The sequence below is a fragment of the Pedobacter sp. B4-66 genome (assembly GCF_018492665.1).
Taxonomy (GTDB): Bacteria; Bacteroidota; Bacteroidia; order Sphingobacteriales; family Sphingobacteriaceae; genus Pedobacter.
Window position 1 is genome coordinate 865,074 of the sequence record NZ_JAFVME010000001.1, and the last position, 57,671, is coordinate 922,744.

Consider the following 57,671-nt stretch of genomic DNA (forward strand, 5'->3'; position numbering starts at 1 on the left):
TCAGACTTATTTACCACAGGATTAAGTCCAAAAACAAACCACCTATTGTTATATTGTTTCAAATGATATGGATGAAATGTAAAAACATACGGGCTATTGCTTTTAAAATCATTATAGGTTACAGCTAATACATGTTTATCTACAATGCTTTGGTAAAGCTCCTCCATTTTTTCCCTACCTACTAGATACGGATTATCATCAAAGCTTATCAGGTTGCCTTGTGTTAATATTTGATTAAATTTTGAATCGATATGTGGAGATATACTTTGTAATCTCTCAACCAAGGAGATGCCATTGATTGATGATAAGATTTCTACAGCTTTTTGAAGTTCTAGTATGTTCAAATTTCCAAAAGGAAAATTGTTTATAGAGTATGAAACATCATTATAACGATAATAAACCCTTTTTCCAGTACGATAGCGAGCCAAATTAATATTCCACCCTTCACTGCTCTCCATGAAATTTATATCGTCGAGAATTTGCCTCCTGCTAATACCTTTTGTCAAAGGATTAATCTCCTGTAGTACTTTACGACATTCCTCAATCAAATCTTCAATATAATACTTTTTCCCTGAATTGCTAAAACATCTATCCAGTATTCGATACCTTATCAAGGGGTTTTTAGTTACTGCCATAAAATTTTGATATAAATTCAAAAATAAGAATTTCTATGCAGCTCCACTGCACAGAAAGGTAATATGTTTGTGAAGTTCTTTGAAGGCCTGCTGAAATGTATTGAATTTGCCAGTTGGAGGTTTGTAACCTCAGATCAACTGGTAGCTGGTAACTTAAGAAGTTATGCAGCTGAAGGTTTGTATCGGTCATTACTTGACACGTTTTTACCTGATATTATGAAATCCTTATGATCTCTTTATACTTGCATATACAAAGAATAATTCACGCAGGCCTTCTTAGTTTTTTTATACATGAAAATAGAAAAAGATCAAAAAGATTATGTTGTAAAAGCTTTTCATAGTATGAGAGATCGAGATGATTTCGTCAAACTACTCAACTATGCAAAAAAAATTATTTACGGCGAGAAAACAGTTTTTTTTGATTTAAGGCAATTGACGTACTATTCCAACCCCAATGTAAACTTCAAAAGATATAAAAGTTTCGAGATCGCGAAAAAAAATGGAAAGTCACGAAAAATACATGCTCCCGTAAAAGGGCTTCTAGTAATTCAAAAATGCTTGAATTTAATACTCAACTGCATTTTTCAACCAACAGTTTTTGCAACGGGATTTGTAATGGGCAAGTCAATTGTCGACAATGCAGCATTCCATGCTGGCAATTATTATGTTTACAACATTGATCTTAAGGATTTTTTTCATAGCGTAGATCAAGCAAGGGTATGGAAATGTCTACAACTAAAACCAATAAACCTATCTCTATTCCAAAATCCAGAAGATAACAAATATAATTCTTCATTAGAAATTGTAAACATAATAAGTGCACTTACATGTACTGAATTATTAGTCACAAGAACTGATAGAAACGGAAAAGAAATAGAAGTCAATAAAAATGTACTTCCACAGGGAGCACCTACATCACCTCTAATTACCAATCTAGTTTGCCAAAAACTGGATTACCTCCTTTCTGCAACGGCTAAAAGATTTGGATTAAAGTATTCAAGATATGCAGACGATATTACATTTTCTTCGCTGCATAACGTCTATCAACAAAACAGCGACTTTTTGATAGAACTTAATAGAATAATAAAAGATCAGGGCTTTGTTATTAATGAAGAAAAGGTCAGATTACAAAAGGATGGCTTTAAACAAATGGTCACTGGCCTTGTTGTTAACAAACACCCTAATGTCTCTAAAAGCTTTATAAATAATATAAAAATTGATCTTTACTATTGGGAACATTATGGCTATGTTAAAGCAACCAAGTTTTTTTTAAGACGCTATAAGCATACAAAGGAATCTACAAAGAAAGTAAATGTAGATATGTCTAATGTTATTTGTGGCCGTCTTCAATACTTAAAAATGATTAAAGGGGCGAACAATAAAACATATACCTCATTAGCTCTTAAATATCAAAAGTTGTTGGCAAAAAAACAAAAATCAGAACTAAATCCTGAAGATGTTCATTTTAAATCAGTAGAGTCTTCAGGATATGATTTAACCGAAAATGGTCTTATAAATCCAGATCTGAAGACTTTCATGGTATCAATTTTAAACAGTGATCAAATAGCTCTAGCTGAAAAACAGGAAATCTTTGCTAATGTAAATTTGGAGCTTTCAAGGTTAGTTAATAATGATAACACTGGCAAAAACAGTTTGGGTTCGTCTTCTTCTATAAATTCATCATCTGTGACGACTGATGGCTGGAAAAGTGAACACTCTCCTAAAGATGTAGCTAGATTTATGTCTCTTTTCAATAAAAGAGATGGTCTAAAATATTTAACCCATGACTTTGATGAAGAGGGTAAATTTGAAATATCATTTTTTCTCGAAAAGTGGAGAAGCATATTTGAACAATCATTGAGAGGTAAAAATGGCTTTGAAATTCCATCAAGCTTATATAGGATCGTTAATGAATTCGCTTTTTCGGGCAAACCAAATTGGACTTCGGTTAATGACCGTCTAGTTAATGAAGGATGGTCAACTGATAAATGGATAAAGTGGTCATCTAAGAATATGTTACACCCTTTTCGAAATACAGGCCTCAAGGTTATTATTGAAGATTTTAGAAGGTTAATCCGTGTAGAATCTCCGAATTTAGAATTTTTAGTAAACGAAGCATTTTCTGATGCATTGATTGATGAAAACAATAAATATTCTTTGAAACTTGACCAAGTATCAAAAGCAGATTTTTACACTCATATCCCTTCGTTGAAAAGAGCTTTATTCGCTATTTTTTCAGCAATGGGCAAATACGGAGGAGATCGAGATATCTCAGTTTCTTATCAAAGATCAACAGAGGACGATTTTTTTGTAAGAAAATTGATTATCAGTCAAACTAATTCATACCCAACAAAAGAACTCGAACAAATCCTAATAGAATGGAATACAGACAAGGGTGCTATGGGGGGAATCAAACACAATCTATACGGATATTGCGATTGGTCCATAGAAACAAAAATCGACAATACTCCATATAGAATCAATATATTGAAAGACAAAAAAACACCTAAATTTGATGTAATTGGGATGGAAGAAATAATTGGATTTAAACACATTTTAAAATTTTACTACATATAATAATGATTTATCTTATAGATGACAATCAAGCCGATCAGCGTAAAGCAAATTACAGTATCAGCTTCGTTGATGATGGAACTTTTTCTGATATCCTTATTACTATAGATAAAATACCTAGCGATGGTGATAAGAGTCAATTAGATCATCTGCTTTTTTTAAATGAAGCTAAATGTATTCTAATGCATTCGACAACAGAGGGTGTAGATGAAAATAACGAATTTATTAAAGGTGATAATTCAAATGTAATTAAAATTAAAGAATCTATTTCAGTGTTTGGAGAGCAGATACCACTGGTGTTGTTTAGTAATGGAATGGGAAACGTGGTTTTCGATTATAAGAAATCTCCCTATTTCCTACAAGAGATAAAGAAAAATGACTTCTATGTTCGTTTATATGATTTTTTAGAACATTTTAATAGTACAGGAGCAGTAGAGTTACGTATCCTCGCATACGGGAAGAACTTTATCCAATACGAACTGGAGAAGATGAGCGAGAATATATTGATTGGTATTGCTGGAAAAGGTGAGGATGATATTCTAAAAATTACCGATATTGCACCCCTAAGCGATTTTAGAGATTTTATATCAACTGCTAACTTAGACGTTACCACAGATCAGATTATTGAACGTATTGAAGATAATCCAATTACAGTAGGCAAGTTCCGCTACAATATAAATTCAATTAATGAGAGCTACACAAAACATGGAAAAAATTTACACAATTGGATTTGATAAAAGTTTAGCAGAGGTATTTGGTACAAAATTCACATTAGTTCCCGAACTTTTAGAAGCAGAATTAAATGATTGGACAATAGCGCTCTTTAAAGAAGATATCTCAGCGCTAATTATTACTTTACCTTCCAATAGTGAACAAATTGTGCAATTGATAAAAATTGCCCTTCATATTAGACTCTCATTAGATGACTTGAAAGAAAAATCGCTAATTCCAATAGTTTTCACATCAACACAAACCCTATATCAAATTCTTATAAAATCTAAGATTTATGGGCATATTTTCTCAACAGTGGGAAGTTACTTCATTAATCCAGATAAAGTTAAAACTGAAATAAGCGAAGTGAAGCCCATTTTGGTACACGAATATAAAACAGGATTTCTAGATGTTGTCACTATAAGACCAGATGAAACTCTTGGGAAACATTCCTTAGCAAACATATGGGGGGCTTATACTTTGGATAAAGTAGCAAAAACAAGAGTATTTGAAAATAATGATACTTTAAAAAAGCAGCGAGCACAATTATATCTGAAATTTGTCTCTGCTTTTAATTTTGATTTCTCCACTTTAAATCCAGGGGGAATCAAAATAATTGGAAATATAGTACTCGGCGATCCAATTAAAATTGCATCAAAAGACATGAAAATTCTTTTGATTGATGATGAAGCTGATAAAGGCTGGGAGCCTGTATTAAGAAAAATATTCAAGACTAGCCAAGCAGAAGATTTTAAAGTTATAAATCAAAAAGTTAAAGATTATGATGCTTTTAGTCAGGACAACAAAGATCTTATAGAAGGTGGTAACTTTGACCTCTTTTTAATTGACCTTAGATTGAATGGGCTTGATGAAGAGGACGAAGCTAATACCAGAAATTTTTCCGGCATAAAGGTTTTTAAAAAAATAAAAGAATTAAACAATGGCAATCAAGCTATTATTTTTACAGCTTCTAATAAAACTTGGAATCTTAAATACCTTCTGGATGAAGGTGCAAATGGCTATTACCTAAAAGAAGGTCCTGAATTTAATTTTACAAATGCATTTTCGGAGAAAAATTACGAGAACTTCAGAGACGAAGTGACTGAGTGTTTTTATTACAAATTTCTCAAAGATATTCACTTAATACAAAACAAATGTATTGAAGTTATTAATTCTGATACGACCAATAGAAGCCACTCATATCAAGCTTTTTATGACAGAGCGAAATCGGGACTTGAAACAGGTTTTACCTTGCTTGAAAAATCTTATAAAAAAGAAAAATATCTGAGTTTCGCTTTTCTAACGTTTTTCCAAATTTTAGAAGATTATAGCAATCAAAAAGAGAACTATTGCAAGGATGATCAAACTGGTAGTTGGTTTGTTGATTCGGATAAACTTGCAATAGATTCAACTGATAATGAATGGTGTTTAAAATTTATCACAGGTTCAGGATTGAATAATTTCGGTTATTTTGAGATTGAAAAAAACATAGATGCTAGCAGCGCAACGACACTAGCAAAAATATCATTTATTCTTTATTTAAAATTTTCAAAAAACAACTCATACTTGTTAAATTGGGGCAAACTAAATCACCTTAGAAATACAAAAGCAGGACACGGCACAAATAAAGGTGATATACAAATATCTGAAGTTTTCGAAATTTTAGAATTAGTGCAGTTATTTTTGACTTCTAAATAGAAATGAAAAGTCCGCTTGGAGATTCTGTGACATTTTTGGGGATTATTCCATATGAGGCCACCTCTTTCGCGGAACGTGGCCTCATATTACGGCAAAAAATGATCAGTCGATTTCTCTGAAAAATGACCATCCGGCTAATTTTAAGAGGTTTTTAACTTCAAGAGAATCGCTGTGGACTGATATTCATTTTGATCATCAAAAATTAAATAGCGCCCCCCTAATTGCGTTTTAGAGCAAAATTCTGAAGCAATCAATAAAAACTTCTTCAGATCAACAGATTTATCAATTGGTATCACAATCCCTCTCAGAACACAAAAACAGCCTTAGGAGCTATCCTTTGTCAATCAAAATGCTAAAAACAAAAAAGCGTATCTAAAAATGGGTAAGGTCGAATTCTCTGGATTTGAATATATTCGGCCTAAAGACTAAGATCCCTCCCGAGATGAAGGCCAGAAGTTCGGGTAAACAATTTGGCCCGAAATAACGTGTCTACTATCTGAAAATATACACCTTAGCTTCCAAATGATCAAATAGTTGATTCAAAGCAAACTCGACTTCGCCTTCTATTGACTTAAAATCTGCGAGATTTATCATGATTTGTTAATTAAGATCCTTAGACGAATGTAAATATCCTGCATAAAACTAAAAAGCCCTTTACTGTTATTTGCTTTCTTCGTTTTTCAACTCCAAAACCTTTTTTTGACAACTGCCAGGTTTTTAACTTCCAGATAAGCCTGCCTTACACAGGCTATAACAAAATTGTCATCTTACTTCTATATATGGACATGATTTTAAACCAAAGATGCAATCATTCATCTAATCTCCATCATGCAAACTGCAACACTATATATTCGTGTAAGCACTGATGAGCAGGCACAAAAAGGATACTCACAGCAAAGTCAAAGAGAACGTTTAGAAAAGTTCTGTTTCGCTAATAAAATTCAAATCTTACAGGTCGTATATGAAGATCATTCAGCAAAAACCTTCAATAGGCCCGAGTGGTCAAAATTATTCTTAAGCTTAAACTGTAATAGGGCAAACAGACCCAACTTTATTTTATTCTCAAGATGGGATAGATTCAGTAGAAACGCTGCTGATGCATATTTCATGATTGAGAGGCTTAAAAAGATGAACATTGAAACCAAGGCCATTGATCAACCTCTTAACCTAGCTATTCCAGAAAATAAAATAATGCTCGCTATTTACCTTGCAACATCCGAAGTAGAAAATGACAGGCGAAGTTTGAATGTCAGACAAGGTATGCGTAAAGCAAAACAAGAGGGACGATATATGTGTCATGCACCGATAGGATATATGAATATCACCTTAATCGATGGCAAAAAATGCATAATACCCAAAGAGCCAGAGGCGACCTTTATCAAGAACATTTTTATCGAATTGGCGAAAGGATATCATTCCACACGTTTTATTTATAACGAAGCAATAGAGAACGGATTTAAATGTAGCTCAAATAATTTCTGGCTGATGATCCGAAATCCTATTTATTGTGGTAAGATCATAATTCCGGCGTACGAACAAGAAAATCGGTATTTAGTAAATGGCCTGCATGAAAAATTAATATCTGAAGATGTCTTTAAACAAGTTCAACAGGTACTAAATAACAATGCAAAACCACAACGTAGAACCAAAACTAATAATCAACTACCATTAAGAGGTTTATTAACATGCCCACTATGCTTTAAGATCCTAACAGGTAGTGCCTCGAAGGGTAGAAATACGTATTACCATTACTACCACTGTATGAATGGTTGTAAATTCCGAATTAGAGCCGATTCTATGGATGAACTGGTACTAAAAGAGTTAATACAGTTAATTCCCAGGAAATTCTATTTATCTCTTTTTCATGTGGTCTTACAACGTGTTTATAACAAACATTTCGGCGAAGCTTCAAATACACAATCTCAAATCTTTAAAAGTATAGAAAGAACATTTGAAAGGCTAAACAAGGCCAAGGAACTTTTATTATCAGGTGAAATAGACAATGATGACTATTTGGCAATAAAAACCGATTGTGAATACAAAATCAACTGCATAGGAACTAGTTTGAACAACGCAGCGTTTATGATTTCAAAAGCTGAAAAAATAATAGCTGAAGCTATGCACAAATTCTCAACTATCTCTTTAACCTACCAACAATTTGAAACTACATACAAAAGAAAAATAATCGACCTCTTAACCGACAAACGGATACTTTGCGATGATAAGAACTTTCATATCCTTTTCACAGATGCAGTCAAATTCATTTACAATTTAGAGCATGAAAATTCGGATACTATTACTGAAATCCAAGCAATTTCCGATTCAAATTCAGTAGAAGAATTTGTTTACTCGAAAGAATCTGAGGAAATAATAAAGTTTGAAAACAACAATAACCGAAGTATTGAGTCTAGAAATGCACAAAATATTATATTTTTCCTAGAGAGCTTTGCAGAACTGGTCATTCATAGTTAAAAAATGAATTACTTTACTGGGGATAAAAATTTCTAAAATCAATGTCTAATCACCCGCTATTAACTGTTTTTTATTAAACCGACAATTTTACTCTACTAGGGATATATTGCTTTGGTTCGACTCTCTTTAACTCACCCTTCCGGATATCGAACCCTTTTTTAGAATTTTGATTAAAAAAAACAAAGCAAACATCTATATATCAGCATATTAAATAAAATAATACTTAAAAATTTCTAAAAACACTAAGATTTTAAATGTCAAAAATCAGCCAATCCCAAAAAATTGTAATAATCTGAATACCAGATATATGAATAAAAAAAAGAGGGAATTTCATTGCTGAAATCCCCTCTTTCCGTGGTGCACTTGTAGGGATTCGAACCCCAAACCTTCTCATCCGTAGTGAGATGCTCTATCCAATTGAGCTACAAATGCGTTTTTTTTATTAATTCCGTTTCGTTAACGGACTGCAAAAGTAATGCTTGAAATTCAAAATAACAACATTTTTTATAAAATTATTCCAAACATTACCCTTACAGAACTGTATTATGCTTCTACTGCTTTCTTAATTGCATCAAAATCAGGCATATTACCTGCATCTTCTAAAACTTCAGAATGGATAATTTTTCCTTCTTCATCCACAACAAAAGCCGCTCTTTTAGAAACTCCCTTTAAATTAAAGACGAAATCTTCGTAAAATGCACCATAAGATTGTGATATTTCTTTGTTAAAATCCGAAAGTAAAGGAAACTGGTAAGCCTGATCCTCTTTAAATTTAGCCAAAGTAAAAGGAGAATCTACGGAAATACCTACAACTGCAGCATTCATTCCTTCATAATAACCAAAACTATCTCTCATAGTACATAGCTGAGCAGTACAAACACCTGTAAATGCCATCGGAAAAAAGTGTACTACAACTTTTTTACCTTGATAATCCGAAAGAGACACCTCTTTCAACTCTGAACTGAATAATTTAAAATCCGGGGCTTTATCGCCAACTTGTAATGCCATATTGTAATTAAGTTTATTTTTCAAATATAAATTTGTGTACGATTTGTTTCAAATCAAAAACCAAAAAATGACCGCTTGGTAACTACTTCTTTAATTGATCATCCAAAATTGCCAGTCCTTCCTCAAAACTGTGAGGATTATATCCCAGGTCATGGATAGACTTATCTAATACAAATCCTGTTCTTACCGGTCGTTTTGCAGTTTGATTAAGCGTTGCTGCACTGACCTCATGAATTAAGCTTTTATCAAGTTTCCAATAATCTGCTACTTTTTCGACCAATTCACAAACACTCATCATGTCTTTTCCAGAAGCATTATATATCCCCTGCGCATCTTTCTCAACCGCTAGCAGACAACAATCAGCTAAATCCTCAGCAAGCGTAGGCATTCTCCACTGATCGTTAACCACATTTATTGGAGCGCCTTTTTCTAAAGCACCCTTAGCCCATAAAACTATATTACTCCGACTCATATCACTCACTATACCATATACTAATATAGTACGCAATATTGCCCATTTGCATTTCGAAGCTTTAACAGCTTCCTCCGCTTCCACTTTTGTTTCCCCATAATAACTTAAAGGACTAACAGCAGCCTCTTCTGTATAAGGCCCATTAGCACCATCAAAAATAAAGTCGGTTGATAAATGCACCAGTTGGATATCATATTCTTCGCAAATGGAGATCAGGGTTTTTACTGATTCTACATTTAACTGATAGGCGAGTTCTTTTTGATCCTCACAAGTATCCACATTGGTTAAAGCTGCGGTATGAATAATCGCATCAGGTTTATAACGTTCTATAACTTCCCTAACATTCTGAGGATCCAGAATATTCATTTCAGCATAAATATACCCATCCTTAACAGGAAAACGATCCCCTCCTTTTGATGTTGCAATTAGCTTAAATTGCTTCGTAGTAAATAACCGCTCCGTTATTTTTTGACCTAAAAGGCCGTTACTTCCTGTTACAAGTATGGTTTTCATTTATGTTTCTTTACAATTTTCAACAACCAATAATACAGCAAAAATCACTATTTAATGCGTTAAAAGGCATAATTCGAGCCTCAATAATACTCGCTAAAATATTGATTAAAAAACTGTGGAAAAACTTTTTATTTATATATGTATTTCTTGTATAAAAATTTTAACTTTGCAAACCGAATTGTAGGCCCATAAAACAGCCTTTAACAAATTGATATTTATAATTTTACCCAAAACAATATATGCCTAACATTGGAAAAATAGCGCAGATTATAGGACCGGTAGTTGACGTGAGTTTTGCTGACGATGCTCATTTACCTCAAATTTTCTCTGCATTAGAGATTGAAAAAGAAAACGGACAGAAAGTCGTTTTAGAAGTTCAACAACATCTTGGTGAAGACCGCGTACGTGCAATCGCAATGGACTCGACCGATGGTTTGGTTCGTGGAATGAAAGCATTAGACACTGGTGCTCCTATTCAAATGCCAGTTGGCGATCAAATTAAAGGTCGCTTATTCAATGTTGTTGGTGAAGCTATTGATGGTATTAATACTGTTAGCAAAGCTGGTGGTAGACCAATCCACAATGCCCCTCCAAGATTTGATGAGTTATCAACTGAAACTGAAGTACTTTTCACAGGTATTAAAGTAATCGACTTACTAGAGCCTTATGCTAAAGGTGGTAAAATCGGTTTATTTGGTGGTGCTGGGGTAGGTAAAACAGTATTGATCATGGAGTTGGTAAACAACATCGCAAAAGCTTACGCTGGTCTATCTGTATTTGCCGGTGTTGGTGAGCGTACTCGTGAAGGTAATGACCTTTTACGTGAGTTTATCGAATCTGGTGTAATCAACTACGGCGAAGATTTCCTTCATTCAATGGAAAAAGGTGGATGGGACTTGAGTAAAGTTGATACTGAAAAATTAAAAGAATCTAAAGCAACATTGGTTTTCGGTCAAATGAACGAGCCTCCTGGTGCACGTGCTCGTGTAGCATTATCAGGATTAACAGTTGCTGAATATTTCCGTGATGGTGATGGCGAAGGCGCTGGAAAAGATATCCTTTTCTTCGTTGATAACATCTTCCGTTTCACTCAGGCTGGTTCTGAGGTATCTGCACTATTAGGTCGTATGCCTTCTGCTGTAGGTTACCAACCAACCCTAGCTACTGAGATGGGTTTAATGCAAGAGCGTATTACTTCAACTAAACGTGGTTCAATTACTTCTGTACAGGCTGTTTATGTTCCTGCGGATGATTTAACTGACCCGGCTCCGGCTACAACTTTCGCCCACTTAGATGCTACAACTGTATTGTCTCGTAAAATTGCTGAGTTAGGTATCTATCCTGCTGTGGATCCATTGGATTCTACATCACGTATCTTGTCTCCAGCTGTTTTAGGTGATGAGCACTACAACACAGCTCAACGTGTTAAAGAAACATTACAACGCTATAAAGAATTACAAGATATTATTGCAATTCTTGGTATGGACGAGTTATCTGAAGAAGATAAATTAGTTGTATCACGTGCACGTCGTGTTCAGCGTTTCTTGTCTCAGCCTTTCCACGTTGCTGAGCAATTTACAGGCTTAAAAGGAGTTCTTGTTGACATTAAAGATACCATCAAAGGATTTAACATGATCATGGATGGTGAAGTTGATGAGTATCCAGAAGCTGCATTTAACTTAGTTGGAAGCATTGAAGAAGCTATTGAAAAAGGTAAAAAACTATTAGCTGAAGCAAACGCTTAATTTTTAAAGCGTACATAATATATATATGACACTAGAAATATTAACCCCAGATAAGAAAGTTTTTGAAGGTGACGTAACAGCAGTTACTGTTCCGGGTACAATGGGTTCTTTCCAGATACTACATGACCACGCACCTATCATCTCTACTTTAGAAGATGGACCTGTAATTATTAAATGTAAAGCTGGCGATCAAACCTTTAACATTAAAGGTGGCGTAGTTGAAGTTTTAAAAAACAAAATTATTGTGTTAGCCGAAGGGGTTGCCTAATATTTAATCATACAATATTTAAAATAGCCTGTATCATAAATTGATACAGGCTATTTTTTTATACCCAATCGTCATCTCGATGCTAGGAGAGATGACGGAAAAAACACCTTCCAAAAAAACAACATTCCAATCAACTTTTTCAAGGTTTTCCACATTTTAGGAAGAAAACTCACTAATTTATAATGCTAGCATAACACCTATACCGAATACCGATTTCATATTTGGTATAGCAGCCACCACGTTAAGATATGAAAATGACATTAAATTAAGAACATTATTTTAAATAAATCAAAAATAACAGAATTATATTTTTTTTCATTTATTTTCATTAACCTATTGATAGTTTAACCGCCAAGAGGTAAATTGGATTCTATAAAACAACAAGAAATTAAACAACGATATGAACCTTTCAATCAACGTCTTATTTACTGTAATTGTCAATGTAATTCTCCTACTGATTATTCAGAAGGAAAAGGCGCTATAAAGGAATTTTAATACTTAAAATATACTAGAGCGCCACCACAAGTGGCGCTTTTTTAATGAAACATCTAAAATACAAAAAACATACCTAACAAAAAATGCAATATTTCAACTCAAATACCATTCTTTACCTAAATGGGCGGTTCGAAAAAGCAGCCGATGCAAATGCCGATTTGTATGGTCAGTCGTTACACTACGGCTATGCAGTTTTTGAAGGGATAAGAGCCTACGGCACTCACAACGGCACCCGTATTTTTAAAGCAAGAGAACATTTCGAAAGATTAAAACGTTCTGCAGAATTAGTACATATTCCATTTACATGGGACATCAACAAATTAATAAAGCAGACTTACCGATTATTAGAAATCAACAACTTAAAGGATGCTTATATCCGTCCTTTAATATACTGTCCACCAGCCATGTCATTAGTTGCAGCAAAAGAAGCTTCGATCATGATTTGTGTATGGGATTGGGACGCTTACCTTGGACATAAATTGCTTAAAGTTTCAATCTCAAGCTATGAGCGTCCAAACCCTAAGTCCACTCCTATTGAAGCTAAGGTTAGCGGTAACTATGTTAACTCTATACTAGCTACTACAGAAGCCAAGAGCAAAGGATTTGATGAAGCTTTATTACTTGATATGTATGGTAATATTGCCGAAGCTCCGGGCGCTAACATCTTTATCGAAAAAAATGGCAAATTGTATACCCCTCCTCTAGGAAACATTTTGCCAGGAATAACCCGCGCTACGGTAATAGAGCTATGCCATATTTTAGATATAGAAATTGTTGAAAAACATTTAACTGTAAAAGATCTGAAACATGCAGATAGTGCATTTTTCTGTGGTACTGCTACAGAAATTGCAGGAATAGCATCTGTCGACGAATATATATTCCCATTAAAATGGACAGAGAGTGTTGGCGCAACAATACAACGTACCTATAGATCATTGGTATTAGAAAAACAGAATTACGAAGTAATCATATAACTATTATAATAAGTAAATAACAAAAAAGACCTAACCACATAATATGTCACAAACACCAGAAATCAATCGCTACAGTAAAACTTTTACACAAGACCCAACACAACCGGCTGCACAAGCAATGTTGTACGGAATTGGTTTAACTAAAGCAGATATGGATAAAGCTCAGGTTGGTATTGCCAGCATGGGATATGATGGAAACACCTGCAACATGCATTTAAATGATTTAGCCAAAATTGTTAAAGATGGTGTATGGAAAAATGACATGGTCGGTTTAACATTCAGCACTATTGGTGTTAGTGATGGGATGTCAAACGGAACTGAAGGAATGCGTTATTCTTTAGTATCAAGAGATGTTATTGCAGATTCAATTGAAACCATTTGTGGTGGACAATACTACGATGGATTAATCACTATACCTGGTTGCGATAAAAACATGCCAGGCTCTATCATGGCAATGGGTCGTTTAAATCGCCCATCTATCATGGTTTACGGTGGAAGTATCCACTCTGGAAACTACCAGGGAAAAGCGTTAAACATTGTTTCAGCTTTTGAAGCACTGGGACAAAAATTAGCTGGTAACTTAGCAGAAGAAGATTTCCAGGGTGTAATCAAAAATGCTTGCCCTGGTGCTGGTGCATGCGGTGGTATGTATACAGCTAACACTATGGCTTCTGCTATCGAGGCTTTGGGTATGAGTTTGCCTTATAGCTCTTCTTACCCTGCATTAAGCGAAGAAAAAAGAAATGAATGTTTAGAAGCTGGTAAAGCCATCAGAGTTTTATTGGAAAGAAACATCCTTCCTTCAGATATCATGACTGATAAAGCATTTCACAATGCTATCGTAACTGTAATGGTTTTAGGTGGTTCTACAAATGCAGTGTTGCACTTAATTGCAATGGCTAAATCTGTAGGCTTAAACTTACAACTTAGCGATTTCCAAAAAATCAGCGACAGCACTCCTGTACTTGGCGATTTAAAACCAAGTGGAACTTACCTGATGGAAGATTTACATGAAATTGGTGGTGTACCTGCTGTTTTAAAATATCTGATAAAAGTTGGCTTAGTTCATGGTGATTGTATCACTGTTACAGGTAAAACCTTAGCAGAGAACGTTGCTGATGCTGTAGATCTTGACTTTGATAAACAAAAAATCATATTCCCTATAACTGACCCTATTAAAGAAACCGGACACTTACAAATGCTTTATGGTAACCTTGCAACTAAAGGTTCTGTGGCTAAAATCAGTGGTAAAGAAGGAGAGAAATTTACCGGCCCAGCCCGTGTATTTGACGGAGAGAAATCCCTGATGGCTGGAATCCAGAGTGGACGCCTGAAAAGTGGAGATGTGGTCGTGATCAGACAGGTTGGTCCTAAAGGTGCCCCTGGTATGCCTGAGATGCTGAAACCTACTTCATTGATTATTGGTGCAGGCTTAGGTAAAACTGTTGCTTTAATTACAGATGGTCGTTTCTCTGGTGGTACTCACGGTTTCGTGGTAGGTCACATCACTCCTGAAGCATGGGATGGCGGAAACATTGCGCTAGTTCATGATGATGACATCATTACTATTGATGCAGTAAACAACTCAATAGATGTCCATTTAACTGAAGAGCAATTGGCAACCCGTCGTGCGGTTTGGACACAGTTACCACCGCCCGTCACCAAAGGAGTACTCTATAAATACCTTAAACAAGTAAGCAATGCAAGCGAAGGCTGTGTTACAGATGCTTACACTGACTAATTAATTAGAAACCCCTATACCTAAATATACAACAATGGATACAGCACACGAGGAAGCAACAACCTTAACAGAACCTAAAAAAACAACTACTGTTTCAGGCTCTGTAGCTTTATTGGAAGGTTTAATAGCCGAAGGTACCGATACTATTTTTGGTTACCCGGGCGGAGCCATCATGCCTATTTATGATGCGCTATACGATTACAAAGAAAAACTACAACATATTTTAGTACGCCATGAGCAAGGCGGCACACATGCCGGCCAAGGTTATGCACGTACTTCAGGTAAAGTCGGCGTTGTTTTTGCAACCAGCGGTCCTGGCGCAACCAATCTGGTAACAGGTTTGGCTGATGCTCAGATAGACAGCACCCCTATGGTTTGCATCACAGGTCAGGTTTTTGCGCACCTTTTAGGTACTGATGCGTTTCAGGAAACTGATGTAATTAACATCACTACTCCAGTAACAAAATGGAACTATCAGGTAACTGATGCCAATGAAATCCCTAGTGTACTTGCAAAAGCTTTTTACATTGCACGTAGCGGTAGACCAGGTCCTGTTTTAATTGACATCACCAAAAATGCGCAGTTACAAATGTTCGAATATGAAGGATACACTCCTTGCGAACATATCCGTAGCTACCGCCCAAAACCTTTAATCAGAAAAGAATATATTGAGCAGGCAGCAGCGTTAATTAACAGCGCAAAAAAACCTTTCATCTTATTCGGACAAGGTGTATTATTAGGTAATGCAGAGCAAGAGTTTAAAGCTTTTGTAGAGAAAACAGGTATTCCTGCGGCATGGACAATATTAGGTGCAGGTGCTATCCCTACAGATCACCCATTAAACGTTGGTATGCTTGGTATGCATGGTAACTATGGCCCTAACGTACAAACCAACTCTTGCGATGTTTTAATTGCAATAGGAATGCGTTTTGATGACCGTGTTACCGGCCGCTTAGATAAATATGCAAAACAGGCTAAAGTTATCCATTTGGATATCGACCCTGCCGAAATTGATAAAAACGTAAAAGCAGACGTTCCGGTTTGGGGCGATTGTAAAGAAACGTTACCGTTATTAACTGCACTAGCTGAGCAGAAAGAACACACTGAATGGGTAGAAGAATTCAGAGCCTATGATAAAACTGAGCAAGAAACTGTCATACAAAAAGAACTAAACCCTGAAACTGGTGAACTTACCATGGGCGAGGTTATCAATAAATTAAATGAGTTAACCAAAGGTGACGCTGTTATTGTTACCGATGTTGGTCAACATCAAATGATTGCTTGTCGTTATGCTAAGTTTAACAAAACCAGAAGTAACATCACTAGCGGTGGCTTAGGTACTATGGGCTTTGGCTTACCAGCTGCAATTGGGGCTAAGTTTGGTGCTCCGGATCGTACAGTAGTTGCCATTATTGGTGATGGAGGTTTCCAAATGACTTGTCAGGAATTAGGAACCATTATGCAAAGTGGCATCGATGTTAAAATCATGATTTTGAACAACAGATTCTTAGGAATGGTTCGTCAGTGGCAGCAATTGTTCCACGAAAAACGTTACTCTTTTGTTGACATAACCAGTCCTGATTTTGTAAAACTTGCTGATTCATATTACATCGCAGGTAAAAAAGTTTCAGAGCGTGAAGACCTTGGTGCAGCAATAGACGAAATGTTGAACCACAAAGGTTCTTACCTTTTAGAGGTAATGGTTGCCAAAGAACACAACGTGTTCCCAATGGTTCCACAAGGAAGTAGTGTAAGCGAAATCAGACTTAAATAATTAAAGATCATGAGCAATTCCAACGACATAGAAATAACCGGAAAACAGGAATTTACGATTACTGCATATACCGAAAATAGAATCGGCATACTTAACCGTATAGCCATCATCTTCTCAAGAAGAAAAATTAACATTGAAAGCTTAAACACCTCTCCTTCAGAAATTGAACACATTCACCGTTTCAATATTCTGATTCATGAAACTGAAGAGGTTGTTCGCAAGCTTGCCCGTCAGATAGAGAAACAAGTTGAGGTATTGAAAGTATATTACAATACCAACGAGGATATCATCTGGCAAGAACTGGCATTATATAAAGTGCCTACTGATACCATCGCAGAGAAAGTATCAGTAGAGCGTTTACTTCGCGAAAATGGCGCAAGAGCAGTAGTGATCCGTAAAGATTATACTGTTTTTGAAACTACCGGACACAGAGAAGAAACCGATAAACTAATAGAGGTTTTACAGCCTTACGGTTTAATTGAGTTTGTTAGAAGTGCAAGAGTAGCGATCATTAAAGATAGCGATGGCTTTAACCGCAAACTTAGAGAGTTTGAGCGTAGAGAACCGGGAGAGGATGTGATTGAAAATGAATTCCTTGATAAAGAGAAAAACGTATTTAGCATGTAATTCGCTAAAAGCGAATCAACATTATAGAACTATAAGATGGAGAATTACCTTTTTGCAACGATAAGACAAACAAGAAAAAACTTTATTGAGTTGATCGAAACATCAACAATTGAAGAATTAAATGAGGTACCTGCAGGTTTTAACAACAATATGATCTGGAATTTCGGACATATAATAGTAAGTCAGCAATTGCTTTGCTATAAGCTGGCCGGGCTTACCCCTACTATCGACCCTCAGTATATCTTGTCTTACCAAAAAGGAACAAAACCAGAAAAGTTCATTGAAGCTGAAGAAATAAATGATTTAAAAAAACTGATGCTCAGTACTATTGATGACCTGGCTAAGGATTTACGCAATAATGTTTTCGTAACTTACCATGCATTTACTACCAGTTATGGCGTAGAATTAAACAGTACAATTGAAGCAATTCAGTTTTTCCCGATACATGATGCCTTTCATTTTGGCTGTGCATCATCAATTAAAAAAGCAATAAATAATAAGTAAATAAGAACCTTAAAAACAAAACCAATAAAACGATGTCAAATTATTTTAACACATTACCTCTTAGAGAAAAATTAAACCAATTAGGTGTTTGCGATTTCATGGACAGTTCAGAATTTCTTGATGGCGTAAATGCACTAAAAGGAAAAAAACTGGTAATTGTAGGTTGTGGTGCACAAGGCCTTAACCAAGGTTTAAATTTAAGAGATAGTGGTTTAAATGTTGCCTATACTTTAAGAAAAGAAGCTATCGAAGGCAAAAGAGATTCATGGAAAAATGCTACAGAAAACAACTTTACTGTTGGCACTTACGAAGAATTAATTCCTACAGCTGATGTAGTTATCAACCTTACTCCTGATAAACAACATACTGCCGTTGTAAACGCAGTTATGCCGTTAATGAAACAAGGTGCTACTTTATTGTACTCACACGGTTTCAACATTGTGGAAGAAGGAATGCAGATCCGTAAAGACATTACGGTTATCATGGTAGCTCCAAAATGCCCTGGAAGTGAAGTAAGAGCAGAATATGTAAGAGGTTTTGGTGTACCTACCCTAATCGCTGTACACCCTGAGAATGATCCTGAAGGAAAAGGTTTAGCGCAAGCTAAAGCTTACTGTGTTGGAACCGGTGGCCACAGAGCTGGTGTTTTAAAATCATCTTTTGTTGCTGAAGTAAAATCAGATTTAATGGGTGAGCAAACTATCCTTTGTGGTTTGTTACAAACTGGTTCAATCCTTTCATTTGATAAAATGGTTGAAAAAGGAATCGATGCTGGTTACGCTTCTAAACTTGTTCAATACGGTGTTGAAGTAATTACTGAAGCATTAAAGCATGGTGGTGTATCTGGTATGATGGACAGATTAAGCAATGTAGCTAAAGTTAAAGCTTTTGAAATCTCAGAAGAATTAAAAGACATTATGCGTCCTTTATTCCAAAAACATCAGGATGACATCATGAGCGGTGAATTTAGTCGCACAATGATGGAAGACTGGGCTGCTGGTGATAAAAACCTATTAGCATGGCGTGCAGCTACTGGCGAAACTGCTTTTGAAAAAACTCCTGCCGGTGATGTTAAAATTGGTGAGCAAGAATATTTTGATAACTATACTTTAATGGTTGCTTTTGTTAGAGCAGGTGTTGAGTTGGCTTTCGAAACTATGGTACAAGCTGGTATTAAACCAGAATCTGCTTACTACGAGTCATTACACGAAACTCCACTTATTGCAAATACAATTGCACGTAAAAAGTTGTTCGAAATGAACCGCGTTATTTCTGATACTGCTGAATACGGTTGTTACTTATTTGATTACGCTTGTAAACCATTATTAGCAGATTTCATGACTAAAGTAGATACTGACTTAGTTGGTAAAAACTTTAACGAAGGTAAAGATGGTTCAGTTGATAACAGAACACTAATTGCTATCAATGAAGTTCTTCGTTCTCATGAAGTAGAAGTAGTTGGCGCTAGATTAAGAAAAGCGATGACTGCAATGAAATCGATCAAAACAGCATAACAATAAAGTAAAGCAGCTGTATCTGATACAGCTGCTTACAAAAACAATATAATGTCAAAACCCGTCGTCCATATCACCAACCTAAATTTAAAGTACCGGAACAAACCTGTGTTGCAGGATTTGAACTGGACTATAAATGCTAATGAAAATTGGTTGGTATGCGGAACAAGCGGAAGTGGCAAAACCTCATTAGCAAAAGCTATTGCTAGAATAGGCCATAGTTACAGCAATATTGAAACTAGTTTTAATGCTCAAAGCAGCTTACCTGCATTAGCCTACTACGTGGCTAATTGGTTTCAATTTAAAGACTTAGAAGGTCAGTCTAATTTCTACTATCAACAGCGTTACAATAAGCAGTCTACAGAAACTACAGCCACAGTAAAGGCTGAATTGGAAAGTTTCGGCAAAAAACATGCACTTCAATTTAATGAAGTAGACAGAGTTTTAGCCGCATTAGGTTTTTCTGAATTGAAAAACTCAACACTTATCCAGTTATCCAGCGGAGAACATAAGAAATTACAATTGGTTAAGGCCTTATGGTTAAAGCCGCAATTGTTAATCCTAGATCTTCCGTATAACGGGTTGGATGTACTTTCACGTAAAAACTTAAACCTTTTACTTGAAGAAATTTCTGAAGCTGGTTCACAGTTGATTTTAATCAGCAATGAAACCGAATTGCCATCATGCATCAATCGCATTGCGACTATTGAAGAAGGCAAGCTAGTAGAAATTTCTGCTGATGAACGTAGCTGGAATGATATAGAAACCTTCGACAAGCAGGTTCCTACATTTTTGAGTGAAGCAGTTGTTAATGCTTCTTCAGAGGAGATCATTAAAATGATCAATGTAAATATCAGCTATGGCGAAAAACAGGTATTAAAAGATATCAACTGGGAAGTTAAAGCAGGTGAAAAGTGGGTGTTACATGGTCATAATGGCTCTGGAAAATCAACCCTGTTAAGTTTAATCTGTGGCGATCACCCTCAGGCTTACGCTAATGATTTTCATTTATTTGGAAACAAAAGAGGAAGCGGAGAAAGTATCTGGGAGATTAAAGAACGAATAGGTTTAATATCACCAGAATTACATTGGTATTTTGATCCTTCGGCAACTGTTTGGCAAAGTATTGTTTCAGGATTTTATGATAGCTCAGGCTTATTCTGCGATCCGGGATATTCAAAAAAAGCACAGACTGATGAATTAATTCATTATTTCGGGCTTGATGAATACAAAAACACCTTGATGAATGAACTTCCTCTTGGCAAACAAAGATTGGCATTATTGGCCCGTACCATTGTAAAAAATCCGGAGCTACTGATACTTGATGAACCTTGCCAGGGACTAGATCAACAACAAACATTGCATTTTAACAAACTGGTTGATGAATTGTGCAAAAACGGAACAACACTAATATATGTTGGCCATTTTGAATCACAAATACCGGGCTGTATTGAGAAAAGAATTTTATTAGAGAACGGTGAGGTAAACTCCGTTGAAATATTGCACAAGAAACCTATACTAACTTAAAAAGAAAATTATGTTACACGATCCAAATAGAGTTTATGTGTTTGACACCACGTTGCGTGATGGTGAACAAGTGCCGGGTTGCCAATTAACAACCCCAGAGAAAATAGAAATTGCTAAGGAATTGGAAGCTCTTGGCGTGGATATTATTGAAGCAGGTTTTCCTATTTCAAGTCCAGGTGATTTCCAAAGTGTGGTAGAGCTTTCTAAAGCTGTATCTGAGCCTATCATTTGTGCACTTACACGTGCAAATAAAGGCGATATCGATTCTGCAGTTGCTGCATTGAAATATGCAAAACGTCCGCGAATCCATACAGGTATTGGCTCGTCTGATATGCACATTAAACATAAATTTAACAGTACAAGAGAAGATATCTTAGCTCGTGCTGTTGAAGCTGTTAAATATGCCAAACAATTTGTAGAGGATATCGAATTCTATGCAGAAGATGCTGGTCGTGCAGATGAACGTTTCCTTGCCCAAATGGTAGAAGCTGTTATTGCAGCCGGTGCTACTGTGGTAAACATACCTGATACAAATGGTTATTGCTTACCTGATCAATACGGAAGCAAAATCAAGTTTTTGAAAGAGAACGTAAAAAACATTGACAATGCCATCATTTCTGTGCATTGCCACAATGATTTAGGTTTAGCTACAGCAAATTCAATTGCTGGTTTACAAAACGGTGCCCGTCAAATTGAAGGTACTATTAACGGTATTGGCGAGCGCGCAGGTAATACCTCTATTGAAGAGGTCGTCATGATTTTAAAGACACACCAGGTACTAGGTTTGCATACCAATATCAACACTAAAAACTTTTATGAGTTGAGCCGCATGGTAAGTTCACAAATGCGTATGCCGGTACAACCAAATAAAGCAATTGTTGGTAGCAATGCATTTGCACACAGTTCAGGTATTCACCAGGATGGTTTCTTAAAAAACCGCGAAAACTACGAAATTATACGCCCTGAAGATGTTGGTTTCCCTGATGCAAGTATTGTACTTACCGCACGTAGTGGCAGACATGCTTTAAAGTTCCATTTGGAACGTTTAGGGTTTAACTTAAGCAAAGAGGAATTGAGCGACGCTTACCATCGCTTCCTTACAGTGGCAGACAGTAAATTAGATATTAATGATGAAGATCTTTTGTCGATGATGGGCAAGCAACAATTGGCTTAACCCCTATTCACAAAAGGAATTCACAATAAAAAAGAAAAAAAATGAGCAAAACATTATTTGATAAGGTTTGGGACACTCACGTGGTACGTAAAATTGAAGGAGGCCCAGATGTGCTTTTTATCGATCGCCACCTTATCCACGAAGTAACAAGTCCTGTTGCCTTTTTAGGTTTAAAAAGCAGAGGAATAAAAGTTTTATATCCTGAGCGTACATTTGCTACGGCAGATCATAACACGCCTACAATTAACCAACATTTACCTGTTGCTGATCCGCTTTCAGCTAACCAGTTAAAAGCATTAGAGTCTAACTCTAATGAGTATGGTATCAGCCACTGGGGATTAGGTCACCAAAAAAATGGTATTGTCCATGTTGTAGGTCCTGAATACGGAATTACACAACCTGGAGCTACCATCGTTTGTGGTGATTCACATACTTCTACGCATGGTGCTTTTGGTGCTATCGCTTTTGGTATTGGTACTTCTGAAGTAGAAATGGTACTTTCTACTCAGTGTATTATGCAGCCAAAACCTAAAAAAATGCGCATCAATGTTAATGGTAAATTGGGTGTAGGTGTTACTCCTAAAGACGTTGCATTGTTCATCATTTCTCAACTTACTACTTCTGGCGCAACTGGATATTTTGTTGAGTATGCTGGTGATGTTTTCGAAAACATGACTATGGAAGGTCGTATGACGGTTTGTAACTTAAGTATTGAAATGGGTGCCCGTGGCGGTATGATTGCTCCGGATGAAACCACTATCGAATACGTAAAAGGTCGCGAGTTTAGCCCTAAAGGCGAAGCTTGGGATAAAGCATTAGCTTACTACAAAACGTTAAAAACTGACGCTGACGCTGTTTTTGATAAAGAATTAACTTTCGATGGTTCATCAATTGAGCCAATGATTACTTACGGTACTAACCCGGGAATGGGAATGGGAATTTCTCATGACATCCCTGATGCTGCTCACGCAGAAGGTGGTGCTGCAACCTATGCTAAATCATTAGGTTATATGGGCTTTGCCGAAGGCGAGTCTATGATCGGTAAGAAAATTGATTTCGTGTTTGTTGGTAGCTGTACCAATGGTCGTATTGAAGATTTCAGAGCATTTACTTCTATCGTAAAAGGCAGACATAAAGCTGATGATGTAACTGTATGGTTAGTTCCTGGTTCACATATCGTTGAAGCTCAGATTAAAGAAGAAGGTTTACTTGACATTTTAACTGAAGCTGGCTTTGAATTACGCCAACCTGGTTGCTCGGCTTGTTTAGCAATGAACGACGATAAGATACCTGCAGGAAAATATGCTGTAAGTACCTCGAACAGAAATTTTGAAGGAAGACAAGGTCCTGGTTCTAGAACCATGTTAGCCAGTCCATTAGTTGCTGCAGCTGCAGCTGTTACCGGCGTGGTTACAGACCCAAGAACATTAATTGAAGAACTTGTCTAAACACACTTAAAAGATTAAAATGGCCTACGATAAATTTAATATCCTAAAAAGCACCGCGGTTCCACTTCCAATTGAAAACGTGGATACCGATCAGTTAATTCCTGCTCGCTTTTTAAAAGCTACAGAACGCGTTGGATTTGGCGATAACCTTTTCCGCGACTGGAGATATAACCCAGATAACACACCGAAAAAAGACTTCGTATTAAACAACCCTATTTATAGCGGAAAAATACTTGTTGGTGGTAAAAACTTTGGTTCAGGTTCATCAAGAGAGCATGCTGCATGGTCTGTTTATGATTATGGATTCAGATGTGTAGTATCAAGCTTCTTTGCCGATATCTTTAGAAACAACTGCCTAAACATTGGTGTATTGCCAGTTCAGGTTAGTCCTGAGTTTTCTGAAAAGATCTTTGCAGCAATTTTTGCTGATCCTAATACTGAACTTGAAGTAAACTTACCAGAACAAACCATTACACTTTTAGCAACCGGCGAAAAAGAAACTTTCGAAATTAGTCCTTATAAAAAAGACAACATGTTGAATGGTTTCGATGACATCGATTACCTACAAAGCATAAAACCAGAAATAGAAGAGTTTGCGTTGCAACTTCCTCTTTAAGAAACAATGTAAGCTACTCATCGTCATCCTGACCTCAACGAAGCTGCGAAGCAAAATAAATTCAGGATGACGATGAGTATAAAGAAAACAACGTAAGATCCCGTACATGGAAAGAAGGAAAATAGAGATAATGGATACTACACTCCGCGATGGAGAACAAACATCGGGTGTGTCTTTTTCCATTTCAGAAAAGTTAACCATAGCCCAGCTACTATTGGAAGAACTCCATGTAGATAGGGCTGAAATTGCTTCTGCACGTGTATCTGACGGAGAATTTCAGGCTGTAAAAGCCGTTTTAAATTGGGCAGAAGAAAATGGATATGCAGATCGCATAGAAGTATTATCTTTTGTTGATAATGGCGTTTCTATTGACTGGATGTTAAACGCAGGGGTTAAAGTTCAAAACCTGCTAACCAAAGGTTCATTAAACCATTTAACGCATCAGCTTAAAAAAACACCTGAACAGCATTTTGCAGAAATTAAGCATGTTATTGATCTGGCAGTTGCCAACAACATTGCTACCAATGTTTATTTAGAAGATTGGAGTAATGGCATGCGTAACTCTCCAGAGTATGTTTTACAATTATTAGATTTTCTGACTACTCAGCCTATAAAAAGAATATTATTACCGGATACACTAGGTATTTTAACACCTGGCGAAACCTTTAAATATGTTACCGAACTTAAATCGAAATACCCCGATACCCATTTTGATTTCCACGCTCATAACGATTATGATCTTGGTACAGCAAATGTATTGGAATCTGTAAAAGCCGGAATAAGCGGTTTACATTTAACGGTAAACGGTATGGGCGAAAGAGCAGGAAATGCAGCGATGGCAAGTGCTATAGCAGTAATTAACGACTTTGCTCCCGAGGTTGAAGTAGGACTTAAAGAATCATCAATCTATAAAGTTAGTAAGCTTGTCGAAACATTTTCCGGTGTTCGAATTCCTTCTAACAAACCTATTGTTGGCGACAATGTGTTCACCCAAACAGCTGGCATTCATGCTGATGGCGACAACAAAAACAATTTATACTTTAACGACCTTCTACCAGAACGTTTCGGTAGAAAACGCAGTTATGCATTAGGAAAAACTTCCGGTAAAGCCAATATTGAAAAAAACCTGCAAGAATTAGGCTTAAAACTAAACGATGCCGACCTAAAGAAAGTAACTCAAAGAGTTATTGAATTAGGCGACAAAAAAGAAACCGTAACCAAAGAAGATCTTCCTTACATCATTTCGGATGTATTAGACAGTAGCCTTTACGAAGAAAAGGTCGTTGTAGAATCTTACGTTTTGATGAATGCAATGGGTTTACGCCCATCTGCTACCATTTCTGTGGTAATTGAAGGAGAAAAGTTTGAAGAAAATGCGCAAGGAGATGGTCAGTTTGATGCATTTATGAACGCACTAACCAACGTTTACGCAAAGAAACAAAGAAGCTTACCAAAACTGATTGATTATGCTGTAAGGATAGCTCCCGGAAGTAATTCAGACGCCTTATGCGAAACAATTATTACCTGGGAAACAGATCAAAAAGTATTTATAACCAGAGGACTTGATTCAGATCAGACTGTTTGTGCTATTAAGGCTACCCAAAAAATGTTGAACATTATTTAAGGTCAAAATTAGTATTATAACAAAAAACTGGCTATAATTAAACAAATATTAAAAAACACAATTAGAAAATATATGAAACTTAATATCGCTCTTTTAGCGGGAGATGGAATTGGACCTGAGGTTATTGATCAGGCAGTTAAGGTATCAAATGCCGTAGCACAAAAATTTAATCACGAAATTGTATGGACTTCTGCCCTAACCGGCGCTTGTGCAATTGATGCTGTTGGCGAACCTTATCCGGATGCAACACACGAGATCTGTATGGCAGCTGATGCTGTTTTATTTGGTGCTATCGGTCATCCACGTTATGACAATGATCCAAAAGCTACTGTTCGTCCAGAACAAGGACTTCTAAAAATGCGTAAAAAACTGGGCTTATTTGCAAACGTACGTCCAACATTTACTTTCCCATCTTTAATTGATAACTCTCCATTAAAAAGAGAGCGTATAGAAGGTACTGATCTTATCATCTTACGTGAATTAACAGGTGGTATTTATTTCGGCGAAAGAGGTAGAAAAGACGATGGCAATACTGCTTTCGATACTTGTACTTACACCAGAGAAGAAGTTCAACGCCTTGCTAAATTAGGCTTTGAAATGGCTATGACTCGTAGCAAAAGACTTTGCTGTGTAGATAAAGCTAACGTATTGGAAACTTCACGTTTGTGGAGAGAAACAGTACAAGACATGGAAAAAGATTTCCCTGAGGTTACTGTAAGTTACGAGTTTGTTGATGCAGTTGCGATGCGTTTGGTTCAATGGCCAAATTCATACGATGTATTGATCACTGAAAACTTATTTGGTGATATTTTAACTGACGAAGCATCTGTAATTTCTGGTTCTATGGGCCTAATGCCATCTGCTTCAATCGGTGTTCATACTTCTTTGTTCGAGCCAATTCATGGTTCATATCCTCAAGCTGCAGGTAAAGACATCGCTAATCCTTTAGCTACTGTACTATCTGCTGCAATGATGTTCGAAGATGCTTTCGGATTAAAAGAAGAAGCAGAATTGATCAGAGCTGTAGTAAACAAATCTCTTGCAGAAGGTATCGTTACCGAAGACCTTTCAGGAAAAAACAAAGCATACAAAACAAGTGAAGTTGGTGATTGGTTAGCTAAAAACATCTAGTAGCTAAACATCTTTTCATTTTCCACTACGGGAGAAACAAATTTAAACCCTTATCTGTTATCAGGTAAGGGTTACATCTTTTAAAAAACATGACAGAGAATACTGTTAAATTAGATTCCAAAGCCGCATCGCAACGATTAGCAGATGTTGTAAAGCATACCCCGCTCATCTACAACTCTAAGTTATCTGAAAAATACGAGTGTGAAATATACTTAAAGCGCGAAGACCTTCAGATTGTACGTTCCTACAAATTACGTGGTGCTTACAACATGATTAGTCAGCTAACCTCTGAAGAATTAAGTCGTGGAGTTGTTTGTGCCAGTGCCGGAAACCATGCCCAGGGCGTTGCTTTCTCTTGCGATAAACTCGGCACAAAAGGTGTAATCTTTATGCCCGAAATTACGCCTAGACAAAAAGTTAAGCAAACAGAGATGTTTGGCAACGGCAGTGTAGAGTTGGTTTTAGTTGGAGATACTTTTGATGACTGCCTAATGGAAGCTTTGGCTTATACCAAAGAGCACAACATGACTTTTATCCCTCCATTTGATAATTATAGCATTATTGAAGGTCAGGGTACTGTTGGTGTAGAAATATTAGAAGATCTACCAAGTGTTGAGGTTGTGATTATGCCAATTGGTGGTGGTGGTTTAGCTGCCGGAGTTGGAAGCTATTTAAAGAATGAAATTCCAAATATACAGTTGATTGGTGTTGAGCCTGAAGGCGCTCCATCTATGCTAAAAGCATTTGAACATGGTGGCCCAATAACATTACCTGAAATCAATCGTTTTGTTGATGGTGCCTCTGTAAAGCGCGTGGGTAACCTAACTTACGAACTTTGTACAAAGGTATTGGATAGTATGTTACCAGTTGCCGAAGGAAAAATCTGCACCACAATTTTAAAGCTTTACAACGAGGATGCCATAGTAGTTGAACCAGCCGGAGCATTATCGGTAGCCGTACTGGATGCTTGTAAGGACAAAATAAAAGGAAAAACTGTAGTTTGTGTAATAAGTGGTGGAAATAATGACATCGAGCGCATGCAGGAGATCAAAGAGAAATCTTTACTTTATGAAGGGCTTAAACATTACTTCATTGTCCGTTTTCCGCAAAGACCGGGTGCACTTAAACTTTTTGTCAACAATGTGCTTGGTCCACATGATGACATTACTCGTTTTGAGTTTATTAAAAAAACCAATAAGGAAAATGGCCCTGCATTAGTGGGTATTGAACTAACTCATCCTGCTGATTATGACGCTTTAGTGCAAAGAATGAAGGAATTTAAGTTTGAAATTATAGAACTTAACAATGATAAAACGCTTTTCGAATATTTGGTTTAACTTTATAGAATACAACAATATTCTGCATAACATTTCAATTACAGAATAAGCATTTATTAAGCTTTAAATTTTATGGCAATAAATTTGCTTAACTAAATTTAAAACACACAAATCACATGAAAAAGCTTTTATTTTTAATCCTTTGTACCACTACGCTAGGCTTGGTGTCGTGCAAAAAAGACACCATCATTAATGAAACGACACCTAACAGGACTTTCATCTATACGATAAATCCAAGCTCGTGGACGTTAAATGCAGAAAAAGACACATATACGACAATACTGGATATTCCAGAAATTGATGACATAACTTTAGATGATGAGGGTGTTTTGATCTACATAACAGATCCTGATAATGCAAATGTTCAGAAACCATTACCTCATACATTTAATTTCGCGGCATATAGTTATGAATTCACGCAAGGGGAAATAAGGGTTCACATACAGAATTCTGATACAGATCAACTAATACCTAAAGCACCAACAAAACCTATTACAGCAAAAGTTATCATCATACCTTCTGAGTTCCAACCATAATTACCGGTTGTGGAGTTTTAGGAAAAAGGTTAAAAATTAATTATACTTCAAAAAAGACCAATGTTATAAATAACATTGGTCTTTTTTTATATGCAATTTTTTTGGCTTCTATTTCTCCCTCGGCTTTGCTACCTATCTTGTTCGCCCTTTGTTCGGCCCTGGTCGAACGAGGTACGAACAAGGTGCGTTTAAAGGTGGTGCCAGAGACGACTATATTTTAGGCCGAAAATCGGATCCTTATAGGACCTGAAATTAAACCATTACATCAAAAGAACGCTACGAATTCAGTTCATTTTTCAACTAACTGGCATTCATTCACTTTGCTAAAATAAATATAAGAAAAATATATTATTAAAGATAAATCTTAAATACCGTATTCTAAAAAATGACCTATGTTCGCTTGAACATGGTCATTCTTTTTATGTTCTCCCCTATTCAATTGAATTGCCCTGATTTTTACGCCATTTCTTTCCAATAACAACTCTTCGTAGAAACCTTTGTAATAAACATCTTTAACCTCAAATCGTCTGCTGTTCCACGAACTTTTTAAATCCACCCATTCAGGATAAAAAACAACGTTATCTTTGGTGGCATTGATGCCCAATTTCAAAGCATCCTCTGCACTTAAAACCACAGCATTTCCTAATATTTGAGCGGTGTAAATATGATCCGGATGGTGATAAATATCTGCTGGCTTTCCTTTCTGTAAAAGCTTACCATCTTTCAAAATCAGCAACTCATCTGATAGGAACAAACCATCTGCAGGATCATGAGAGACCATAATAACGGTAACCCCAGTATCAGCAGCAATTCGTTTAATATCAGCACGTAGCTGGTTTTTCAACAACGCATCAACCTGACTAAAAGGCTCATCTAACAGTAAAACCGAGGTATCGCTTACCAGCGCTTTCGCTATAGCTACACGTTGTTGCTCTCCTCCACTCAACTCGGTAATTTTCTTGTCTTTAAGGTGCATAATGTGCAAATGCTCCATCATATCCATAGTTTTAGACTGCTTGGATTGCACGTTAGTGTTAGACAACATGGAAGCAATATTATCATACACTTTCGCATAGATATTAAGAGAAAAATCCTGGGTAACCATTTTCATTTGCTTATGGCCGGGTATTAGTTGCTCATCTGGGCCAAGGATTCTTTTACCCTCAAAAAGAGCCTCACCACTATCCACCTTTAGCAAACCATAAATACATTTTAACAATGTAGATTTTCCACTTCCACTTTCTCCAATAATGGCTACTATGTTTCCTCTTTTAATATCAAAGCTAATTTCCTTAACTCCCGAAGCTTGTTCGGTCTGATATTGCTTGGTCAGGTTTTTTACGGTAATGATCTGTTCTTCCACAGTTCAAAGATAATATAAAATAAAAACAGAGCTTACAAAAAAGGGCGTCGAAATAGACGCCCTTTTTAACAATACTAAAGTACCTGTACTAGTTAACGTAACCTTCTTGCTTTAGCAAAGCCATCGACTCCATAAGCATTGCTCCACTTAGTTCAGCACGCAAACCTGCTTTTCCTCCAACTGGTGCTTCCCACCAATGATATCCAAATAGGATTACAGGACTTTTAGCAGTCCCTTTAGTCCATAAGATCTGCGCACTGTTTTTTAGAAAATTAACATATCTTTTTCTAGCTGTTTCCGGCAAGTCCTTGTTTCTAATTAGCTCGGTTAAATAACGAACGAAGATTCCTTTAAACAAATTTACATCATGATCTTCTTGTTCGGCCCAATCGCTTAATACCTTATTAGTTGTGTTTACCAGGGTACTCGTCGTCCAATCAGCAGTTTTAATAGCATCGTTCAGGTAAACTTTATTACCGGTAATTTTATAGAACTCTAAGGCAGCTCCCATATAAGTTCCTGCATTATAAGTCCAATCACCTTTATTATCTTCTACTTTTTCGAATACCCTTCCTGATTGCTGAACAACACGATTTTCCTTCATCCAGTTGTAGATCATAGAAAGCCATTCTAAATTATTATGTCCATTAATCACCTCTGATTCTCCATATTTTTGCCAGCGACGTGCAGCTATAATTGCAGCGGGGCCATTTGAGGGAATACCTTTACTCTTGCCATCAACTGTATTTTCGTGATTCCAGGGAATACCTCCGCCATCAAAATCATTCCAGCCATCGGTGATCCATTTCCACAGATCCTTAGCAGAGGTTTCATAACGGGTGTCGCCGGTTGCCTCAAATGCACGTAAATGGGCCATTCCATGCCAGCCCATGTCATCATAATAGTTATTATAGAAACCTCCACCATTTTTAGCTTTCACACCTTCGTAGAAATCATAAATACGTTGTTTATATCCATTATCTTTTGTTCTCTGATAAGCGTCAACTAACACGTCCAATCCATGAGCTTCAGGCCAGTAATCATACTGACCTACAGCTCCTAAATTGTCATTATTGAAGTGATGTTTGGTAGAGTTCCAGTAAATACTCGAAAAATTCGTACTGCTGCTATCAGCTGCTGTAGTCCAATTAACGGCATATTTTGCGCTCCTATCTATATATTCATCATTTATTTTCCCGCAAGCGCTAAATACTAGCGCTATACAGGATACTAACAACATTTTTTTCATTTGTATGTTTTTACAATTGGAAACTTAATTACCATTGATTGCATTATTTTCTTATAATTTCTCAACCAGATGTGTATAACTTGGTATTTCTGAATCCAGATCCACCGTTATATTGAATGAAACATCTGTTTTATTAGGGAACTTAAATGAATAATCCCATTGATTTTTGTCAGTTGCATTGAAGAATAAATAATAAAATGGACTTGGTTTTAAATCAGCTGGCGCTTGATTATCTTTATTTACAGATCCGAATTTTTGCTCTGAGCCACCAATAGTAATCCAAAAGAAATACCTATCGTCACCATTATATACGGGTTTAACATCATTTGCTTTCCATTTTCCTTTACCCTCGTAAGCTAACGTAACTCTTTGTTGAGGGGAACACATAAAGAAATCTAGTTTTGTGATTTCCTGGAAAGTGATCGATCCGGCAGTAAAATCTAAGCTGATTTTGTAAACACCATCTTTAGCTACTGTTGCTCCATTTTCATTTTCCTTGAAAGTAGCATCTCCTGCATCTACAGAGAAAGTTCTGGATACACTTGTTTTTGAATCGACAAACTTATACGTTTTACCTGCCTCAAGCTTAGTATAAATTTCAAATTCATAACCCCCTTCAAGTGCTTTTACAGTCAATGCCTTGCTTAAATCAGTACCAGCCTCAGTCCCCTCACCAGTTAAATATAGAGCAGCAGGCGGGTCTATTCCGCTTAATCTGGTAATGTTGATTTTACGGCTTTGTTTAGACATAGTTTTTGTTAAACCTCTTGAAGCTACCACAGTCCATTTAAGAATGCCCTCTTCGGAAGATGCAATTCCGGCTAAGCCACCAATTTTATTTAATACTTTATGAGGGATGCTTGCTCCTGTACTAATTCCTTTATTGTCGGCCGTAACCACATATATTGGTTTAGAGAAATCACCATTTTCCTTATCAAACAAAACATCGTAATAAACTACTCCATTATCCTGGGCTATAGATTTCTCCCATTCAAAATACACGGTTGCACCAGTAGGTTGCAATACCAAATTCCTGCCATCATCTGGCGAATAAAGTGTAGTGACTTCTGTTACACTAACTTCCTTAAAATCTTTATCTTTTTTACAACCGGTAATAGCCAAAAGTGCAATTAAATAGCAGGCTGTTGATAATATATATTTTTTCATTGTTCTTCTTTGTTAATGGTTAATATCCTGGATTCTGTGATAAATTTGAGTTTAGCAAACGTTCCTTTCTAGGGACTGCCCACAAATAATCACGATTTCGACTAAAATTTCCTGCAGGAAACTTTATGTAATCATAAGTTCCGCTGCTTTTATCAAATTTTGCTCCACGAGGTTGCTGAGTTAACACTGTTTCAGCAGTCTTCCAACGACGGATGTCAAACACACGTAAGCCTTCTAACGCTAACTCGCAGCGACGTTCATTACGGATTACATCACGTAATAAATTTTGATCATTACTAGGGAGATCTAATGCATCACCTGTGTTATCAAACCCAGCTCTTTGTCTTAACTTTCTTATAGTTTGATCCCATACTGTACTGTTCATCTGACCTAATTCATTTTTAGCTTCAGCATACATCAGTAGTACATCAGCAAAACGAATTAAAGGCAGATTTAAATTTGAATCCCATCCACCGCCAGTATACGACGAAGGTGTTGGGTCACAAAATTTGCGGTAGTAATAACCAGTAGCAGTTTGAGTAGAACCGGGACCTGTATATTTATCAGACTTTCTACCTGCAGGAGCAGTACCGTCAGGATGAATAACAATATTATAGGTAACACCAGATCTATCTATCCATTCGGAGCCATCATAAGCTATGGTTGCTCCCATCCTGGGATCACGATCAGCATAATCAGGATCATTTGTAGTCCATTTTTTACCATTTTTCATTAAATAGCTATCCACCAATCCTTGTGTTGGGCCAGCCAAATTAAGACGAGCATTGGTAGACATTGGCGCAAAGTCAACCAGGTTACCCCAAGTTCTCAATTCAGGAACATATTGCATACTCAAGATAATTTCACTATTGTACTCATTTTTCACCCAGAACAATTCTTCATAATTTGAGAATAAACTGTATGAGCCATAAGTAGAAGTGTTTATTAATTTATCGCAATATTCAGCTACTTTGGTCCAGTTGTTCTCATATAAATATGCACGTGCATTTAATGCAATAGCTGCACCTCTTGTTATTCTTCCATTATCTGCGGCAGGATACTCCTCACGACTTGGTAATGTAGCAGCTACTTCATCCAACTCCTTATGAATCCATTCCATAATTTCGGCATGAGGTTTACGTGCAATTTTTTTAGCCTCTTCAGCGGTAATATCTGCAGTAAAATGTGGTACATCGCCATACCAGGTAGTCAATTCAAGATAAAGAGAAGCACGTATAAAACGTATTTCCGCTTTTCTTCTATCTTTAACCAGCTGGGTCATCGATGTTACCCTATCTACATTTGCCAAAAAAGTATGACAAGTTTTTATTCCACCATAGGCAGCTCCCCATTCCCCTTCAAAACGTCCGTTAGAAGCATCCGCCAGACCAGTTGAAATGAGTTTTTCATTAGATGTTCCATATCCGTTATAAACGTTATCGCTCAATATCTCATTCGCAATGAAATAATCGCTACTAAACATTTGTCGATAGGCCATACTTAAAACAGAATTCGCCTTGTCTTCCGATGTCCAGTAAGTTTCATCTGTAAACTTATTGGTTGGTGTAACGTCCAGCTTAACACAGCCGGTAACAAACAAGCCTGCCACCATTAAAACCAGATGGCTATATATTGTAATTTTCCTTTTCATGATTCCCTTATATATATTGTCCATTAAAACTCAACATTAAAGCCACCGCCTATATATTTCAATAATGGGTAATTACGAGCGCTGTTTGCTCCACTTGCATTCATGCTTCCGCCGAACTCAGTAGATTCCGGATCGATGAAAGAATTTTTACTGAAAGTGAGTAAGTTTTGTCCATTAACAAAAACACGCAATTTGCTCATACCAATCTTTGTAGTTAGGGTTTTAGGCAAAGTGTAACCAACTTGAATGTTTTTTACGCGCAGATAAGCCGCATTGAAAATATTGAAATCGGAGCCTTTACCATAATTGTTAACAGTAGAAGAATTACTTTGCGGAGTAAGTCTCGGCCATTTAGCATCTGGATTTGCCGGCGTCCAATAATCCAGCTGATGTTCAAACATTACATTTGAATATCCACTATGGAATGGCTCAATAGTTTCACCTCTTAAAGCCATGTCGCGTTTGCCTACTCCTTGTAACAACATACTCAAGTCAAACCCTTTCCATTGAACATCGTAAGTAAAGCCGAAAGTCAAACGTGGAAATGCATGTCCTAATACGTATCGGTCGTTATCATCAATAACACCATCACCATTACGATCTTTGTATTTCACATCTCCGGGCTGAGGAAGTATTCCAATAGGGAGTGCCGAATTTTTAATATCATCCTCATTACGGAATAAGCCTTCTGTTTTATAGCCATAATAGCTATACAACGGTAAGCCAACACGAATTATACGCTCAATTTCATCAGCTTTGCTAATTTGCTCGAAGCCTTCAAACTTAGTAACCTTGTTCCACGAATCTCCAATATTTAGCCCAAATGAATGGCGAAATCCGCTATGGCTCAGATTGTAATTAACACTAAATTCCCATCCCTGGTTGGCCATTTCACCTAAATTGGCTTTAGGAACAGCTCCACCTAGTGTAAGTGGGGTTTGAGGAGTTAACAAAATATCTTTTGTTGTTTTGTGGAAATAATCAAAAGTAGCGGTAAGACTACCTCTTAGGAAAGTTGCATCTGCACCAATATTGAACGAAGATGTGGTTTCCCATTTTAATTCCGGGTTGCCAAAAGTATAACCTGTTCCTGGTACGGCAACATTGTTAAAACCATACTGGTTAGGATAGATATCGTAGGTTGTGAATGTTTGATAATCATCGATGTTTTGGTTTCCAAGTGTTCCGTAGGATCCTCGAATTTTCAAATCACCTATTTTATTTTTCCAGAAATCGAAGAATCCCTCTTCTGTAATGCGCCATCCTAATGACACTGAAGGGAAAAAACCCCAACGGTTTTCTTTAGCAAATTTAGAGGAACCATCGTAGCGGAAACTTCCTTCAACATAATACTTATCAGCAAAAGAATAACCTGTTCTGCCAAAGTAAGAATAGATACTTCTTTCTGTAGTTCCTCCAACAGTATTGTAACTTGTTGGATCAATAATGGTTCCTTCAATAGGAATGCCCAATACCGGATCTACAAATTTCATTTTAATCTCCTGACGACGCTGTCTGTAAGACTCATTAGAAACACCTGCCAAAAAAGTAACATTATGAAGTTTTCCAAATGTTTTATTGTAGTCAAGCATCACTTGCGTATTCAACAGGGTAGCTTTACCGCTGTAATCTTCGATACTGTAGTTTTTTGAATCACCTATATTAATTGGTGCATCATTTTCATTCGAAGACAAACCATAAATTGGCCAATAGAATCTTCTGATTAATCGCGTTTCCGGGCGAAGATCAAATCCTACCAACCCTTTTGCTTTTAACCCATCGATGATTTGAAATTCTCCATTTAAACTACCTTGAAAATGATCGTTGTTACTATTGGTATATCCTCCATGCTCCAATGAAGCCAGTGGATTTCCTCCAGTAAGAACATCATTGTTATAGTATCTACCATTAGCATCTTTTAAAATATAGTTATTATACACAGGTAAACGCGAAGCATCAGCAATCAGAAATCCTGTATCACCTTGGTAGGCTTTACCTTCACTCCTATCATACCATAATATTGTAGTAAGCTTAAGCTTGCCAATATCAGTAGTTAGGTTGGAGCGGAAGTTGTAACGTTTTAAACCATAGTCAGGTCCTTTGAAGTTACTCTCTTGATCATAGTAACCTGCAGATATCATGTAGGCGGTATTTGTAGACCCACCTTGTACACTCACATTGTAATTTTGCTGCATCCCATTTTTTAAAATACCTTTTAAAAAATATTCGCTATCGCCTGTTGCAAGCTGATCGATGTCTTGAGAAGAATAGATTGGTTTTTCACCTACATTTAGAAAGGAATCATTACGCAATAGTGCATTTTGATAGCCTCTTAAAGGCTTAACCAATATTTCAGGGTTTTGAGAACCTAAAATAGCACCAAATTTAACCACTGGTTTCATTCCCAATTTCCCTTGCTTTGTAGTTATTAAGATAACTCCATTTGCTGAACGGGATCCGTAAATAGCTGAACTACCGGCATCCTTTAATATCGAAACGCTTTCAACATCGTTTGGATTAAGGTTATTCATATTGCTGATGTCATCACTGATTACACCATCAATTACCAATAATGGAGAGTTATTACCAAACGTGCTGATCCCCCTAAGGTTGATGTTCATCGAATTATCATTCGGATTCATGCTACGTTGCTGAATTACCAGACTGGGTGATGATCCTTGAAGAGCCTGGGTAAGGTTACCTACAGGACGGTCTTCAATTTGTTTTGCTCTAACCTGATCCACAGCACCAACTACACTAGATTTACGTTGCGTACCATAGGCTACAACAACTACCTCGTCTAATGCAGTTTGATCAGGTATCAACTGAACAGCCAAAGTACGCTGTCCGTTTAATGGCACCTCTTTAGTGGTGTAACCAATAAAGGTAAAAACAAGGGTAGCGTTTTCATCAGGGGCATTAATTTTAAAACTTCCATCACTACTGGTACTTACACCGGTTGTAGTTCCCTTTACACGTACACTAACGTTCGGAAGTGGCCCACCTGTTTCATCAGTTACTTTTCCACTAATTACTACAGCGAGATTAACAGATCTACTAATGGTTATTGCAGAGCCTTCAGTTTTCTTTTTAACAATTATAGTTTTTTGGTCTATATCATAAGTTAGTGATTGTCCCTCAAAACACTGTTTAAGGACATCTTCAATTGGAGAATTTTTTACAGAGATAGTAACGGGTTTCGTTTTCTGCAACATTTCCAGATCGTAAAAGAAATCATAATCGGTTTGCTTTTTGATTTCTTTGAATACCTGCTCAATACTTACGTTTCGAGCGTTTATACTTATCTTCTGTGCATATCCACGTGCCTGCACCTGCAGGAGCGTAGCTAGCAGAATAATAAAGGTCAGTTTCATAGCGAGCAGAAGTTTTAAAGAAATACAGTTTTTGCAACTGTACACTAATCTAATGCAGTTTTTATACATTGATCTCAGGTTTAATTATATTTGGTTATTTGGTGCAACATCAATTGTTGCAAAATTATCTTGTAATAGGCTGTTTAATTTTAGTAGTGAGTTTTAAGGCATAACAACAATCCTCCCTTCTTCCATTTTGAAATGGATAACTTTTGTTTTTTCCATTATCTTTAGGATTTGAGAAACGTTTTCAAATTTTGAAATCCTTCCTGCAAACTTTCTGTAACGTATATTGTCTTTATATTCAATATCTACATTGTACCAGCGCGAAATTTTCCGCATTATGCTTTCTACATTTTCATTGTCAAATGAAAAATATCCCTTTTGCCAGTCTATTGCCTGCTCGGCATCTACGTTAGTAACGGTAATTGTTTTGTCGACAATTGATTGTTGTCCGGGCTTTAAAAGTTTTGAATTTTGAGATCCAAGCTGAGCTACCTTAACTGACCCTTCGAGTAGTGTAGTTCGAGTATCTATTTCATCTCCATAAGCATTGACATTGAAATGGGTGCCCAATACTTCCACTTCCTGAGATTGGCTTTTAACAATGAAAGGAACTTTCCTGGATTTGCTTTTTGAAGAAACCAAAGTATTCACTTCAAAATAAGCTTCACCTGTAAGTTCTACTCTTCTTTCATTTTTACTAAAAACGAGTGGAAATTTTAAGGTTGATGCTGCATTAAGCCAAACTTTTGTACCATCTGGAAGATTAATCTGGTACTGACCACCTCGTGGGGTAGAGATTGTATTATAAACAACTTCTTTCTGATTGCTACTTTTGTTTTCAAGAACCTGATAAACTACCTGCCCTTCTTTGTTCTTAGAAACAGACAAATTACCTTGACTGGCAAGCACTCCGTTTTTTGCATCATTTAAAACAATTTCAGAACCATCGGCCAAAGTAAGGACTGCCTTGTTACCACCTGGTGCAAGGTCATGTGTTTTACTCTGAGAAATCTGATTTTGCTGTGCCGATTTAGTATTACTGAAATAAAAATAACCTCCAATTGAAAGCAAAAGAAACAAAGTAGCTGCAACAGCAGAAACGTATCTCAGGTTTTTGAAAATCCATGATCTGTTAACGTAGATTTGCTCTTTTTCAGAGATGGCCTTGTATAAGCGTATTTTTAAATGCTCAGGATTTTCAGAAGTAACCTCTTCCAAAGAAACATCCTCAAAAGAATGATACCATTGATTAAAGAGCAATTTTTCTTCTTCAGTAATGGTGCCTTCCTGCCATTTCCGGGCGAGTTCCTGAATACCCTTATTGTATTTTTGTTCGGACATTAGATTGCTTTTATACTTGGTTGTTTTATAGATAGCCAAACAAAAAGCACAAATCCCTTAGTGCTAAGAAAAATATTTTATTTTATTTTTTATTCAGCACATACCAGCAGCATTAAAACGGTTACCCAATTGTCTTTATAAAAAACAAATAAGCAGCCCTAAAATACTGCCAAAGGTTTTTTTGAGGGTTTTACGTGCTTTTGAAAGGTGAGCTTCAACTGTTTTCTCGGAAATATTGAGCTCCTGTGCAATTTGATATTGTGTATATTCTTTTTCGTATTTTAATCTAAACACCTGTCCACATTTTTCTGGCAAGGCATCAATAGAATCTTGCAGCTGTTTTTTTAATTCTTTTAAATCAAAATCGTCAATAGTAGAATTGTCGACCTCAGAAAAAACCCTGGACGCCTGTTTTTTCATAACAGATTGTCTTGCTTGTTTTGCTAACCGATTAATCACCTCAAACTTTACTGCTACCGCAAAATAGTTATCGAATCCCTTAGTAAGTATAAAAGAAGCTTTCTTACGCCAAAGGTTACAAAAAATATCTTGCACTACTTCTTCTGCCTCTATAACATCATTAAGGCGCTTATATGCAACAACATAAGATTTATCCCAATAACGCTCATATATTTCTCTAAAAGCCTTTTCCTCACCATTTTTCAATAATTCGCTTAAATCAAAATCCGTTAACTGACTATACATGAGCACATGAAAGTTTTTGTAGCATGAATTATCATTTTTAGGGGCCTTCCTAGGGAAAACAAAACCTGTGTGACTTGGCTTTCAAAGCTGTGAAGCGCAATGATTTATTCAAACATAAAAATAGAAATCCTACTTCACAAGTTAACCCGCGTAATAGGTGTGTAAAATTAATGTTGGACAAAAAAATCCCGCAGTAATATACCACGGGATTGGTTTTATTTGTGTGTTGTGTGTTCTAATTTAAGCCAACCGTAACGCCGAATGACATATTCTTTAATCCTTTTTGAGGCTCGCTTGCAAACATATCGCTAGCAGAATATTTTGCAAACACTCCGAATGAGCCATAGCCTAACCTCAATGTACCGCCATAACGGAACGACTGGAAGTTATAATCATCGCTAACTTTTACTTTCCCTCTTTCGTCGCTGATCTGTTTAACTTTTCCATTTAAAAGGAAGCCAACCTCTGGTCCGAATACGAAGTAAAAACGATTGCCATGTTCATTCTCTTTAGTACGTAATTCGAAATTTAAAGGTACGTGCACATAGCTGCTAGAGAAACGGTTTTTAGAGAAATGGATGTCCTCATCAATGTAAGTCAGCTTGTTTTGGTTTTTCTGAATGGTAATATCTTTATTCAATCTAATGTGTGTCCAGTCGAAACCACCTGCCACATAGATTTTAAAATTAGAGTTGAAACGGTAGCCCAATTGTAATATATCAAAAGAGAAAGTACTTGTTTTGCCACCTCTGTAATCAAGAAAGTCGTTTTCCGGCGACAATGTAAAGCTTCCATTATCTATTAGCCTTGAAAAGCCAAGATCAACTCTGGTTATTGTTATTCCACCAATAAAACGACCCTTCGACGTATTGGTTTTTCCTGTTGAATCCTTTTTACCAATTATGATACCTACACCATGATCCATATCGAACTTTTTCATTTTACGTTCTTTGGTAGTAATAGTAGTGTCTTGTTGTGCGCTTGCATCTTGAACTATAGCACCGGTAAGTCCGCTTACAATAAGTGCTGTTAATAATAGACGTTTCATTATATGTGTGGTTTGTGTGTTTGCTAATTCTATTTGTCTGACTTCTTATTAAACTTGATGAAACCTATGTTGATGGATACTAAAGATGAATTGTCATCATTGGTATCAAATTGTATAAGTTTCTTTTCTCTTTTATCTACTTTGTTCACTACATAATTTACCAGGTCGCCAACATTTCTAATCCCTCTATTTTCCTGTGGTTCCGTTTCAGTAATAACATCGGTATTTTCCACAGGTAAATCTACTTTTGCCAACACTACTTCCTCTTTAGGGGGCTCTACTTTAGGTTGAACTTTCGCTAATTCTTTAACAACTTCCGGTTGCTTATAAACAGGACGATTGATTGTTGTATTTGGTTGCAAAGCGGCCAATTCTTTTTCTTTGCTACTTAATTTTACACGAGGAGCAATAATCAATGGTGTGCTTTCTACTTTATCTGCTACAGCTGAGCTTACATCACTTAACTGCGATGAAGCTTTAGTAACCACAACAGAGCTATCCGTTGCAACCTCATTATTTACCACTGCCGTTGCCTGCAATCTGATTTTTTCTTCTTTTGGCATTAACAAGCCAACCGTTACGGCAATTACAGCTACCGCTGCTGCCATCCAGTAAACAGGTAAACTACGTTTAGGCTTTGGCGACAATTCTTTCGATATACTGTCCCACAAGTTTGTAGAAGGTTGCATTTCCGCCCCATCAAACCTATCCCTAAACAACTTATCAAACTCTTTATCCTGCATGTGTTGCATAATTTATGCCCTCCATTTTTATTATTTCTTCTTTTAATATCGCTCTTGCTCTCGACAATTGCGACTTACTTGCCCCTTCAGAAATACCTAATGCTTCGGCAATTTCTTTATGAGAATATCCTTCTATGATATACATGTTAAACACCACTCTGTAACCATCAGCTAGCTTTTGTATCACTTTTAATAAATCCTGCATTCCTAACCTGCTAAAATCAAAACCAGTTGATGGTTGATCATAAGCATCTTCAATTGGAACAACATTCAGAGCTCTTAAATTTTTACGATAGCTTTCAATTGCAGTGTTTACCATAACTCTCCTAATCCATCCTTCAAATGCTCCGTCCCCACGGTATTCATTTACTTTCTGAAAAACTTTAATATATCCCATTTGCAATACGTCTTCTGCCTCCATCCTATCTTTAGCATAACGCATACAAACTACCAGCATTTTAGACGCAGTTTGCCTGTACAGGGCCTCCTGCATCTTCCGGTTGCCTGCTTTGCATCCTTCTAATAATTCGTTTATACTATATTGCGTCAATTTCATTTGTGTGTTTGGTATATAGTAGATGAGACAACTATATAAAAGGTTGCACGCAATTTAAAAAAAAATAAAGGGAGGGAATTTAGCAGTCGTGCTTTTTACGATAGTGTTTATACCACTTTACGCCAAGCATAATTACTACAGAGAAAATAATAAGGCCTACAAGACCATAAATCCAGTTAACAGCACTTTTTAGCACTACGGTGAATACAATAGCTACAAGGAGGATTGTCGCTACCTCATTCCATAACCTAAGGTTAAATGAGCTTATTTTGCATTTACCGTGTTTTAGCTGCTTCATGATATTCTGGCAAATAAAATGATAGATCAGCAAGGCTACTACAAAGCCTAGTTTTACATGAAACCAAGGTGTTTGTAATAAATAAGGACGTATACAAACCATTCCTACACCTGCAAGTACGGTTAGTACCATAGCAGGTGTAGTGATGATATTCCAAAGTTTAGCCTCTATCCTTTCGTATTCCTTTTTCAGGATGTTACGTTCAATTTCGGGCCTGTCTTCGGCTTCAGTATGATAAATAAATAAACGGACACTATAGAACAATCCTGCCATCCAGCTTACAACAAAAATGATGTGCACCGACAGAATGTAGGAATAGTACTTCTCCATCTTTATATTAGTATTTAAAGTCTTTGATTACTTCAATTGCATATTTTACATTGTCGAATGGAATATCAGGCATAATACCATGCCCAAGGTTACAGATAAATCCGTTCTCTCCGCGCATACGCTCGAACAAACGATGGATTTCTCTTTTAATAACCGTTTTGTCTGCATACAAGATATGCGGATCAAGGTTACCCTGAACAGCAATACCTGCCGGTAAGCTTTTCTTGATATTTAATAAATCAGCATTCCAATCTACAGAAATAACATCAGGTTTTGCTTCTGCCATAATTGGCGCAAATACAGAACTACCTTTACAGAATGAAATTACAGGAATGTCTTTTCTGTTTAAATTAGCAATGATCTCCTGGATATAGCGATGAGAAAACTCTTGATAATCGTTCCATGATAAAGCCAGAGCCCAGCTATCAAAAATTTGAATAGCATTAACACCTGCAGCAATTTGAAGATTCAAATAGTCGGCAGTAACTTTCGCTATTTTAGCCAATAGTTTGTGCGCAACCTCGGGTTGATTGTGAATCAACAGTTTGGTTGTTTTAAAATCTTTTGATGAACCGCCTTCAACAAGGTAGCTCATAACGGTAAAAGGAGCACCGGCAAAACCAATTAAAGGAATGCTTCCGTTTAAACGTTGTTGTATTACTTTGATGGCATCTGCTACATATTGCAAACGATCTAAAACATCAACCTCAAGTGCATCTACATCTTTTAATGTACGCACAGGATTTGCAAACTTTGGTCCAACGCCTTGAGTAAAGCTTAAATCTCCACCCATTGCTTCGCCTGTTACTAAAATATCTGAGAATAAAATAGCAGCATCGATACCAAGTAAATCAACTGGTAACATGGTTACATCAGCAGCAATTTCAGGTGTTTTGCACATTTCAAGGAAGGAGTACTTGTTTTTGATCTCCCAGTATTCAGGCATAAAACGACCAGCCTGACGCATCATCCATACCGGTGGGCGTTCTGTTTGCTTTGAAAATGCTGCATCTAAAAATAACGTGTTCATGTAATTCTAATTTGTTTATAAGCTGTTCGCTTCTATCTCAATCTTGTTAATTATATCTATTGCTTTTGGGGTAGTAGCCAATTCTTTTGCTTTCGCAATATAGGCCCTACTCCGCTCTCCATCTTTCTTTCTAAGCGCAAGATTAGCCAGGTGGATTAATACAAAAGCTTTATCATTTTTTCCACCAAGCGGGAAACGACTTGCTATCTGAAAATGATGTTCAGCAACATCATACTCTTCTTTCTTTAAGGCAATATTAGCACGCATAAACTCGTAATATCCCCTTCGGTTTCTTGCTAGTCTATCCGGATTTGGCACTTCTGCCAATATACGTTCTGCTTTTTCATATTCTCCATTCTTAAAATACTTAGAAGCAAGTAGCACAGAACTGTGCTTAAAATGACTCCAAAGTACAAAAGCGAAGAAAAGACCACCTAATGCGGCCAGCTGATATTGCTCATAAAAAAGGCATGCTAAAGCGGCAATAATAAAAATTGCCATCAGTGCATACCTGCCTTTGGTATTATACATTAATGAATATCAGTAAATTTATAACCTACGCCTCTGATAGAGTGAAAATAAACCGGGTTTTTCTGATCTGGCTCAAAATACTTACGGAAGGTCAATATAAAGTTATCGATAGTACGTGTTGATGGATAAACATCGTAGTTCCAAACTGTTTCTAAAATCTGTTCACGTGATACCGCTTCGTTTTTACGCTCAATCAATAATTTCAACAGCATGGTTTCCTTTTTTGTTAAAGGAACAATAACACCATCATCCTGTTTTAATTCAAAAGAGTTAAAATAGATCGTTTTATCACCGATTTTGTAAGAGTTAAGTTCTTTCAGGTCATCAGCTTTCATACTGCGTTTAACCAAAATACCAACTCTTAAAATCAGTTCTTCCAAATTAAATGGTTTAACCAAATAATCATCAGCACCTTTCTTCAGACCCATAACGCGGTCTTCGCTTGTATTTTTAGCCGTTAGGAAAAGAATAGGAACCTCAGTGTTTTCTAAACGAATTGTTTCACAAACCTGGAAACCATCCATTTCCGGAAGCATTACGTCTAAAATGATCAGGTTAAAACGTTCTTCTTTAAAAACCTTTAAAGCCGTTTTACCATCTTTTACCGCATGAACTTTATAACCTTCAAGTTCAAGGTTCAATTTTATTGCATCTAATAAGTGGTCTTCATCCTCAACCAGTAATATTCTTAATTTCTGTGGCATAATCAACTAAATGTTATTTCAAAAATTGCACCCTGCGGTGCGTTATCTTTAACGCTGATGTCAGCGTCATGGCTTTGTAGAACTTCCTTAACAATAAACAGGCCTAAACCTGTTCCTTTCGATTTTCTGACATTCTCATCACCAACACGATAGAATTTATCAAAAATAAGCATCTTTTCAGCGTCAGGGATACCTGGCCCTTTGTCAGTTACCCTTAAAAAAGGATGCCCATCTTTATTTGTCAATTCCACACCAACCTCTGCACAAGGTCCAGAATATTTAACTGCATTTTCAACCAGATTAGTTACCACAGACGACAGTGCAAACTGATCGCCTACTACTTTAACTCCCGGTTGTATTTTTGGATTTATTAGCTGTTCACAACCACATGAATGGATTTGTAATCTATCAGTGATTCTTGTAACCATTTCCGAAAGGTCAAATTCCTCTTTAGGGAATGAATAGGACCTGTTTTCGATCTTGGTAGCCAACAGCATGTTTTCAACCAAATCGTCTAAACGCTCAATATCCTTTAATGAATTATTCAGTAAGGAAGTTTGCCTGGCTTTATCCAGATCACGTTTAACTATGGTTTGTATAGATAATTTTATAGCCGCCAAAGGAGATTTTAACTCATGTGTTACCGAAAGTAAAAAGTTCTGCTGCTGCTCTCTAAGTCTGTCTTCCTTTTTAATAGATTGGTGCAAAAAATACGCTCCAATACACAATAAGAATAGAAATACCGATCCCTCGCCCATTACCATAGCCATTCTGGACGGCTGTAGTTTAACTACAAGCGTGCCCCACGAAATCAATTGCACTAAAGAGTACAATAGCAGGAAGTAAAATATAACGATTGATTTTTTCAAGACAGTTACTAGTTATTTACTATAAATATACCCAAAATTTACTTATTCCTGAAAACAACATCGAGACTATCAAATATTGCTCTCTTTGCTTTTTCAAGCTCTATTTTTGTATGCGCAGCCGATACAAAGCCTACCTCATAACCCGATGGGCCAAGGTAAATACCTCTGTTTAACAGTTCTCTGTGCATTATTTTAAATTTCTCCATGCTTGCCGGATCAATATCCTCCGCACATTGGATTTTATCTTTATCTGTAAAAGCCAACCAGAAAATTGAACCTACATGGAATACTTTTAATTTGTAGTTCCTTGCAGTTGCAAAACGCTGGATGCTTTCTGCAAACTCAGAAGCTTTATTGTTTAAATCTTTATAGAAACCAGAACGCAATAATTCGGTTAACTGAGCAATACCTGCAGCCATAGCTACCGGATTTCCAGATAACGTACCCGCCTGATAAACGCCTCCATCAGGAGAGATATGAGACATGATTTCGGCTGATGCACCATACATTCCAACAGGCAAACCACCACCGATAATTTTACCATAGGTAACTATGTCAGGCTTTATGCCATAATGTCCTGCAGCACCTTCAAATCCTAATCTGAAACCAGTGATTACCTCATCAAATATCAGTAGTGCTTTATTCTCTTTACAGATATTCTGTAAAAATTGAATGTACTCAGCATCCTGCATTAGTAATCCATTATTAGCAGGAATACCTTCGATAATTACCGCAGCAACTTCATCTTTAAATTGTTCGAAGGCTTTTTTCAAAGCTTCAGTATCATTCAAAGGAATTACAATGGTTTCCTGTGCAAATGATTTAGGAACACCTGCAGAAGAAGTTTCGCCAAAAGTAACCAAACCTGAGCCTGCTTTTACTAATAACGAATCACTATGCCCATGATAGCAACCTTCAAATTTGATGATCTTATCGCGACTTGTATATCCACGCGCCAATCTGATGGCCGACATTACTGCTTCGGTGCCAGAGCTGGTAAAACGTATTTTTTCTACAATTTTATTGTTCTTAATAATCAGTTCAGCAAGTTCATTTTCTAATGCTGTCGGCGCGCCAAAGCTCATCCCATTCTGCATTACTTCAGTAACCTTCTCACGAACTTTAGCATTGTTATGCCCTAGAATTAATGGACCCCAGCTTCCGCAAAAATCTATAAATTGATTTCCATCAGCATCCCATACAAAGCATCCATCGCCTTTTTGAATAAACAATGGTGTTCCGTAAACAGATTTAAAGGCCCTAACCGGAGAATTTACACCCCCAGGGAAATAGTTTTTAGCCTTCTCGTAAAGTTCTGCCGATTTCTCTCTTGAAATATCCGGTTTACTTCCTGCATTTACAGGCATATCACCTTCATTTCCCGAAAACATTTTTTTTAAAGATTCTAACATATTACATCCAATTCTTTTCTACAATATCTCTTATATGGTAAGTTGTTATAATGCTTGCTCCTGCGCGTGCAAATGCATGCATGGTCTCCATCACTACTTTTTGTTCATCTATCCAGCCTTTTTGTGCCGCTGCTTTTACCATAGAGTATTCTCCTGATACATTATAACATGCTATTGGCACATCGGCATGCTGTTTTAGGTTATGTATTACATCAAGATACGCCAATGCAGGCTTAACCATCAATACATCTGCTCCCTCACTTTCATCAAGCAACGCTTCTCTCAAAGCCTCGTTGCCATTTCTGAAATCCATTTGATAGGCCTTCCTATCTCCTTTGCTTGGTGCACAATCAGCAGCCTCTCTGAAAGGGCCATAATATGCAGAAGCAAATTTTGTAGCATGCGACATGATTGCCGTATTTACAAAACCTGCACCATCAAGTACACTTCGCATTGCTCCAACCCTACCATCCATCATATCAGATGGTGCAAGCATATCAGCACCTGCCTGAGCATGGGTAAGTCCCATTTTGGCAATTACTTCAACAGTTGCATCATTTTGTACATAATCATTTTCTAATATACCACAATGTCCGTGTGTTGTATAAGAACAAACGCAAACATCAGTAACTATATATAAATCATCACCAAAATTTTTCTTAAGCAAACGAACAGCAGAAGGCACTAATGAATGATCGTGATATGCAGAATGTGCATCCTCACTTTTCTCATCTCCTACACCAAACAGCATTATTTTGTTTACACCTAATTTAAGGCCCTTTTCAACATCTTTAATCAATGTATCTTCAGAGAAATGACTGATACCCGGCATTGCATCTAAAGCATGAACAACATTTTTTCCCGGTACAACAAAATATGGGTAAATGAACATATCTTTCGACAGCTTTGTTTCAGCTACCATTTCCCTAACTACGGGGTTTTTCCTCAATCTACGTGGACGGTGTAACATATATCTCTCTATTTTATCTCTATTCCAAACACAGCCTCAGCCAATCCGATCTCATCTGGTGAGTAAGGTAAGGTATATTTTAGGCCCATTTCATCAAATTTCTTTGCTGTAGAGTTACCAATAGCAATAATTTGCTGTCCCGGCTCTAATAAATTATCTACAAAATAAGCTTCAACATTAGATGGGCTGGTAAAAATCAGAACATCAGCATTAGTCCGATCTATATCATCTTCAAATACCGTTTCATAAATAGGTAAGTCGATTACTTTTGTATCTGGAGTTAAAGCTTTCTGGATGCTCAATAAAGAATCCTGAGCTCTGGGGAACAACACTGTTGTTCCTGCAACTTCTTTAGCAAAAAGTTCAGCTACTTCATCAATGTCTCCCCCTTCACCAACATAATCAGCTAAATAGCCAAACTTCCTTAATGAGTCTTCAGAGCCTCTTCCTGCAACGCCAAACTTAACGTGCTTAGGCAGCACCGGTTTTAGATTAAAGAAATAATCTACTGCGTTTCTGCTACTAAAGAAAATCCAGTTTACATGTCTGAAATGATATTGATCCAGTACAGTTACAATAGGGAATGTGCGGATCAATGATCTTGCATCAATCTCTATGTTGTGTTTCTTTAAAGCCTTTCTAAAATAGTTATGCTCTCCAACTTCTCTGGAAATAAAGACCGTTGATGGGAATTTTCTATCCGGAGCAAATCTGCTTACAATCTTTTCAGCTAAACCATCAAGGCTTTCTACTCTGTAAAATAAACGATCAGGAAAATCTTCGTCGGTTTCAGCTTTAGAAGTCCAAACCTCATATAATCCATCCTCTTTTTTGCAGTAACAGCCTAATGGCATGTGACAACCACCCTCAAACAGGTTTAACACCTTACGCTCAATTGCAATTTCTTCTGCAGTTGCCGGATCATGTATTTTTTGAAGCAGGTCAAATAGTTCAGTATCGTTTTCTCTGATCTGAATAGCCAAAGCGCCTTGTGCAGGTGCCGGAACCATTTCTGTAGTATCAATTACCTCTACATGGAACTCCGAAAGGTCTATATTTAAACGGTTCACACCGGCTTTAGCCAGTAGAATCGCATCGTAATCTTCGTCTCTTAATTTTTGGATTCTAGTAGGTACGTTACCTCTTAAATCTTCAATATTCAGGTCTGGGCGTAATGCCAATATCTGAGCTTTACGTCGATTAGATGAAGTACCCACCATTGCGCCCGTTTTAAGCGATAGGTTTTGGGTAACATCTACACAGTCTTTTAAAATTAAAAGAAGCTCTGCAGGATCTTCACGTTCTGTAACCGCTGCAATTGTTAATCCTGCCGGATGTACAGTAGGTAAATCTTTATGAGAGTGTACAGCTATGTCGATGGTTCCACCTAAAAGCTCTTCTTCAAGCTCTTTAGTAAAGAAACCCTTACCTTCAAGTTTATCTAATCTTAGATTTAAAATCTTGTCACCTTGCGTTTTGATGATTTTCAAATCTGCCTCAACGCCAATTCCTGCAAGTTTATCTTTAATGAAGTTGGCTTGCCATAAAGCCAGGTCGCTGCCTCTTGTACCGATAGTAAGTCTTTTCACGTTGATGCTAATTTTTTGGCAAATCTAGCTATTCTTTACCAATATCTCTTTAGCCATAACCATTGGTACACTGATGTATTTTTTTTCCATATAATTCATCACACGTTCTAGCACCATTCTGGAGTTTTCATCCAGGTTATTGATTTCTTCGGCAAAGATACCATTGATAGCAGTATGCTTAATTTCCTTGATTTTCTGAGGAACGCAACTCATAGCGATCTCAATTTCGCGCTGGCGCAATACCAGTTCAAAATCTTTGATGTTCTGTTCGATGATGTGTTCTGCATTAACCAGTTCATCATAGCGTTCTTGTATATTTTTGCGGGCAACTTCTTTTAAAGATTCTACCTCTATGAAATGTATTGGGAAGTTTTTCACCACTTCAGGAGCAGTGTCATTAGGGATGGCAAGATCTACAATTACCTTTTTACCGGTATCACCATTTAATAATTTCTTATAGATGGCTTCAGTAATGATAGGTTCTGTAGCGCCGGTACAGGTGATAATTACATCAAATCCCTGATCGTAATTTTCCAGTTCTGAAAGTGGATATGCAGTGCCGTTTAAATCTTTGGCCAGAACTTCTGCATGTTCTAAAGTTCTGTTAAACACAGAGAAATTAGAGTATTTATGTTTCTTAAGGTATTGAGCGATGTTTTTATTGGTTTCTCCGGCTCCTATGATAAGCAATTTCACATTGCCACACATTTTTAGATCACGAAGTTTACGATAGGCAAGAGATACTATGGAGACGGGATTCTTGGAGATGTTGGTATGTGTGTAAACCTCTTTAGCTGTTTTTACCACACGATTCATAATCATCCGCATATAGTCGCCAGTAAATCCGGCAACTCTACATGCCTCATAAGCCTTACGAATCTGAGCAAGGATTTCCTTTTCTCCAACAACCAGACTTTCTAAAGAACATGATGTACGAAGTAAATGATTAAATGCCTCCCCCTCTTCATAAACAGAAACATTTTCTATGAACTGATCCATATATTGATCAGGCAATCCCATATCTAATACGGTAAGAAAATGACGAATAAAATCTTTGTCAACTTTTTCTGCGGCAGTGAATACGAATTCGACACGATTGCACGTTCCAACGTAGAATATTTCTTTTACACCTAACACAGATTGAATGTTTTTCAACCTGTCATCGAGCGTCTGCTCACATATCACCAATTTACCTAAAGATTTGAGGTCAATCTGTTTATGTGTAAAAGCAATGATCTTTAAATATTCCAAAATCTATTATCCTGTTTATTTTTAGCGAAACAAAAGTAATAAGACCACCTTGTTCCACTGTCATTATGCTGTAATTAAGAGTTATTTAGAAAGATTTTAAATAATTAGATTCATTTAAACATCCCAACATAAAAATTGTTATATTGGCTAAACACCATAAATGCAGTCATATATGATACAAAAGGGGCAATTTACAATAAAAGGAGCAAATGAAAAAACCATATTTGGTGATACTACATATGACGATAAAAATACAAACAATGGTACCATAATATTTGTTCACGGCTTTAAAGGCTTTAAAGATTGGGGTGCACACAACCTAATTGCTGAGTGGTTTGCTAAAAATGGTTACCGTTATGTTAAGTTTAACCTTAGTCACAGCGGAGTAACCGCTCAAAATTTGAATGATGTAACGGATATGGAAGCCTTTGCTGAAAATACATTTAGCAAGGAGCTTTTTGATGTTGATCAGGTTGTTGACTATGTTTCGAGCACCTATCGGTCCTCCCCTATTTACTTGATTGGACACAGCAGAGGTGGAGGATTATCAATAATAAAAGCTGCAAACGATGCCAGAATTAGTAAATTAATTACATGGTCATCAATAGCTGATTTTTCAAGCCTCTGGAAAAAAGAACAGGAAGAAGAATGGGTTAAAACAGGCAAAATCTATGTGGAAAATGCGCGCACAAAAGAAAAAATGCCTTTAAACAGCACTTTATTGGATGATTTTAATAAACACGAAGATGAATTTAATATTCTTAATGCGGCCAAACGAATAAGCATTCCTTGGTTAATTTTGCATGGCGATGATGATGTAAATGTGAAATTTAGTGTTGCACAACAATTGGCACAGAAACAACTAAGTGCAAAAATACAAAAGATTGAAGGAGCCAATCATGTTTATGGAGCATCACATCCCTACAAAGAGGTAAAACTACCTGTGCATTTCCAGCAGGTAGTAGAAAAAACGCTGCAATTTATTACTTAAAACTATACCCTATACCAGCAGTAAAACCTCTATTCATTGTTTTAAATCCTTCAGGGTCACCGTAGCTAATGCTACTTAATCCTAAACTATAACCTCCATGAATATTAAACCCATTAGTCAGTTCGTAACCACCAAGAAAATTTATACCTGCATCACCGAACTTTAAATGGGATCCTGGCTTATCGCCGAACACAATATTTTCTGAGGTTTTAACATCATTACTTCTATTTTCAGCTACAAGAGTACCTTTAAACTTAATCTTACCTGCAACTCCAACAGCAACATAAGGCCCTGCTCCCACAAAAAGCTTACCCATTTTACTTCTAATATTCACTAAAAAATTAACTGGAAGCTCAATATAAAATGGGTTCACAGTACCTACACCTTTCGCAGAGTATTGTGCATTATCGCTTACGTACACATCTTTTGTTTTTGAACCCTTTCCAATAAATAGTAAGCCTGGCTGTATAGATAAGACATCCCCAGCAGGTATATCAGCTGTTAGGCCTCCATAAAAAGATACGTTTCTCGAGATATCATCTCCGGAGCTTTCTGATTCGGACCCCCTAAAGGTTGTAGATGAAATACCGGCCTTAAACCCATATTTTACTTGTTGTGCGGATGCACCTAGCCCTAGTCCTCCTAAGACTACTAATGATAGCATTAATTTTTTCACTATTTCAAGATTCGTTAATTTAAATACACTACGTATTTAGCAACGAAGATATCACTTTAAAAAATATTTGCAAGTGAAACAAAATACCGAATAAAAAAAAGCATGCTTTGTTGGAAGCATGCTTTTTTTTTACAAATTTCTTTACCGACTATTTAACAGTAAACGGCACTACTACACTACCCCACAAAAGGCTAACTTTCCCTGATTTTTCAATTTTAAAAGTCATTTTCTCTGTTGCCGAAGCTGCTTTACCAGGTTTTACTTTTACTGATAATGCATCATCTGCTGCATTGTATTCAGTGCCAGACTTATCCCATTTCTTGTTAAAAATGATAGTCCATTCATTTTCTCCAGGAATTGAATGCAAAGCGTATTTACCTTTAGGCAATGCTTTACCTTCAACTTTTACATCTTTACTTACTTCAAATATGGTAGCTTCATTAGCTCCTGTACGCCATACTTTTCCATAAGGGGCAATTTCGCCGCCAATTTTACGACCTTTAACTGAAGGTTGACTGTAATTAATACTTACAGTAGCTCCAGATGCAAGGGTTTCTTTTGCTGCTGCTGGTGGACTTGCTCTTTTGCTTTTATCTTCCTGAGCAGAACTAGTCATTGCGGTAAACAAACCGACAATTAATGTTAATACAAATATTTTTTTCATTCTATTAGGTTTTTATCCCCAAGATAAGAAAATAACTTTAATAAAATAAACACATTAAATAAAGGCTAATGTTAGTTGCTTTGAGTGTTCATGTTGTGAAATTCGTGCATGGTATCCTTTAAATCAGCATAAAGCTTTTTATAGATAATAAAATTTCGAAGATAAATTTCCGTATTTGAAATGTTCGGCTTAATAGTCTTTAAATCAAATGCTAAAAAATCAGGGTAGTTAGCAATTAAACCAAGAGTTTTCATTGCTAATAATGCAGCACCGACAGCCGAAGCATCTTCAGTTTGTGTAATCACCACATCTTTCCCGGTAATGTCTGCCATTATCTGCATCCAGACTTCTGATTTTACAATTCCCCCACTGATATTAATCTGTTTAACTGGCGCAGAATTTTCTTCGACAGCAACAAGAACATCATACATGGCATAGCAAATTCCTTCCAGCACAGCTCTCGAAAAATGAGCTTTATCATGTGTTAATTTTGCCCCAAAAAACACACCACAGCTTTCGCTATCCCATATTGGAGCCCGATCTCCTGTAAGATATGGTAGAAATAGCAAACCATTACTCCCTGCTTTTATTGCTGCAATTTTTGCAAAAAGCTGTTCATAATCGTTTTCTTCTAATTCGTGTTTAATATTGTCTTTTAGCCACCATTGCAAAGCAATACCGCCGTTGTTTATTGGGCCACCACATATAAAAGTTTGTTTATCCAGGATATAACTAAATGTCATTGCCTTTTCATTTGGTAAGGGTTTATCACTCGCTATTCTTACAGCACCGCTTGTGCCAATAGTCATAACAGCTATACCAGGCTTAATACCCCCACTCCCCAGATTGGCCATGCAACCATCACTTGCACCGATCACCACAGGCACACCCGACTCAATAAATTTCATATAATCCGTTGGCACAGGCTCAGAAAGCAATTTATCGTCTATTCCCGCTATACTCAGGGCATTTTTATTCCAAATTAATTGATTGACATCAAACAAACCTGTACATGAGGCTATAGAATGATCTATCTTAAACTCTTTAAAAAGCTTGTACCAAACATATTCCTTTATAGAAATGAACTTATACGTGAGTTTAAATAAATCAGGATCATTCTCCTTTAGCCAAATGATTTTGCATAAAGGCGACATAGCATGTATAGGTGTGCCAGTTGCTTTATAAATTGACAAGCCAATTTCAGATTCCCTTAGTTCTTTAGCAATTTCGGCACTTCTGTTATCTGCCCAGGTTATCACTGGAGCCAGTGCGGTACCATTTTTATCAACTGGTATAAGGCTATGCATTGCACTGCTAAGACCTATTACTTTTGGCAGATTGCCAACTTCAGCAATCATCTCATCCATACTTTTCTTAAAAGCATCCCAAATTTCTTCTGGATTCTGTTCATGAAACCCAGGCTTTGGCGAGTTAAAAGAATAATAATGCTGAACAGCCCCAAACGACTTACCTTCAAGATCGACAACTACAGCCTTTACACTCCCTGTACCCATGTCTATCCCTATAACATAATCCATAATGACAATTTAATACTGCAAGATAATCAATCTCTATAAACAACGAGACCTCCATAAATAGTACCCAACCATTTACTTCCCTTTCTATCAATTGCCATACATTTAATAGGAGAATCTGTATCAGGTGAGGATAAAACAGCTCCATTTTTATCACCAAATTGATAAAGATCAAATCCGCCAACCCAAATTCTATCGTTATCTATTGCTATAACATTTAGGCCCCTTGCCATTTCTGGACCAGCAACCTCATACCATATCGTACTATTAAAGCGAATTACCGATTTCTCAGCTGTACCTGTTAATGCAACTAGCACTTGATTCTGCTTATCTATAGCTAAACTATAGGGGAAAGCAGACCTATAACCAAGTTCATCTAACTTAAAAGTAGTCCAGCCATTCCCATCAAATTTTCTAATTCTCCCTTTAAATGCGAAATGATTAAAGGTCCCTAACCATAGGGTACCATTACGATCTACTTCCATATCGTATATTGCTTCGTCGCCCAATTCATCGTACGCCCTCCAATTGTTCTGTTCATCTATACTTACCAAACCATTGGCTGTTGCTATCCACGTAATTTTTCGAACTGAATCATAGGTCATACAACTAATACGCTCATCAGGCAGAGAACTATTGTCCTTTTTATAAACAGTCCATTTCTGATCATGATATTTAGCCAATCCTTTATCAGTCCCGATCCAAACTACCCCATTATTTTCTGTTAAAACTGATGTAATATAAGACGAAGGGAGGGGAGAATTCTGGATATCAAAAACCATCCAATTACTGCCTTCCATTCTAGTCAAACCCTTAGCCGTACCTACCCACTTAACATTATCGTTATCTATAGAAAGAGCATTTATCTGATTATCGGCTATTTTAGAGTTCGATGTATTATAAACTCCCCAACCCTTTGGAGTTTCAAAGCCACCATCATCAACTACATCCGGATCAGCTACTAAACTCTTCTTTTTACACCCACTCAACAAAAGTGAAAGGATCAAAATAGAGCTTAATAGCCATTTCATAAATACCGGATTTTATGTTTTTCTGATAAAATGCATTAGGCAAAATTAGACAACCTGGTTTTCAATAAATATGCAGATAAAATCAATATTTCATAAAAGATCACTAGACTCCGGTAACATCAAATACTCATTTTTATGAGTAAATACCATCATGTCAACGCTTGGCATTCAAACCATTTTCAATTTTGTTTGTTAATCTTAAGTACATTAAAATTTAAATCAAATGGGATTATTTAAAACTGCACTAATAGGAGCCGCCGTATACGGGATAGTTAAATATGTAACTAAAAAAGACACCAACGGCCGTTCAATAGTTGATGACATTAAAGAAAAAGCACCCGAATGGATGGAAAAAGCTAAAAACTTAAAAGACGAATTAAAAGTAGAGCTTGAAAAGCAACGGCACTAACTTTACTTAGTTTTTTGAGGTACCCAAATAAAATAAACCGGAACTTTCTTAATGTCCTTGGGCATCCCTGTAGATGATTTTCTCCAGCGTTTTTGCAATTCCGATGCAGATAGAGCCCTAAATTCCGGCGTTATTGATATACCCTTCATAAATCAGTAAAATTATATTTATTAAAATTACTAATATTTTTAGTAATTTAAAAGCGTAATTTTCAATATCCTGATAATTAATCCTTACAGCTTTCGAATAAGCCCGCCATCCGATGAGAACAAGTGCACAGTCTTAGAAATGTCAGGATACGCTAATTTATTTAAAAAGATTTTGTTTCGAACTCAATACATCGTAATATTGCGATACATAATTATGGGACTTACAAAAACAGAAATATTTACTGAAGAACAAAACCGCTTAGCGGTGATGCTAAAAGCTATGGCCCACCCTGCCCGCATTGCTATTTTGCAGCAAATTATTAAAACCAATGCCTGCATCTGTGGAGATTTAGTTGAAGAACTTGGGCTTGCACAGGCCACTATCTCTCAGCATTTAAAAGAACTGAAAACTGCAGGCATTATTCAGGGCACAATTGAAGGCGTGAGTGTCTGTTACTGCATCAATCCAACAGTATGGAATGAACTTCAACAACAACTATCCGGGTTCTTTTCAACCTATGAATTAAAGACAAACTGCTGTTAAAAAAATTTGCACCAATCAATCGTAATATTACAATTAAATATTTAAATAAATTATCATGAATACAACTGAATTAATCAACTGGCAAACATTTAAAAGTAAGCTAAAGGAAAACCCAGAGCTTACTTTACAATTTCAGTACGCAGAAGATAAGTGGGTTGATGCTTCTTATCATATCACTGAAATTAAACAAGCTCCCATTGTATCTGTGGATTGCGGGGGTGTTATGAACACATGGACAGAAATTATAGTTCAACTTTGGGAACCATCCGTAAGAGATAGCGAAAGAGCAATGCAGGTTAAAAAAGCGCTTTCTATTGTTGAACTTGTCGAAAAAAGCTTACCATTGAATCCACTGGCAATAGTAAAG

50 protein-coding genes and 1 tRNA gene (2 of these 51 cut by a window edge) are annotated in these 57,671 nt (G+C 36.7%); 24 read left to right on the forward strand and 27 right to left on the reverse strand.

Annotation, left to right across the window (positions count from 1 at the left end):
* Nucleotides 1–635 carry the 5' portion of a helix-turn-helix transcriptional regulator gene (locus J1905_RS03500; RefSeq protein WP_214225843.1) on the reverse strand. Its footprint begins 382 nt before the window's first position, so only the first 635 of its 1,017 coding nucleotides appear in the window; the start codon lies at nucleotides 633–635; its stop codon lies beyond the left edge, outside the window.
* A gap of 291 nt (nucleotides 636–926) precedes the next feature.
* Between J1905_RS03500 and J1905_RS03505 the strand changes: the two genes are divergently transcribed.
* The 4 genes from J1905_RS03505 (at nucleotide 927) to J1905_RS03520 (ending at nucleotide 8,090) form a co-directional block, all read left to right on the forward strand.
* Complete coding sequence (locus J1905_RS03505; RefSeq protein ID WP_214225844.1) at nucleotides 927–3,212, forward strand: reverse transcriptase family protein; 2,286 nt, start codon at nucleotides 927–929, stop codon at nucleotides 3,210–3,212.
* A 2-nt stretch (nucleotides 3,213–3,214) separates the two neighbouring features.
* Nucleotides 3,215–3,943, forward strand: a complete 729-nt coding sequence (locus tag J1905_RS03510; protein WP_214225845.1) for a hypothetical protein — start codon at nucleotides 3,215–3,217, stop codon at nucleotides 3,941–3,943.
* The gene (locus tag J1905_RS03515; protein ID WP_214225846.1) at nucleotides 3,915–5,618 is read left to right on the forward strand and encodes a response regulator; all 1,704 of its coding nucleotides are present in this window, start codon (nucleotides 3,915–3,917) and stop codon (nucleotides 5,616–5,618) included. Before J1905_RS03510 ends, J1905_RS03515 begins: the two co-directional genes overlap by 29 nt.
* Before the next feature lie 828 nt (nucleotides 5,619–6,446).
* Nucleotides 6,447–8,090 (forward strand): recombinase family protein, encoded by a 1,644-nt coding sequence (locus tag J1905_RS03520; RefSeq protein ID WP_214225847.1) that lies wholly within the window; start codon nucleotides 6,447–6,449, stop codon nucleotides 8,088–8,090.
* 355 nt (nucleotides 8,091–8,445) lie between these two features.
* Here J1905_RS03520 and J1905_RS03525 read toward each other — a convergent pair.
* The 3 genes from J1905_RS03525 to J1905_RS03535 all read right to left on the reverse strand — a co-directional run bounded on the left by J1905_RS03525 (nucleotide 8,446) and on the right by J1905_RS03535 (nucleotide 10,083).
* A tRNA-Arg gene (locus J1905_RS03525) sits at nucleotides 8,446–8,522 on the reverse strand.
* Between the two features lie 111 nt (nucleotides 8,523–8,633).
* Complete coding sequence (locus tag J1905_RS03530; RefSeq protein ID WP_214225848.1) at nucleotides 8,634–9,098, reverse strand: redoxin domain-containing protein; 465 nt, start codon at nucleotides 9,096–9,098, stop codon at nucleotides 8,634–8,636.
* Between the two features lie 82 nt (nucleotides 9,099–9,180).
* Nucleotides 9,181–10,083 carry an SDR family oxidoreductase gene (locus J1905_RS03535; protein ID WP_214225849.1) on the reverse strand — a complete coding sequence of 301 codons (903 nt, stop codon included), beginning with the start codon at nucleotides 10,081–10,083 and terminating at the stop codon, nucleotides 9,181–9,183.
* A gap of 239 nt (nucleotides 10,084–10,322) precedes the next feature.
* Here J1905_RS03535 and atpD point away from each other — a divergent pair, with 239 nt between their 5' ends.
* From atpD to J1905_RS03615, 16 genes are all read left to right on the forward strand, one after another.
* The gene (atpD, locus tag J1905_RS03540; protein ID WP_108203331.1) at nucleotides 10,323–11,828 is read left to right on the forward strand and encodes a F0F1 ATP synthase subunit beta; all 1,506 of its coding nucleotides are present in this window, start codon (nucleotides 10,323–10,325) and stop codon (nucleotides 11,826–11,828) included.
* Between the two features lie 25 nt (nucleotides 11,829–11,853).
* The gene (gene atpC, locus J1905_RS03545; RefSeq protein WP_108203330.1) at nucleotides 11,854–12,096 is read left to right on the forward strand and encodes an ATP synthase F1 subunit epsilon; all 243 of its coding nucleotides are present in this window, start codon (nucleotides 11,854–11,856) and stop codon (nucleotides 12,094–12,096) included.
* Between the two features lie 578 nt (nucleotides 12,097–12,674).
* Entirely contained in the window at nucleotides 12,675–13,565 is an 891-nt protein-coding gene (locus J1905_RS03550; protein ID WP_214225850.1) for a branched-chain amino acid transaminase, read from the forward strand.
* A 43-nt stretch (nucleotides 13,566–13,608) separates the two neighbouring features.
* Nucleotides 13,609–15,306, forward strand: coding sequence for a dihydroxy-acid dehydratase (gene ilvD, locus J1905_RS03555; protein WP_214225851.1), 1,698 nt, complete (start codon nucleotides 13,609–13,611; stop codon nucleotides 15,304–15,306).
* 34 nt (nucleotides 15,307–15,340) lie between these two features.
* Nucleotides 15,341–17,080: a biosynthetic-type acetolactate synthase large subunit gene (gene ilvB, locus J1905_RS03560; RefSeq protein WP_214225852.1), complete on the forward strand. Its 1,740-nt coding sequence runs from the start codon at nucleotides 15,341–15,343 to the stop codon at nucleotides 17,078–17,080.
* A 9-nt stretch (nucleotides 17,081–17,089) separates the two neighbouring features.
* Nucleotides 17,090–17,707, forward strand: a complete 618-nt coding sequence (gene ilvN / locus J1905_RS03565; RefSeq protein WP_214225853.1) for an acetolactate synthase small subunit — start codon at nucleotides 17,090–17,092, stop codon at nucleotides 17,705–17,707.
* Between the two features lie 36 nt (nucleotides 17,708–17,743).
* Entirely contained in the window at nucleotides 17,744–18,211 is a 468-nt protein-coding gene (locus J1905_RS03570) for a DinB family protein (RefSeq protein WP_214225854.1), read from the forward strand.
* A 32-nt stretch (nucleotides 18,212–18,243) separates the two neighbouring features.
* Nucleotides 18,244–19,725 (forward strand): ketol-acid reductoisomerase, encoded by a 1,482-nt coding sequence (ilvC, locus tag J1905_RS03575; RefSeq protein WP_108203324.1) that lies wholly within the window; start codon nucleotides 18,244–18,246, stop codon nucleotides 19,723–19,725.
* A 51-nt stretch (nucleotides 19,726–19,776) separates the two neighbouring features.
* Nucleotides 19,777–21,252 carry an ATP-binding cassette domain-containing protein gene (locus tag J1905_RS03580; protein WP_214225855.1) on the forward strand — a complete coding sequence of 492 codons (1,476 nt, stop codon included), beginning with the start codon at nucleotides 19,777–19,779 and terminating at the stop codon, nucleotides 21,250–21,252.
* Nucleotides 21,253–21,262: 10 nt separating this feature from the next.
* Entirely contained in the window at nucleotides 21,263–22,426 is a 1,164-nt protein-coding gene (locus tag J1905_RS03585) for a 2-isopropylmalate synthase (RefSeq protein WP_173094436.1), read from the forward strand.
* Nucleotides 22,427–22,467: 41 nt separating this feature from the next.
* Nucleotides 22,468–23,874 carry a 3-isopropylmalate dehydratase large subunit gene (gene leuC / locus J1905_RS03590; protein ID WP_108203321.1) on the forward strand — a complete coding sequence of 469 codons (1,407 nt, stop codon included), beginning with the start codon at nucleotides 22,468–22,470 and terminating at the stop codon, nucleotides 23,872–23,874.
* A gap of 19 nt (nucleotides 23,875–23,893) precedes the next feature.
* A complete protein-coding gene (leuD, locus tag J1905_RS03595) occupies nucleotides 23,894–24,490 on the forward strand; it encodes a 3-isopropylmalate dehydratase small subunit (RefSeq protein ID WP_173094438.1) in 597 nt (198 codons plus the stop codon).
* A gap of 106 nt (nucleotides 24,491–24,596) precedes the next feature.
* Nucleotides 24,597–26,114: a hydroxymethylglutaryl-CoA lyase-like TIM-barrel protein gene (locus J1905_RS03600; protein WP_214225856.1), complete on the forward strand. Its 1,518-nt coding sequence runs from the start codon at nucleotides 24,597–24,599 to the stop codon at nucleotides 26,112–26,114.
* Between the two features lie 72 nt (nucleotides 26,115–26,186).
* Nucleotides 26,187–27,245: a 3-isopropylmalate dehydrogenase gene (leuB, locus tag J1905_RS03605; protein ID WP_214225857.1), complete on the forward strand. Its 1,059-nt coding sequence runs from the start codon at nucleotides 26,187–26,189 to the stop codon at nucleotides 27,243–27,245.
* 89 nt (nucleotides 27,246–27,334) lie between these two features.
* Nucleotides 27,335–28,582, forward strand: coding sequence for a threonine ammonia-lyase IlvA (gene ilvA / locus J1905_RS03610; RefSeq protein ID WP_214225858.1), 1,248 nt, complete (start codon nucleotides 27,335–27,337; stop codon nucleotides 28,580–28,582).
* A gap of 116 nt (nucleotides 28,583–28,698) precedes the next feature.
* Nucleotides 28,699–29,118 (forward strand): hypothetical protein, encoded by a 420-nt coding sequence (locus J1905_RS03615; protein WP_214225859.1) that lies wholly within the window; start codon nucleotides 28,699–28,701, stop codon nucleotides 29,116–29,118.
* A 364-nt stretch (nucleotides 29,119–29,482) separates the two neighbouring features.
* Here the strand turns inward: J1905_RS03615 and J1905_RS03620 are convergent, their stop codons facing one another.
* The 19 genes from J1905_RS03620 to hemA all read right to left on the reverse strand — a co-directional run bounded on the left by J1905_RS03620 (nucleotide 29,483) and on the right by hemA (nucleotide 51,305).
* The gene (locus tag J1905_RS03620; protein ID WP_214225860.1) at nucleotides 29,483–30,481 is read right to left on the reverse strand and encodes an ABC transporter ATP-binding protein; all 999 of its coding nucleotides are present in this window, start codon (nucleotides 30,479–30,481) and stop codon (nucleotides 29,483–29,485) included.
* Nucleotides 30,482–30,569: 88 nt separating this feature from the next.
* The gene (locus J1905_RS03625; protein WP_214225861.1) at nucleotides 30,570–31,730 is read right to left on the reverse strand and encodes a glycoside hydrolase family 76 protein; all 1,161 of its coding nucleotides are present in this window, start codon (nucleotides 31,728–31,730) and stop codon (nucleotides 30,570–30,572) included.
* Between the two features lie 51 nt (nucleotides 31,731–31,781).
* The gene (locus J1905_RS03630; protein ID WP_214225862.1) at nucleotides 31,782–32,897 is read right to left on the reverse strand and encodes a SusE domain-containing protein; all 1,116 of its coding nucleotides are present in this window, start codon (nucleotides 32,895–32,897) and stop codon (nucleotides 31,782–31,784) included.
* Between the two features lie 19 nt (nucleotides 32,898–32,916).
* Entirely contained in the window at nucleotides 32,917–34,548 is a 1,632-nt protein-coding gene (locus tag J1905_RS03635) for a RagB/SusD family nutrient uptake outer membrane protein (RefSeq protein ID WP_250317978.1), read from the reverse strand.
* Nucleotides 34,549–34,571: 23 nt separating this feature from the next.
* Nucleotides 34,572–37,922, reverse strand: coding sequence for a TonB-dependent receptor (locus tag J1905_RS03640; RefSeq protein WP_214225864.1), 3,351 nt, complete (start codon nucleotides 37,920–37,922; stop codon nucleotides 34,572–34,574).
* Nucleotides 37,923–38,084: 162 nt separating this feature from the next.
* A complete protein-coding gene (locus tag J1905_RS03645) occupies nucleotides 38,085–39,269 on the reverse strand; it encodes a FecR family protein (protein WP_214225865.1) in 1,185 nt (394 codons plus the stop codon).
* A gap of 135 nt (nucleotides 39,270–39,404) precedes the next feature.
* A complete protein-coding gene (locus J1905_RS03650; RefSeq protein ID WP_250317979.1) occupies nucleotides 39,405–39,974 on the reverse strand; it encodes an RNA polymerase sigma factor in 570 nt (189 codons plus the stop codon).
* A gap of 235 nt (nucleotides 39,975–40,209) precedes the next feature.
* A complete protein-coding gene (locus J1905_RS03655) occupies nucleotides 40,210–41,022 on the reverse strand; it encodes an outer membrane beta-barrel protein (RefSeq protein ID WP_214225867.1) in 813 nt (270 codons plus the stop codon).
* A gap of 29 nt (nucleotides 41,023–41,051) precedes the next feature.
* On the reverse strand, nucleotides 41,052–41,765 hold the full coding sequence (locus J1905_RS03660; RefSeq protein ID WP_214225868.1) for a hypothetical protein: 714 nt from the start codon (nucleotides 41,763–41,765) through the stop codon (nucleotides 41,052–41,054).
* Nucleotides 41,755–42,321, reverse strand: coding sequence for an RNA polymerase sigma factor (locus J1905_RS03665; protein WP_214225869.1), 567 nt, complete (start codon nucleotides 42,319–42,321; stop codon nucleotides 41,755–41,757). The genes J1905_RS03660 and J1905_RS03665 overlap by 11 nt, the downstream gene beginning before the upstream one ends.
* A gap of 79 nt (nucleotides 42,322–42,400) precedes the next feature.
* The gene (hemJ, locus tag J1905_RS03670) at nucleotides 42,401–42,949 is read right to left on the reverse strand and encodes a protoporphyrinogen oxidase HemJ (RefSeq protein ID WP_214225870.1); all 549 of its coding nucleotides are present in this window, start codon (nucleotides 42,947–42,949) and stop codon (nucleotides 42,401–42,403) included.
* A gap of 7 nt (nucleotides 42,950–42,956) precedes the next feature.
* Nucleotides 42,957–43,979 (reverse strand): uroporphyrinogen decarboxylase, encoded by a 1,023-nt coding sequence (gene hemE, locus J1905_RS03675; RefSeq protein ID WP_214225871.1) that lies wholly within the window; start codon nucleotides 43,977–43,979, stop codon nucleotides 42,957–42,959.
* 15 nt (nucleotides 43,980–43,994) lie between these two features.
* Nucleotides 43,995–44,510 carry a hypothetical protein gene (locus tag J1905_RS03680; RefSeq protein WP_173091674.1) on the reverse strand — a complete coding sequence of 172 codons (516 nt, stop codon included), beginning with the start codon at nucleotides 44,508–44,510 and terminating at the stop codon, nucleotides 43,995–43,997.
* A complete protein-coding gene (locus J1905_RS03685; protein WP_108203296.1) occupies nucleotides 44,510–45,214 on the reverse strand; it encodes a response regulator transcription factor in 705 nt (234 codons plus the stop codon). The genes J1905_RS03680 and J1905_RS03685 overlap by 1 nt, the downstream gene beginning before the upstream one ends.
* Nucleotides 45,215–45,216: 2 nt before the next feature.
* Complete coding sequence (locus tag J1905_RS03690) at nucleotides 45,217–46,083, reverse strand: sensor histidine kinase (protein ID WP_108203295.1); 867 nt, start codon at nucleotides 46,081–46,083, stop codon at nucleotides 45,217–45,219.
* Between the two features lie 38 nt (nucleotides 46,084–46,121).
* Complete coding sequence (hemL, locus tag J1905_RS03695) at nucleotides 46,122–47,495, reverse strand: glutamate-1-semialdehyde 2,1-aminomutase (protein ID WP_214225872.1); 1,374 nt, start codon at nucleotides 47,493–47,495, stop codon at nucleotides 46,122–46,124.
* A 1-nt stretch (nucleotide 47,496) separates the two neighbouring features.
* On the reverse strand, nucleotides 47,497–48,465 hold the full coding sequence (gene hemB / locus J1905_RS03700; RefSeq protein ID WP_214225873.1) for a porphobilinogen synthase: 969 nt from the start codon (nucleotides 48,463–48,465) through the stop codon (nucleotides 47,497–47,499).
* An 8-nt stretch (nucleotides 48,466–48,473) separates the two neighbouring features.
* Nucleotides 48,474–50,054: a hydroxymethylbilane synthase gene (gene hemC, locus J1905_RS03705; protein ID WP_214225874.1), complete on the reverse strand. Its 1,581-nt coding sequence runs from the start codon at nucleotides 50,052–50,054 to the stop codon at nucleotides 48,474–48,476.
* 24 nt (nucleotides 50,055–50,078) lie between these two features.
* Nucleotides 50,079–51,305: a glutamyl-tRNA reductase gene (gene hemA, locus J1905_RS03710; RefSeq protein ID WP_214225875.1), complete on the reverse strand. Its 1,227-nt coding sequence runs from the start codon at nucleotides 51,303–51,305 to the stop codon at nucleotides 50,079–50,081.
* 160 nt (nucleotides 51,306–51,465) lie between these two features.
* Between hemA and J1905_RS03715 the strand changes: the two genes are divergently transcribed.
* Complete coding sequence (locus J1905_RS03715; RefSeq protein WP_250317980.1) at nucleotides 51,466–52,296, forward strand: alpha/beta hydrolase family protein; 831 nt, start codon at nucleotides 51,466–51,468, stop codon at nucleotides 52,294–52,296.
* On the opposite strand, the gene J1905_RS03720 is transcribed toward J1905_RS03715, so the two are convergent.
* The 4 genes from J1905_RS03720 to J1905_RS03735 form a co-directional block, all read right to left on the reverse strand.
* Nucleotides 52,289–52,960: a porin family protein gene (locus J1905_RS03720; protein WP_214225876.1), complete on the reverse strand. Its 672-nt coding sequence runs from the start codon at nucleotides 52,958–52,960 to the stop codon at nucleotides 52,289–52,291. The two genes, J1905_RS03715 and J1905_RS03720, sit on opposite strands and share 8 nt — an antisense overlap.
* Nucleotides 52,961–53,120: 160 nt before the next feature.
* A complete protein-coding gene (locus tag J1905_RS03725) occupies nucleotides 53,121–53,636 on the reverse strand; it encodes a DUF2911 domain-containing protein (RefSeq protein WP_214225877.1) in 516 nt (171 codons plus the stop codon).
* Between the two features lie 71 nt (nucleotides 53,637–53,707).
* Nucleotides 53,708–55,174, reverse strand: coding sequence for a gluconokinase (locus tag J1905_RS03730; RefSeq protein WP_214225878.1), 1,467 nt, complete (start codon nucleotides 55,172–55,174; stop codon nucleotides 53,708–53,710).
* A 26-nt stretch (nucleotides 55,175–55,200) separates the two neighbouring features.
* On the reverse strand, nucleotides 55,201–56,202 hold the full coding sequence (locus J1905_RS03735; RefSeq protein ID WP_214225879.1) for a ligand-binding sensor domain-containing protein: 1,002 nt from the start codon (nucleotides 56,200–56,202) through the stop codon (nucleotides 55,201–55,203).
* A gap of 223 nt (nucleotides 56,203–56,425) precedes the next feature.
* On the opposite strand from J1905_RS03735, the gene J1905_RS03740 reads away from it, so the two are divergent.
* From J1905_RS03740 to J1905_RS03750, 3 genes are all read left to right on the forward strand, one after another.
* On the forward strand, nucleotides 56,426–56,611 hold the full coding sequence (locus J1905_RS03740; protein WP_214225880.1) for a YtxH domain-containing protein: 186 nt from the start codon (nucleotides 56,426–56,428) through the stop codon (nucleotides 56,609–56,611).
* A gap of 363 nt (nucleotides 56,612–56,974) precedes the next feature.
* Nucleotides 56,975–57,304 carry an ArsR/SmtB family transcription factor gene (locus tag J1905_RS03745; protein ID WP_214225881.1) on the forward strand — a complete coding sequence of 110 codons (330 nt, stop codon included), beginning with the start codon at nucleotides 56,975–56,977 and terminating at the stop codon, nucleotides 57,302–57,304.
* A gap of 55 nt (nucleotides 57,305–57,359) precedes the next feature.
* A protein-coding gene (locus J1905_RS03750) for a DUF6428 family protein (protein ID WP_214225882.1) crosses the window boundary here: on the forward strand, nucleotides 57,360–57,671 show its 5' portion. Its footprint extends 258 nt past the window's final position; 312 of the gene's 570 nt are visible here — the first part of the coding sequence; it begins with the start codon at nucleotides 57,360–57,362; the stop codon falls past the right edge of the window.

Excerpts from the sequence above, each read along its gene's own strand:
- J1905_RS03505 (WP_214225844.1), top strand. The coding sequence starts at position 927 with ATGAAAATAGAAAAAGATCAAAAAGATTATGTTGTAAAAGCTTTTCAT.
- J1905_RS03510 (WP_214225845.1), top strand. The coding sequence starts at position 3,215 with ATGATTTATCTTATAGATGACAATCAAGCCGATCAGCGTAAAGCAAAT.
- J1905_RS03515 (WP_214225846.1), top strand. The coding sequence starts at position 3,915 with ATGGAAAAAATTTACACAATTGGATTTGATAAAAGTTTAGCAGAGGTA.
- J1905_RS03520 (WP_214225847.1), top strand. The coding sequence starts at position 6,447 with ATGCAAACTGCAACACTATATATTCGTGTAAGCACTGATGAGCAGGCA.
- J1905_RS03530 (WP_214225848.1), bottom strand. The coding sequence starts at position 9,098 with ATGGCATTACAAGTTGGCGATAAAGCCCCGGATTTTAAATTATTCAGT.
- J1905_RS03535 (WP_214225849.1), bottom strand. The coding sequence starts at position 10,083 with ATGAAAACCATACTTGTAACAGGAAGTAACGGCCTTTTAGGTCAAAAA.
- atpD (WP_108203331.1), top strand. The coding sequence starts at position 10,323 with ATGCCTAACATTGGAAAAATAGCGCAGATTATAGGACCGGTAGTTGAC.
- atpC (WP_108203330.1), top strand. The coding sequence starts at position 11,854 with ATGACACTAGAAATATTAACCCCAGATAAGAAAGTTTTTGAAGGTGAC.
- J1905_RS03550 (WP_214225850.1), top strand. The coding sequence starts at position 12,675 with ATGCAATATTTCAACTCAAATACCATTCTTTACCTAAATGGGCGGTTC.
- ilvD (WP_214225851.1), top strand. The coding sequence starts at position 13,609 with ATGTCACAAACACCAGAAATCAATCGCTACAGTAAAACTTTTACACAA.
- ilvB (WP_214225852.1), top strand. The coding sequence starts at position 15,341 with ATGGATACAGCACACGAGGAAGCAACAACCTTAACAGAACCTAAAAAA.
- ilvN (WP_214225853.1), top strand. The coding sequence starts at position 17,090 with ATGAGCAATTCCAACGACATAGAAATAACCGGAAAACAGGAATTTACG.
- J1905_RS03570 (WP_214225854.1), top strand. The coding sequence starts at position 17,744 with ATGGAGAATTACCTTTTTGCAACGATAAGACAAACAAGAAAAAACTTT.
- ilvC (WP_108203324.1), top strand. The coding sequence starts at position 18,244 with ATGTCAAATTATTTTAACACATTACCTCTTAGAGAAAAATTAAACCAA.
- J1905_RS03580 (WP_214225855.1), top strand. The coding sequence starts at position 19,777 with ATGTCAAAACCCGTCGTCCATATCACCAACCTAAATTTAAAGTACCGG.
- J1905_RS03585 (WP_173094436.1), top strand. The coding sequence starts at position 21,263 with ATGTTACACGATCCAAATAGAGTTTATGTGTTTGACACCACGTTGCGT.
- leuC (WP_108203321.1), top strand. The coding sequence starts at position 22,468 with ATGAGCAAAACATTATTTGATAAGGTTTGGGACACTCACGTGGTACGT.
- leuD (WP_173094438.1), top strand. The coding sequence starts at position 23,894 with ATGGCCTACGATAAATTTAATATCCTAAAAAGCACCGCGGTTCCACTT.
- J1905_RS03600 (WP_214225856.1), top strand. The coding sequence starts at position 24,597 with ATGGAAAGAAGGAAAATAGAGATAATGGATACTACACTCCGCGATGGA.
- leuB (WP_214225857.1), top strand. The coding sequence starts at position 26,187 with ATGAAACTTAATATCGCTCTTTTAGCGGGAGATGGAATTGGACCTGAG.
- ilvA (WP_214225858.1), top strand. The coding sequence starts at position 27,335 with ATGACAGAGAATACTGTTAAATTAGATTCCAAAGCCGCATCGCAACGA.
- J1905_RS03615 (WP_214225859.1), top strand. The coding sequence starts at position 28,699 with ATGAAAAAGCTTTTATTTTTAATCCTTTGTACCACTACGCTAGGCTTG.
- J1905_RS03625 (WP_214225861.1), bottom strand. The coding sequence starts at position 31,730 with ATGAAAAAAATGTTGTTAGTATCCTGTATAGCGCTAGTATTTAGCGCT.
- J1905_RS03630 (WP_214225862.1), bottom strand. The coding sequence starts at position 32,897 with ATGAAAAAATATATATTATCAACAGCCTGCTATTTAATTGCACTTTTG.
- J1905_RS03635 (WP_250317978.1), bottom strand. The coding sequence starts at position 34,548 with ATGAAAAGGAAAATTACAATATATAGCCATCTGGTTTTAATGGTGGCA.
- J1905_RS03640 (WP_214225864.1), bottom strand. The coding sequence starts at position 37,922 with ATGAAACTGACCTTTATTATTCTGCTAGCTACGCTCCTGCAGGTGCAG.
- J1905_RS03645 (WP_214225865.1), bottom strand. The coding sequence starts at position 39,269 with ATGTCCGAACAAAAATACAATAAGGGTATTCAGGAACTCGCCCGGAAA.
- J1905_RS03650 (WP_250317979.1), bottom strand. The coding sequence starts at position 39,974 with ATGTATAGTCAGTTAACGGATTTTGATTTAAGCGAATTATTGAAAAAT.
- J1905_RS03655 (WP_214225867.1), bottom strand. The coding sequence starts at position 41,022 with ATGAAACGTCTATTATTAACAGCACTTATTGTAAGCGGACTTACCGGT.
- J1905_RS03660 (WP_214225868.1), bottom strand. The coding sequence starts at position 41,765 with ATGCAGGATAAAGAGTTTGATAAGTTGTTTAGGGATAGGTTTGATGGG.
- J1905_RS03665 (WP_214225869.1), bottom strand. The coding sequence starts at position 42,321 with ATGAAATTGACGCAATATAGTATAAACGAATTATTAGAAGGATGCAAA.
- hemJ (WP_214225870.1), bottom strand. The coding sequence starts at position 42,949 with ATGGAGAAGTACTATTCCTACATTCTGTCGGTGCACATCATTTTTGTT.
- hemE (WP_214225871.1), bottom strand. The coding sequence starts at position 43,979 with ATGAACACGTTATTTTTAGATGCAGCATTTTCAAAGCAAACAGAACGC.
- J1905_RS03680 (WP_173091674.1), bottom strand. The coding sequence starts at position 44,510 with ATGTATAATACCAAAGGCAGGTATGCACTGATGGCAATTTTTATTATT.
- J1905_RS03685 (WP_108203296.1), bottom strand. The coding sequence starts at position 45,214 with ATGCCACAGAAATTAAGAATATTACTGGTTGAGGATGAAGACCACTTA.
- hemL (WP_214225872.1), bottom strand. The coding sequence starts at position 47,495 with ATGTTAGAATCTTTAAAAAAAATGTTTTCGGGAAATGAAGGTGATATG.
- hemB (WP_214225873.1), bottom strand. The coding sequence starts at position 48,465 with ATGTTACACCGTCCACGTAGATTGAGGAAAAACCCCGTAGTTAGGGAA.
- J1905_RS03715 (WP_250317980.1), top strand. The coding sequence starts at position 51,466 with ATGCAGTCATATATGATACAAAAGGGGCAATTTACAATAAAAGGAGCA.
- J1905_RS03720 (WP_214225876.1), bottom strand. The coding sequence starts at position 52,960 with ATGCTATCATTAGTAGTCTTAGGAGGACTAGGGCTAGGTGCATCCGCA.
- J1905_RS03725 (WP_214225877.1), bottom strand. The coding sequence starts at position 53,636 with ATGAAAAAAATATTTGTATTAACATTAATTGTCGGTTTGTTTACCGCA.
- J1905_RS03730 (WP_214225878.1), bottom strand. The coding sequence starts at position 55,174 with ATGGATTATGTTATAGGGATAGACATGGGTACAGGGAGTGTAAAGGCT.
- J1905_RS03735 (WP_214225879.1), bottom strand. The coding sequence starts at position 56,202 with ATGAAATGGCTATTAAGCTCTATTTTGATCCTTTCACTTTTGTTGAGT.
- J1905_RS03740 (WP_214225880.1), top strand. The coding sequence starts at position 56,426 with ATGGGATTATTTAAAACTGCACTAATAGGAGCCGCCGTATACGGGATA.
- J1905_RS03745 (WP_214225881.1), top strand. The coding sequence starts at position 56,975 with ATGGGACTTACAAAAACAGAAATATTTACTGAAGAACAAAACCGCTTA.